This window comes from Leptotrichia sp. oral taxon 221, from assembly GCF_018128245.1.
Taxonomy (GTDB): Bacteria; Fusobacteriota; Fusobacteriia; order Fusobacteriales; family Leptotrichiaceae; genus JABCPH02.
Genome location: NZ_CP072378.1, coordinates 922742 through 980412, shown reverse-complemented (window position 1 = coordinate 980412; position 57671 = coordinate 922742). Strand labels below are relative to the sequence as shown.

54 protein-coding genes and 1 CRISPR repeat array (1 of these 55 cut by a window edge) are annotated in these 57671 nt (G+C 26.3%); of the genes, 7 read left to right on the top strand and 47 right to left on the bottom strand.

Features of this window, described 5'->3' with window-relative positions; genetic code table 11:
- Nucleotides 1–11: 11 nt before the first annotated feature.
- The 21 genes from J4863_RS04285 to cas4 all read right to left on the bottom strand — a co-directional run bounded on the left by J4863_RS04285 (nt 12) and on the right by cas4 (nt 21743).
- On the bottom strand, nt 12–950 hold the full coding sequence (locus J4863_RS04285) for a phage head-tail adapter protein (RefSeq protein WP_211619223.1): 939 nt from the start codon (nt 948–950) through the stop codon (nt 12–14).
- 9 nt (nt 951–959) lie between these two features.
- Nucleotides 960–1526, bottom strand: coding sequence for a hypothetical protein (locus tag J4863_RS04280; RefSeq protein WP_211619222.1), 567 nt, complete (start codon nt 1524–1526; stop codon nt 960–962).
- Nucleotides 1527–1913: 387 nt separating this feature from the next.
- Nucleotides 1914–2549 carry a hypothetical protein gene (locus tag J4863_RS04275; RefSeq protein WP_211619221.1) on the bottom strand — a complete coding sequence of 212 codons (636 nt, stop codon included), beginning with the start codon at nt 2547–2549 and terminating at the stop codon, nt 1914–1916.
- A gap of 294 nt (nt 2550–2843) precedes the next feature.
- On the bottom strand, nt 2844–3140 hold the full coding sequence (locus J4863_RS09535) for a transposase (RefSeq protein ID WP_371815587.1): 297 nt from the start codon (nt 3138–3140) through the stop codon (nt 2844–2846).
- Nucleotides 3141–3312: 172 nt separating this feature from the next.
- Complete coding sequence (locus J4863_RS04265; RefSeq protein ID WP_211619220.1) at nt 3313–4524, bottom strand: ABC transporter permease; 1212 nt, start codon at nt 4522–4524, stop codon at nt 3313–3315.
- 5 nt (nt 4525–4529) lie between these two features.
- Nucleotides 4530–5222, bottom strand: a complete 693-nt coding sequence (locus tag J4863_RS04260) for an ABC transporter ATP-binding protein (protein WP_211619219.1) — start codon at nt 5220–5222, stop codon at nt 4530–4532.
- A 34-nt stretch (nt 5223–5256) separates the two neighbouring features.
- Nucleotides 5257–6597 (bottom strand): efflux RND transporter periplasmic adaptor subunit, encoded by a 1341-nt coding sequence (locus J4863_RS04255; protein ID WP_211619313.1) that lies wholly within the window; start codon nt 6595–6597, stop codon nt 5257–5259.
- 51 nt (nt 6598–6648) lie between these two features.
- Nucleotides 6649–7911: a TolC family protein gene (locus J4863_RS04250; protein ID WP_211619218.1), complete on the bottom strand. Its 1263-nt coding sequence runs from the start codon at nt 7909–7911 to the stop codon at nt 6649–6651.
- Between the two features lie 267 nt (nt 7912–8178).
- Entirely contained in the window at nt 8179–10563 is a 2385-nt protein-coding gene (gene cas3, locus J4863_RS04245) for a CRISPR-associated helicase Cas3' (RefSeq protein ID WP_211619217.1), read from the bottom strand.
- Nucleotides 10564–10588: 25 nt separating this feature from the next.
- Nucleotides 10589–11278, bottom strand: a complete 690-nt coding sequence (cas5, locus tag J4863_RS04240) for a CRISPR-associated protein Cas5 (RefSeq protein ID WP_249111573.1) — start codon at nt 11276–11278, stop codon at nt 10589–10591.
- Between the two features lie 35 nt (nt 11279–11313).
- Nucleotides 11314–12267 carry a type I-B CRISPR-associated protein Cas7/Cst2/DevR gene (cas7i, locus tag J4863_RS04235; protein WP_211619215.1) on the bottom strand — a complete coding sequence of 318 codons (954 nt, stop codon included), beginning with the start codon at nt 12265–12267 and terminating at the stop codon, nt 11314–11316.
- A gap of 2 nt (nt 12268–12269) precedes the next feature.
- A complete protein-coding gene (cas8a1, locus tag J4863_RS04230) occupies nt 12270–14114 on the bottom strand; it encodes a type I-B CRISPR-associated protein Cas8b1/Cst1 (RefSeq protein WP_211619214.1) in 1845 nt (614 codons plus the stop codon).
- 17 nt (nt 14115–14131) lie between these two features.
- Entirely contained in the window at nt 14132–14914 is a 783-nt protein-coding gene (gene cas6 / locus J4863_RS04225; RefSeq protein ID WP_211619213.1) for a CRISPR-associated endoribonuclease Cas6, read from the bottom strand.
- Between the two features lie 31 nt (nt 14915–14945).
- Nucleotides 14946–15077, bottom strand: coding sequence for a hypothetical protein (locus J4863_RS09485; RefSeq protein ID WP_256439025.1), 132 nt, complete (start codon nt 15075–15077; stop codon nt 14946–14948).
- A 117-nt stretch (nt 15078–15194) separates the two neighbouring features.
- Nucleotides 15195–15446: a hypothetical protein gene (locus J4863_RS04220; protein ID WP_211619212.1), complete on the bottom strand. Its 252-nt coding sequence runs from the start codon at nt 15444–15446 to the stop codon at nt 15195–15197.
- A 90-nt stretch (nt 15447–15536) separates the two neighbouring features.
- Nucleotides 15537–15746, bottom strand: a complete 210-nt coding sequence (locus J4863_RS04215) for a hypothetical protein (protein ID WP_211619211.1) — start codon at nt 15744–15746, stop codon at nt 15537–15539.
- A gap of 5 nt (nt 15747–15751) precedes the next feature.
- Nucleotides 15752–16033: a hypothetical protein gene (locus tag J4863_RS04210; protein WP_211619210.1), complete on the bottom strand. Its 282-nt coding sequence runs from the start codon at nt 16031–16033 to the stop codon at nt 15752–15754.
- Nucleotides 16023–16688 (bottom strand): hypothetical protein, encoded by a 666-nt coding sequence (locus J4863_RS04205; RefSeq protein WP_211619209.1) that lies wholly within the window; start codon nt 16686–16688, stop codon nt 16023–16025. Before J4863_RS04205 ends, J4863_RS04210 begins: the two co-directional genes overlap by 11 nt.
- Nucleotides 16689–16723: 35 nt before the next feature.
- Nucleotides 16724–19678: direct repeats of the CRISPR family, unit length 29 nt; unit sequence ATTTACAATACAAAATGTTTCTATTAAAT.
- Nucleotides 19679–19874: 196 nt separating this feature from the next.
- Complete coding sequence (gene cas2 / locus J4863_RS04200; RefSeq protein WP_018449890.1) at nt 19875–20153, bottom strand: CRISPR-associated endonuclease Cas2; 279 nt, start codon at nt 20151–20153, stop codon at nt 19875–19877.
- Between the two features lie 2 nt (nt 20154–20155).
- Nucleotides 20156–21148, bottom strand: a complete 993-nt coding sequence (gene cas1b, locus J4863_RS04195) for a type I-B CRISPR-associated endonuclease Cas1b (RefSeq protein ID WP_211619208.1) — start codon at nt 21146–21148, stop codon at nt 20156–20158.
- A 106-nt stretch (nt 21149–21254) separates the two neighbouring features.
- Nucleotides 21255–21743 carry a CRISPR-associated protein Cas4 gene (gene cas4, locus J4863_RS04190; protein WP_211619207.1) on the bottom strand — a complete coding sequence of 163 codons (489 nt, stop codon included), beginning with the start codon at nt 21741–21743 and terminating at the stop codon, nt 21255–21257.
- 296 nt (nt 21744–22039) lie between these two features.
- Here cas4 and ytvI point away from each other — a divergent pair, with 296 nt between their 5' ends.
- The 4 genes from ytvI (at nt 22040) to J4863_RS04170 (ending at nt 25348) form a co-directional block, all read left to right on the top strand.
- Complete coding sequence (ytvI, locus tag J4863_RS04185; RefSeq protein WP_211619206.1) at nt 22040–23242, top strand: sporulation integral membrane protein YtvI; 1203 nt, start codon at nt 22040–22042, stop codon at nt 23240–23242.
- A gap of 57 nt (nt 23243–23299) precedes the next feature.
- A complete protein-coding gene (locus J4863_RS04180) occupies nt 23300–23695 on the top strand; it encodes an OsmC family protein (RefSeq protein WP_211619205.1) in 396 nt (131 codons plus the stop codon).
- 152 nt (nt 23696–23847) lie between these two features.
- On the top strand, nt 23848–24246 hold the full coding sequence (gene tnpA / locus J4863_RS04175; RefSeq protein WP_211619204.1) for an IS200/IS605 family transposase: 399 nt from the start codon (nt 23848–23850) through the stop codon (nt 24244–24246).
- A gap of 4 nt (nt 24247–24250) precedes the next feature.
- Nucleotides 24251–25348 carry an RNA-guided endonuclease TnpB family protein gene (locus tag J4863_RS04170; protein ID WP_211619203.1) on the top strand — a complete coding sequence of 366 codons (1098 nt, stop codon included), beginning with the start codon at nt 24251–24253 and terminating at the stop codon, nt 25346–25348.
- Between the two features lie 202 nt (nt 25349–25550).
- On the opposite strand, the gene J4863_RS04165 is transcribed toward J4863_RS04170, so the two are convergent.
- The gene (locus J4863_RS04165; protein ID WP_211619202.1) at nt 25551–25754 is read right to left on the bottom strand and encodes a cold-shock protein; all 204 of its coding nucleotides are present in this window, start codon (nt 25752–25754) and stop codon (nt 25551–25553) included.
- Nucleotides 25755–26185: 431 nt separating this feature from the next.
- On the opposite strand from J4863_RS04165, the gene J4863_RS04160 reads away from it, so the two are divergent.
- Complete coding sequence (locus J4863_RS04160) at nt 26186–27403, top strand: aspartate kinase (RefSeq protein ID WP_211619201.1); 1218 nt, start codon at nt 26186–26188, stop codon at nt 27401–27403.
- Between the two features lie 49 nt (nt 27404–27452).
- Nucleotides 27453–28652, top strand: coding sequence for a homoserine dehydrogenase (locus tag J4863_RS04155; protein WP_211619200.1), 1200 nt, complete (start codon nt 27453–27455; stop codon nt 28650–28652).
- 61 nt (nt 28653–28713) lie between these two features.
- On the opposite strand, the gene J4863_RS04150 is transcribed toward J4863_RS04155, so the two are convergent.
- The 10 genes from J4863_RS04150 to J4863_RS04105 all read right to left on the bottom strand — a co-directional run bounded on the left by J4863_RS04150 (nt 28714) and on the right by J4863_RS04105 (nt 36680).
- Nucleotides 28714–31317 carry an alpha-amylase family glycosyl hydrolase gene (locus J4863_RS04150; protein ID WP_211619199.1) on the bottom strand — a complete coding sequence of 868 codons (2604 nt, stop codon included), beginning with the start codon at nt 31315–31317 and terminating at the stop codon, nt 28714–28716.
- Complete coding sequence (locus J4863_RS04145) at nt 31314–32018, bottom strand: ComF family protein (protein ID WP_211619198.1); 705 nt, start codon at nt 32016–32018, stop codon at nt 31314–31316. Before J4863_RS04145 ends, J4863_RS04150 begins: the two co-directional genes overlap by 4 nt.
- A complete protein-coding gene (locus J4863_RS04140) occupies nt 31981–32184 on the bottom strand; it encodes a zinc ribbon domain-containing protein (RefSeq protein WP_211619197.1) in 204 nt (67 codons plus the stop codon). Before J4863_RS04140 ends, J4863_RS04145 begins: the two co-directional genes overlap by 38 nt.
- 8 nt (nt 32185–32192) lie before the next feature.
- A complete protein-coding gene (locus tag J4863_RS04135) occupies nt 32193–32543 on the bottom strand; it encodes a YraN family protein (RefSeq protein ID WP_211619196.1) in 351 nt (116 codons plus the stop codon).
- Nucleotides 32544–32579: 36 nt separating this feature from the next.
- Nucleotides 32580–33227: a ribonuclease HII gene (locus tag J4863_RS04130; protein WP_211619195.1), complete on the bottom strand. Its 648-nt coding sequence runs from the start codon at nt 33225–33227 to the stop codon at nt 32580–32582.
- Between the two features lie 18 nt (nt 33228–33245).
- Nucleotides 33246–34247 (bottom strand): RluA family pseudouridine synthase, encoded by a 1002-nt coding sequence (locus J4863_RS04125; RefSeq protein ID WP_211619194.1) that lies wholly within the window; start codon nt 34245–34247, stop codon nt 33246–33248.
- Nucleotides 34248–34277: 30 nt separating this feature from the next.
- Complete coding sequence (locus J4863_RS04120) at nt 34278–34694, bottom strand: HD domain-containing protein (RefSeq protein WP_211619193.1); 417 nt, start codon at nt 34692–34694, stop codon at nt 34278–34280.
- 84 nt (nt 34695–34778) lie between these two features.
- Nucleotides 34779–35666, bottom strand: coding sequence for a pseudouridylate synthase (locus tag J4863_RS04115; protein ID WP_211619192.1), 888 nt, complete (start codon nt 35664–35666; stop codon nt 34779–34781).
- 48 nt (nt 35667–35714) lie between these two features.
- Entirely contained in the window at nt 35715–36383 is a 669-nt protein-coding gene (locus J4863_RS04110) for an HAD family hydrolase (RefSeq protein ID WP_211619191.1), read from the bottom strand.
- Between the two features lie 75 nt (nt 36384–36458).
- Entirely contained in the window at nt 36459–36680 is a 222-nt protein-coding gene (locus J4863_RS04105; protein ID WP_211619190.1) for a DUF896 domain-containing protein, read from the bottom strand.
- Between the two features lie 241 nt (nt 36681–36921).
- Here J4863_RS04105 and J4863_RS04100 point away from each other — a divergent pair, with 241 nt between their 5' ends.
- Nucleotides 36922–37296 (top strand): carbonic anhydrase, encoded by a 375-nt coding sequence (locus J4863_RS04100; RefSeq protein ID WP_249111572.1) that lies wholly within the window; start codon nt 36922–36924, stop codon nt 37294–37296.
- Here the strand turns inward: J4863_RS04100 and J4863_RS04095 are convergent.
- The 15 genes from J4863_RS04095 to J4863_RS04025 form a co-directional block, all read right to left on the bottom strand.
- On the bottom strand, nt 37279–38574 hold the full coding sequence (locus tag J4863_RS04095; RefSeq protein WP_211619189.1) for an efflux RND transporter periplasmic adaptor subunit: 1296 nt from the start codon (nt 38572–38574) through the stop codon (nt 37279–37281). The two genes, J4863_RS04100 and J4863_RS04095, sit on opposite strands and share 18 nt — an antisense overlap.
- Nucleotides 38575–38655: 81 nt before the next feature.
- Nucleotides 38656–41277 carry a molecular chaperone gene (locus J4863_RS04090; protein ID WP_211619188.1) on the bottom strand — a complete coding sequence of 874 codons (2622 nt, stop codon included), beginning with the start codon at nt 41275–41277 and terminating at the stop codon, nt 38656–38658.
- 114 nt (nt 41278–41391) lie between these two features.
- The gene (locus tag J4863_RS04085; RefSeq protein ID WP_211619187.1) at nt 41392–42237 is read right to left on the bottom strand and encodes a serine/threonine-protein kinase; all 846 of its coding nucleotides are present in this window, start codon (nt 42235–42237) and stop codon (nt 41392–41394) included.
- Between the two features lie 51 nt (nt 42238–42288).
- Nucleotides 42289–43674, bottom strand: coding sequence for a hypothetical protein (locus tag J4863_RS04080; protein ID WP_211619186.1), 1386 nt, complete (start codon nt 43672–43674; stop codon nt 42289–42291).
- Nucleotides 43675–43686: 12 nt separating this feature from the next.
- Nucleotides 43687–46050 (bottom strand): PP2C family serine/threonine-protein phosphatase, encoded by a 2364-nt coding sequence (locus J4863_RS04075; RefSeq protein WP_211619185.1) that lies wholly within the window; start codon nt 46048–46050, stop codon nt 43687–43689.
- Between the two features lie 57 nt (nt 46051–46107).
- Nucleotides 46108–46653 carry an FHA domain-containing protein gene (locus J4863_RS04070; protein ID WP_211619184.1) on the bottom strand — a complete coding sequence of 182 codons (546 nt, stop codon included), beginning with the start codon at nt 46651–46653 and terminating at the stop codon, nt 46108–46110.
- Nucleotides 46654–46690: 37 nt separating this feature from the next.
- On the bottom strand, nt 46691–47641 hold the full coding sequence (locus tag J4863_RS04065) for a hypothetical protein (protein ID WP_211619183.1): 951 nt from the start codon (nt 47639–47641) through the stop codon (nt 46691–46693).
- Nucleotides 47642–47687: 46 nt separating this feature from the next.
- On the bottom strand, nt 47688–52043 hold the full coding sequence (locus tag J4863_RS04060) for a DUF4280 domain-containing protein (protein ID WP_211619182.1): 4356 nt from the start codon (nt 52041–52043) through the stop codon (nt 47688–47690).
- A 58-nt stretch (nt 52044–52101) separates the two neighbouring features.
- Nucleotides 52102–53190 carry a leucine-rich repeat domain-containing protein gene (locus tag J4863_RS04055; protein ID WP_211619181.1) on the bottom strand — a complete coding sequence of 363 codons (1089 nt, stop codon included), beginning with the start codon at nt 53188–53190 and terminating at the stop codon, nt 52102–52104.
- Nucleotides 53191–53274: 84 nt separating this feature from the next.
- A complete protein-coding gene (locus J4863_RS04050) occupies nt 53275–54090 on the bottom strand; it encodes a lysozyme inhibitor LprI family protein (RefSeq protein WP_211619180.1) in 816 nt (271 codons plus the stop codon).
- A gap of 106 nt (nt 54091–54196) precedes the next feature.
- A complete protein-coding gene (locus J4863_RS04045; protein WP_211619179.1) occupies nt 54197–55006 on the bottom strand; it encodes an FHA domain-containing protein in 810 nt (269 codons plus the stop codon).
- The gene (locus J4863_RS04040) at nt 55007–55450 is read right to left on the bottom strand and encodes a J domain-containing protein (protein ID WP_211619178.1); all 444 of its coding nucleotides are present in this window, start codon (nt 55448–55450) and stop codon (nt 55007–55009) included. It lies immediately after the preceding gene.
- A 12-nt stretch (nt 55451–55462) separates the two neighbouring features.
- Nucleotides 55463–56242 (bottom strand): hypothetical protein, encoded by a 780-nt coding sequence (locus J4863_RS04035; RefSeq protein ID WP_211619177.1) that lies wholly within the window; start codon nt 56240–56242, stop codon nt 55463–55465.
- A gap of 247 nt (nt 56243–56489) precedes the next feature.
- Complete coding sequence (locus J4863_RS04030) at nt 56490–56930, bottom strand: hypothetical protein (protein ID WP_211619176.1); 441 nt, start codon at nt 56928–56930, stop codon at nt 56490–56492.
- 30 nt (nt 56931–56960) lie between these two features.
- A protein-coding gene (locus tag J4863_RS04025) for a transcriptional regulator (RefSeq protein WP_211619175.1) crosses the window boundary here: on the bottom strand, nt 56961–57671 show its 3' portion. The gene runs 1449 nt beyond the window's last position; only the last 711 of its 2160 coding nucleotides appear in the window; its start codon lies beyond the right edge, outside the window; the stop codon is at nt 56961–56963.

Here is a 57671-nt window from a genome sequence, read left to right as displayed (position 1 = left end):
TTTTTTATTATCTATTCAAAAAGAGAATAATTTTTTATTCTTAAAATTTCTATTTCAGAAATTTCGATTCTTATCTTTTCAATAAAATGGTAATTTTCATTTAATGTATTTAATTCTAAAATTCTATTGTTCAATATTTTTTCAATAATTCCTACTTTAGTTTCAGAAAATTTTTTATTATCTATAAAAATTATAAATTTAAAATTCAAACAAATTTCAAGAAGAAATAATAATGTAATATCTTTTATATTTTGAATATATTTATTTATACTATTGTATCTTATATTTTCTTCTTTGTATAATTCGGATATTTCTTCAATATCCTCTTTTTTTAATATTAATATTCGACTATCTTCCGAAAATTCTACAATTTCTTTAAAAATAATAATTTCTTTCCTATCAAACAATATATTACCAATATATATATTATTTGAATATAACTTAATTATATTTAATGGAACATTTTTATTAATCTTATCATTAGTATCTATTTGTATTTCTTCTATATAATGTTCATCAAAAATTTCAGTAGATATTATTTTAAGTTCATCATTTAATATTTCAAAATAGTAATATTTTTCAATCTTTTTTGTTAAATATCCTTTTTCTATATCATCATTTTTCAATTTTAATGTCACTATACACTTTTTTTCTATTATTTTTTGACATACATCATTAAACGAATTTATTTTATTATCTTTTAAAAAAGAAAAAGATTCTATATAATTTTTTTTGTTTTCTAATTTTTCAATATAATCGCTTTTTAAAATAACTCTTTTTATTTCACTTATTAAAAAAACTTTTATACCTTCTTTTTTATTATTTGAATCATAAGAATCCAAAAATAAATACTTACCTGAAATTTTTAATATTTTTCCAATTGAAATTGCATCATCCTCCAAATGATAAATTCCAATTTTACTTTTTATATTTTTTAAAAATTCAATCATTATTTTTTCTTACCTCCTCTTTGTATCCTTTTCTCCACCTTGATCTCTTTGTTTTCTAGCCTTCCCTTTTTCATGCTTATTTTTTGTATTTTTATCTTCTGAAATTTTTGTATGTTCCGCCTTATATACATTACTAATTTTTTTAACTATCCAAGCTCCACCATTCCAAATCCATTTTAATCCATTACCAGCCTTATTTAATAAATATTGTGCATTTTTTTGTGCAGTTTTTAAATCAGGATATGATCCTATAGTCTTTCCATTTTGTTGTACTATATATGCTCCAGCTATATATACAATTGTTACTCCTGCTACTATAATAAGTGCATCATCTGCAACTGCAATATTACCCACATTCTCCCCAAAATCAACATTGGAATAATCCTTCCCATCTGATTGAATACTAATAGTTTCGTTATCATCCTTGTATTTCTCAGCAAAATATTCATTTGAAGCCCTTCCTGTACTTTCAAGCTCTTTTTCATCTGTTCCTGTCTTTCTCTGTCTGCCTTCAACTTTTCCTATTACATGGCTTCCTTCTTCAACTATTGTTCCGATAAGTCCAGCCTTTGTCATATTTTTTGAATCTTGTGCATTGATTATTATTGTTTTAACTCCATAATCATCAACATATGCTGTTCCTGTTTTTGGCTTTCCTTTCTCATCTAATAATTGTGGAGAATTTTTAGGATCTGAAAATATGATGTTTATGTCATATCCTAAATCCTTATAGGCATCCTTGAAGGTATCTGCTATCTCATTTCCACACCTTGCTTTAAACCTCTATTTATAAACAGATTCCACTTCTTCTGTTCAGATTATTAAATATATAACTATATCTTAACAGACAAATTTCTTTTTATCCATAACAAAAACCTCCAAATATTACATAGTTGTTTTACTATTTACACAAAATTCTGTACACTCTCGTATAGAATTATAGGCACTCTTTTAATAGAACACTTACCAAAAATTTTTATAAAAATTAAAAATTTTATTGTAAAAAAAATTATCTAAAATTTTTGAATTTAATTTATAATAATCATTAATATTTTTTAAATTCTGAATAGAATCATTTATTACTTTATATTCGTATTTGGAAATTTCTCTGTTTTCCTTTAAATTATCTAAATCTAACAAATACGAACCATATTTGCTTTGTATTATTACATAATCAGAATTTTTTATCTTAAAAACAGGTAATTCTTCATTCCATTCAAAAGTCTCATTTAAATTTCTTAATACCATCAAAATTTTTCTTATATTATTTGTATTATTTAAAATTTCTTTGTTTTCAATTTTAAGAGTTTCACTCACTAAAAATTTTTTATATAATTTATCATTTACAGTATATAAATTGTGATTAATCTCTCTTTCTGAAATTTCAAATTCTTCTAAAAGAGTTTCTAATTTTCTATTTGGTATTTTAACATTTATATTTGAATTTTTAAGATAATTAGGAAAAAATCCAAATGTTGTAATACTTCCTTTTGTTTTTGTTATTTTAATCTTATTATCTTTAGGATTTTCTAATTTTATTTCCCAACTAAACAAATTTTCTAATAATAATAAATACAATATTAATATAAAAAGTTTCATTCTATTCCTCCTAAAATCCCGTTATAAGGTCCTCGTTAAGGTAAACCATGTTTTTTTCTAAGATCGTTTTTAGTTTGGAGTGTCCCCAAAAATTTAGACTATTTTTAAGCATTTTCTTTGTTTCCTTTCTTTATGGCTTTCTTAGTATTCATTTGGACTTATAAATCCTATTTTACTGTGTATTTTGCTATTATTATACCATATTTCTATATATTCGTACATTCCAGTTCTTAAATTATATACATATTCTTTTTTCAATGTTGCATAGCATGGAATGATTCTATACAGGCATTATCATAAGGATTCTCTTTTTCTACTATAAGATATGCTTATGCCTTTTTCTGCACAAAATTTACGATATTCTTTACTCATATACTGGCTTCCTCTATCTGTATGTATTATTAGATTAATTGTATCTCCTCTTTTATATATCGCCATTTTTAAGGTGTCTATCACTAATTTTATATCCATAAATTTTCCAACCTTATGTGATATTATTCTTCTGCTGTGCAAATCCATTATACTTGATAAATAGCACCATCCGTCCTTTTTTGTCCAAATATATGTTATATCACTTACCCATTTTCTAATGATTTTTTTGTTCTTCCTTCTTCCAGCAATTCTAAAATTAACATTTTAAATTCATCGGTTTTAGGTACATTCCAAAAATAAAAATTCGATAAACATTTTTACTAGAAAATTAAATTAATTTTAGCTTTCAGTAACTTATGCATATCGAATTTTTTATTATTATTTTATTTAATTAATCAGTTCTCAACGCTTCCATCGGTTCCAATGCAGCAGCCTTTTTAGCTGGATAAACTCCAAATACTAAACCTATCATTGTTGAAACGAATATACATACAAATACTATTAAAGGACTTAATATTGGTGTTGTTTTTATAAAAATTCCTATTAATAAAGCTAGTAAATATCCGATAATTACTCCAACTATTCCTCCAAAAAATGTTAAAATTACAGCTTCTATCAAAAATTGTATAAGAATATGAATCGTTTTTGCTCCAATTGCTTTTCTTAAACCAACTTCTCTAATTCTCTCTGTAACACTTACAAGCATTATATTCATAACCCCAATTCCGCCTACAAAAAGTGAAATGGCAGCTACTCCACTTATAAAAAGTGAAAGCATATTAAGAATATTATTAAATTCATCTAATCCTTGACTCGTTGAATTCACGCTATAAGTATCAGTTTCACTTCCACGAGTTTTCATTTTTTCTTTTACGATTTCCATTACTCTGCTCATCTCATTAGCATCTGTAGCTTTTACTTGTAATGCAGTAAATTTATCTTGCTCATTTCCTTCCAGATAATTTAAATAATTGTTTGGCAAAAGGCCCATCGAGGGCATCTGATCTCCACCGCCCATGCTGGAATATGGATTTTTAAATACTCCTACAATTGTAACTGTTTCACTATTCTTTCTAAAATTTAATGTCAATTTTTTCCCTATTGGATTTTCATCAGGAAACATTTGATCTGCTGTTGTATTGTCAATTATAACATATCTTCCATCTTTTCTGTATTCATTTGGTAAGAACTTTCTTCCTTTTACTATCGTATAATTTGACATCTTAAAATAATCTTCTGTCACTCCAGTTCCTGTAAACATTTTATCAGAACCATCGTTTGCAGATAATCTTGCAAAAGTGCTAGATGTAGGCGTTACAGCTTCGACTCCTTCCATATTCTTCAATTCTGCAATATCTTTTTGTGTCAATAAATCCTGCGATTTATAAGTTTGACCTGGTGAAGTATCAATTGATATTTCAAAGTTTGATACTCCCAATTTATTCAAATCTCCAGTAATATTTTCTTTAACTCCTGCTCCAAGCGATGACATCATTACAACAGAAGATATCCCAATTATTATTCCTAGCATTGTCAAAAAAGAACGCACTTTATAGCTAAATAAATTTGATACTGATAATTTTAATAATTCCATAAAATCCATTTCTACTACACTCCTCTCCTATGCTGAACAATCTCATCTTCTTCTATAACACCATCTTTTAATCTAATAATTCTCTTACAATGTTCTGCCACATCTTCCTCATGCGTAACCATTACAATTGTTGTTCCACTATCATTAAGTTTCTTAAAAATTTCCAAAACTTCTTCTCCAGATTTTGAATCCAAATTTCCAGTTGGCTCATCTGCCAAAAGAATTTTTGGATTATTAATTATCGCCCTTGCAATCGCAACTCTTTGCCTTTGACCTCCAGACATTTCGTTTGGCTTATGATGAATTCTTTCCCCAAGCCCCACACTTTCTAGTGCTTCTGTTGCTCTTTTTATACGTTCAGCCTTTTTCACTCCTGCATAAAGTGCTGGAAGAGCCACATTTTCAACTGCTGTCATTTTTGGCAATAAATTAAAAGTTTGAAACACAAAACCTATTTTTTTATTTCTTACTTCAGCAAGTGCATCCCCTTTTATCGTTGAAACATCTTGACCATCTAAAATATAAATTCCAGATGTAAGACTATCAAGGCATCCTAAAATATTCATAAGCGTTGATTTACCACTTCCAGAAGGCCCCATAAAAGCCACATATTCTCCTTCCTTAACCTCCAGATTCAATCCTTTTAAAACCTTTAATTCTATATTCCCGTTTTTATATATTTTCACAATATCGCTTACTTTTATCATATAAATCTTCCTAAATTCAAAATAATTTTAAAAACTATCTTGGTGGTCCTCCAGGTCCTCCTCCTTGTCTTGGTTTATTATCTTTTTTCATTTTTTGTGGATTTTTATCTTTATGTTTTTTTGGATCAGCAATTTTTATCTTTTGACCATCTTTAAGTGCCTCATCCGCAACAGTAATTACTTTTTCTCCTAACGATACTCCAGAAGTTATTTCATAATAAGAATCATCATTTAATCCTACTTTTACTTCTCTTTTCGAAACTTTATTACCTTTCCCTACAACAAAAACATAATATTTACCATTTTCATTAATAACAGAACTATATGGCAATTTTGTCACATTTTTACTCTCTTTATAAAAAATCGTTGCTTTTATCGTAACACCTGGCTTCAATCCTTTAGTTTCATTCATTTTGATTTTCACAACTGTATCACTTTCATCAAGTGATGAATTTTTTTTAGCTACTCCAGAAATTTGTGACACGTATCCCTCTAATTTTTCTCCATCAGGTAAAACATCCGATGTAATCTCTACTCTTTGACCTACTTCTACATTTTTTACTTCTGTATCTGACAAACTCACTTCCACTCTCATATTTTGCGAATCTGATACCTTAAATAAAGTTGTCTCTGTATTTACTTTATAGTTTTCATCAGCCGTCATTTCTGTAATAACACCATCTACTGGACTTGTTATCTCATTTTTTATTAATGCCAAATCTTCTTTCAATGTTGCTAATTCTAATTTCGCAGTTTTTAGAGATGTTCTCGCATCCTCAATATTAGCTCTTTGCTCACTGTCAACATTATCTAAATCCAATCTAGAATTTCTCAGAGCCTTTCTCGCATCATCCACATTAACTCTAGTTTCTCCACCAACCTTATACAGTTCTTCAGCATTATGCAAATCCCTTGATTTTTGCTGAATTGCTAAACTTTGGGATTCTTTTTTTCTTCTGAGCGCACTTTGAGCATCAGCTAGATTTCGTTCATATTTTTGTATCTCTAAATTTTTCATTTGTATTCTTCTCAAAGTTTCATTCTTATCAACTGGATAAAATGTTACAACAACATCTCCCTTTTTGACATTATCCCCTTCTTTAAAAAATACTTTACTAACTCTTTGACTTGCCGTCGTATAAACAGACATTACATTGTCTGACACAACTTGCCCTGTTTTTGATACCGATAATGAAATATCTCCAGATTGCACAGTTGTAACTTCATATTCAGATTCATTATCTTTCTTTCCACAAGACACCATCATAATCATCATAGTCAACATTATCAAAATTTTATAAAAATTATTTTTATCTCTAGAATTTTTTCTCCTCGTTTCAATCATCTTGGCTATTCCAGAAATTTGTGTATTCATTTCCACAACATCACCACTTTCTTATTTCTTAAATTTTTTATATTCCAATTTTTACTTATAATATTTTATTTTTTTCGTAAATGCCGCCAATTCATTTTTAGCCATTTCATAATCAATTACAGCCTTTTTATAATTATTTCGTTTTTCTACATAATTTGAATAAGTATCAACTCCCAATTCATATCTTTTCGAATAAATTTCATACTCTTTCTTCTTAATATTCATCGTATTTTCTGCAGTTAATTCATTCGTCTGATAAGTTGTATAAGTTATCATCTGCTGTCCAACATTTGATACCAATTCATTTTTCTTCTGTTCATACTGTAATTCTAATTTTTCTTTTTCATTTTTCAAATCTTCAATCGTATCATTATACCTTTTAAAAGTTTTAGAAACAGAAAGTCCCGCAACAACCGAATGATCCTTTAATGAATAACCCAAATCTCCTGTTAATTTTGGATATTTATAATCAATATTCTCTTTTTTAATTTGCTCTTCATTAAGTTTCGTATTTAATTCTATTGCTTCTGCTTCTGATAATCTAAGCTCATAAAAGTCTTCTTTTTTCAATTCCTCCCTCTTCAAATCATCCAATTTTTCTTTTTCAGGCAATTTAACATTGTAAATCATAAACTGCTCTCCCAAAATCTTCAATTCTCTACCAAGATTATCATACTTCAACTTCGAATTTTCATACTCTGTTTTTGCCAACTCATAGTCATATTGAGATGCCGTTCCAACCTCATATTTCTTAGTTTGAATCGCATAATCTTTTTTTGTATCATCCACCGTAAGTGCTTCCTGCTCAATCTCCTTCTGCTTATTTTTATAATTTTTATACAAATCAATCAAATCACGGATCTCTCCATTTTTAGTAGTTTCATTTGTAATTTTTTGAATATCACGAGAAATTTGATTTGTTTTTTTATTATAACTATTATCACTATATCCAAAATAATCATTCAAAGTTTTAGAAATTCCAATTTTATTTTCTGTAAGTTCCTTAGTCCTAAAATTATAACTATTTTTATAATAAAAATTCCCATACTTCACATTATTATCCATCGTCAATCCATTAGCCTGACCATGCAACGAATAATTCTCATCTGAATTTACACTGACTTCATTCCAATCACCATTTTTTAAAGCTTTTTCTTTAATATCATACTTTTTCATATTTTTCTCATTTATTTTTGTAGTATATGAATTTTTTTCATATTCTGCAATTAAGTCATCTACACTGACCGCAAAACTCCTCAGTCCTAAAATAAATGAAACAAATAAAACTTGAAACTTTCTATTTATTTTTACCATTTACTTTCCTTTCTTTTTGGTTACTTATCTTTTCTCAGATTTAAATTAAAATATTATAACATTTTTGTCTTATTTTACCATTTATTTTTGACAAAATTGTGTTTTTTCTATCGCTTATAATTTAAAAAAATAAAGATAGAAATATCTAACCTTTCTATCTCTATTCGTATAAATTTACCAATATATTAAAATTCATCTTTATAAAAAAATATAAATCTAATTTCTTAATAAATAAAAAATTTTAACTTTCTTTTGAATTCCATAAAATTAAAAGAAATTATCTTCTTCTTCACCTTGAACAACTTCAAATCCCTTTTCATAAGAATATCCACAATTCACAACTACCAATTCCTCATAATCATTTACTTTAATCTTTTCAATCTCATTCTTTTTACTTTTCTCCAATTTTCTATATTCAAAATCAGGAATCGTCACTTTAAATTTATTCAATTCTCCCCTAGCTTCTATTTTCCTTATTCGCAATTTTTTCCTGTCGTCTTCTGATAATCCTTTCATTTTTTCTCTTAAAATTTCAATATTTCTATTTATTTCTTCAAAATTCTCTTCGTAAATTATTCTTGGAATCACATCATATGAAGCAATATTTCTAAATATTCTTTGTACTTCAGATTTCGTTTTTTCATACTCAACAACATACTCTTTTAAATATTTTATATTATCCGTCACTTTATTAAAATATTTTGTATCTTTTAAACTTTCATAAGAATAAACACTATTAATCAAATCTAACTTCTGAACTTCAGAAATAATTCCATCAACTTTTAACAATGTATTTTTAGATTTTTCATGAATTTCTTTATCTATAATAGCTTTCGCTCCTTTAATTCCAGAACATTCTTTTGTAAAAACAAAGCAATTATATCCTTCATCAACTTTTTCCCTATTACGAAAACATCTCCCCATTCTCTGAAAAAGTCCATTCAAATCTGACAATTCTGTAATCAAAATATCAAAATCTAAATCAAGAGAAGCTTCTAAAACTTGAGTTCCAATCCAAACTCCATTTTCTTGAAATCCCTCTTTTTCTCTTTTATTTTTAACATCTTTTCTAAATCTCTTTGGATTCGCAAATTCAGTGATTTCCTTTTCTTTATTTGTTCGATCTCTTTTTATAAATCTACTATGTATCAAATTCAATTCTTCTTTTGGAATATTCAAATTTTCATAAATCTCTTTTGCTTTTTTAACTGTATTACAAATAACCAAAATTTTATTATTTCTATATTTTCCTTTTATAAATTCTGCATTTATACTTTCTTCCATCACTTTTAAACTATGTCTCTTCTTATCATTCGTAAACGGTTCTGTCGTAACAAATTTTACACCTTCTTTTTCAAGCAAATAAGTAACAATCCCAGGAAGAGTCGCAGTCATTATCGCAAATTTTCCTCCAAAATCAGTAATATATTTTAATCCATAAATCAAATAAGCCAACAAATCTGCTGAATACATTTGAATTTCATCAATAACTACTTTAGAATAAGACAATGTCGCTACCTTTAACTCAAATCCTGGAGCTCTAAACACAAAATCAAATAATTGGTCTATTGTACAAATTGTAAGTGGAAGTGAAAATTGCTTCGTTCTATTTATATATTCCGATAATTCTTCATTTTTTAGTAATTTATTTTCTTTAGAATTTTTTTCTGTATAATATTCTCTAAAATCAGAATGAAGCAAACCAATTCTCTTTTCTACATTTTCTCTTACAATATTTTTCACAACCCTGTCATAAATTGCATTAATTGCCACTCTCAAAGGCAATGTAAAAAATCCCTTATTATTTCCTATCCAAAGTAATCCAGCCTCTGTTTTTCCATATCCTGTCTGTGCCACAACTACTACATTCTCATCTTTATGCTGTTTCATAAATTTCTGCAAAGCATTCCAGTCATTTTTAGGATTGTCCTTTCTCAATACATCTTCCAAAAATTTTTCCATCTCAATTTCTAAAAAATCATTTTTTTCTTCAATAGTCGTATACGAACTTGCTGTATAATCTATTTTATTTAACAATCCTTTTAACATGACATATTTTTTAAAAATTTTTTGATTTTCTGAATCTGAATATATTTGACTTCCAATTTCATAAAATAAAGAGCTTAATTCTTCTAATTTAACTTTACCATCTTTCCAATTGAAAATTACATTTTTTTTATTTTTATAATTTTTTGTGTTATCCAAATATTTGAAATACATATTTTCTAATTCTCTCAATTCATTTGAAAAATTTATACTAATTTCTTCATTCATAGAATTTATTTCATCTAACACATCACTTTCACTTATTTCCAATAAGTTTCTATCATGATGTAATGCTACAGAATGAGCTAGAATTTTTATTTCATCTTCATTAAAACCATGAAAATCTATTAAAATATCATCATTAATAAATGCTGTACTCAATATTGCATGAGGAATCTCTTTTTTATCTATTTTTCCAAGCAATTTCTTTTGGAATCTTAAATTCATCTTTCCCAAATCATGATAGATACATGCAAGTAACAATAAATTTTTATCAACATTTATATCTGGATAAATTTTAAAAAGATTTTTAAAATTATTAATCAAATTTTCCGTATGAGCCTTTATTGTTTCACCATTAGATTTAGCTAAAAATTTACTTTTCATACTAATCTCCTAAAAAATATTTGTTTTATAATTCACAAAATACAATTTCTCCATCATCATCCACTGGAACTTCTTTTCTTTTAAATCCTTTTATATTTGAAGAATATAGAACTTCTTCTTTTTCCCATATTCTTATTGTTTTAGGGTCAGTTTTTGTCCCAACACTATCAACACTATAATTTTTTGTTAATTCATATCTAGTTCCATATATATTTACTCCACTTTTCTTATCTCCAAAATTTACTAATTTTTTTTTGATAAAATTAATGGGAATATATGCAAATATTTCTTCATCGCTATTTAAATCTTTTTCAAGTTTTATTTCTTTTACATCAACAATTTTGACATTTTCAATCAAAACAATATCTTCCCTTCTTCCAAGACTTGGATACTCCTCTGGATATTTAAATGCTTTCAAAATAGTGTCAATAAACTCTTCTGACTGATCTTCTGGAATAATATGAATTGTCAAATTTACATCTACAAGAAGCTCTACCATTGCAGGTCCTTTAATCACATCATCAGAATTATTAAATTCGTGTCTAGTATACAGATCGTTAACTTTTGAAAAATAATTTCCACAAACACTTATTTTCATTGGTTTATATTCCTTAAAATTACAAAGTGAATGAACCATGCCAATTACTGTAGAATACGGTGGTAAAGGATAACTTTCTTTTAATTGAAAACTTGTTGGAACTCTATAATTTACCATATTTTGATACAACCTCAACTTAATTGCCTTCATAGTTATTCATCAACTTTCTCTATATAATAATTATCAATCTTTTCTTTTAATTGTTTAAAAAATTCAGGGATATTTAGTACATCTATATTTTTCTCTTTTAATTTTACTTCGACTTCTGTATCATTTTCAAATTGTTCTTTCACAATTCCAGATATTGTGTCTTTTTCAATACAATCATAAATTCCATTACACAATTTATCAACTAAAATTTTATTATTTTTAACATCAACTATATTTTCAAAAAATGGATTTTTTATATCATACACTCCACCTATTACAAATAATGGTTTTAGATCTTCCCTTCTACCTTTAATATCTCTATAAAGTAATGAAATTATATCTAAAAGTTTCTTTACTCTTCTTTTTCTCTCTTTTTTATCTATACTAATTTTTTGATTTTCTTTTATTTTTACTTTTTTTCCTTTATCATTTACCATTTCTCTTTCGATTTCTATTTCATCAACTCCAATTCTATCTAAATCAATTGTAACTGTGTATTTATAATATGACTTATGCACCTCAGATTGTGCAATATCATTATATTCTGTTTTCTTTATATTTCCTTTGTTATATCTGTCTGCTAAACCTTTATTTGTTAAAAACTCTAGATCTCCTTTAAATGTTTCTAAAGAAATTGCATGTGATAATCTTACAACAGCTGATCTCGTAATGTTTTTTCCTGTTTTCATATATCCAAAAAAATCTAATTCAGGATAATCACTAATTAACGCTTCATCTTTAAATTGAAAAACACCTTTTTCTTTTGATACTGGTGCTTTTTTCTCTCCAAGCTGATCTATTATATTGTATCTTATTGCTTGTCTCGAAATATAAGTATACTGTTCTCCTTTATTTCTTGATATTTTTTTTAATGTTGCAACATTTCCAATACTTTCTCCATAATTTGCACTTTCAGCTAGAAATATTATTGTCATTGTTAGTCCCTTTTTTTCCATTATTATTCATTCCCTTCATTTTGATTTTCTTTATTATCATCATTTAATAATCCCACTAAAAATGCATATCCTAAAGTTTTAAACTCATCTTCATTTTCTAATGCTCTTATAAAAAGTTTGTGAATTCCTTTTCCAATATAAGCATGTGCTGTTATCAAAATATCCATAAACAGATTTACATTATTTGTTCTTAATGCATTTTGCAATCTGTATTGCAATCCTCTTATTTTATTTTCATTATTACTTTTTTCTACATATCTTTTTCTAAAATAATATGCATTATTTTTTATATCAGTTATATTTTTTAAAGTTAAAGTTTCTTCTACTTCTGTTTTTTCCATTCTTCCTAGTCTCCTAATATTTTTAATATTTATTTCTAATAAATCGCATAAATCTTTACTATAAAAATTACATTTATATTTTTTATATGACATTTTTATATAACATATTTTATCTATTGTTGAATATAAATTTCTACTTTCTAAAATTATTTCTATTATTGTCCTATACAAATATTCTACAGTATCCCATTTAGGTTCATTTTTATCATTTAATAAAACATAGTACTTTTCAAAAAATCTATTTAATCTATCAAAATTTTGAAATATAAAAAATAATGTTTTTCTAGATAATATATTAAATCTATAAACTGGATAACTTTTACCTTGTATTTCTTTCCTTTCAAATGTTCGAATTACTTGAACATCTGCTATTTCATATTTTTTATCCTGACTTTGTAATTCAAATTCCTTAAAAATTGTTTTATATAGCCTATTTTCACTAAACTTATCTTTCTCAAAAACATTATAAGAAATTGCATTATTTATTTTTTTTAAATTTTCAATATCATTATTAGCATTTACAAAAATACCTTTACCTTTTTGAATATATGTAAATCCTGCTGATACACATGTATAAATTAAATAAACAAGAGGTGTTACATAAATATCGTTATAAAAATTCCAAACATTAGATAACTTCTCTGAAGGATTAAAAAAATCTCCTAAGAACTGTATAGTCTTTAAATACCTTTTATTCTTATCATCCTTTTTTTTAGTGGGTATCGGTAACGGTTCATTAGAAATAAAACATTTCAATTTAAATATTTCATTATTTTCCTTATTTTCCTTAATATAATTTACTACATCTTTTATAAAATAATCTCTATAAACTTTATAATTATCACCAACATCAATTCCTTTTTTCCGTTTTATCGCTAAATTAGCGATATCTAAGAATGCTATCCCTTCCCAACCATATCTTATTATATTTTTTACATCTTCAACTTCAAAGTATTTTTTTTGTTTTCCATCTTCGCCATATATATTTTGTTTGCAATATTTTAATATTCTTTTTATTAAATTGAAATTATTTCTTATTTCTTCAATAGTAAAGTTTTTATTTAATTTTTTTATTTTCCCTTCTAATTCAAGAATATTCTTTTCAAAATCTTTTCCAATCAAAGAATATATTGTTCTATATTTTTTAGGATTAGAAAAAGCATTTTTTACCATTACTATTTTTTTATTGATATTCTTTCTAAATTCTTCATTCAAATCATTAACATCTAGATCAAAATCATCAATATACTCCTCAAACTCCAAAATTTTTCCATAAGTTAAAGTTTTCCCGTATCTTTTTATAAAAAAATCAAAATATTTATATTCAAAATCTTCTAAAAGTTCCAACAATTCTTCTTTTGAAAATTTCAAACATCTATTTTGATCATCAATAAATTTTCTTACTTTTTCTTCTCCATCCGATGTTTCAAGTATATTAATAAACCCCAATAACCCTGCATTAAATAACCAATCTTTTAATTTTAATTTCATTTTCCCGTCGCTCATTTCTCTTCCTTCTCGCACTAAATTATTTCAAGCATCCCAAATCCACTTCCAGTCACACTTCCAAGTCCTGCACTATAAATATAATCTAAAAGATAACTTTTTCCTTCAAATTTTATTGTTCCTACTGAAGCGTCAATAAGTATTCCCTTAAATTCTTTTTCTGAACTTTCCTTCTGAGCAGCACTTCTTTTGTCATAATGCTTAACAACTACTTTTTTAGTTTTACTCGCATCTATCACTAAATCTTCAATATCTTTTTCTACATATTCCCCCATTATTTCTTTCAATCTCAAATAAAGATTTCTTTTTATAATCACAGGAAACTCCTTATCAGTTCCTACATAATATTTATCTTTCTCAGTTTCTCTATCGTGATCCCTACAAACCACTGGTGACAATGTTTTCGCATTCAACACATTATTTTTTACAAATTTTCTTTGAACAACTGAAATATTAGTAATTCTAACTTTAGTTTCATCTGATATTTTAAATTCTTTAAATCTAATACTAGAAAAAGCATTATAAATATTTAAACTATCTACATTATCAAAAATAGAAAAATTAATTATAAATCTTTTATCATTCTCATTTAAAAATAAAATTTGTTCTTTCTCAAACTTAATCGCATGAAAATAAACAGCCCAAGTATAATTTTTTTGCTTCGTTGAGTCAAAAAGTTCTTCAAAAATCTCCCTATCATATTCTTTCAACCCAACTTTCAACATATGCAAAATTTTAACCCTAAAATTAACTGGAAATGTGTTTCCTTCAATTAATTCAACATTAATTCTAAATCTCATATTTTATTCACCCTCTTTTATTAATTTACAACTATCTAAAAAAATATATCACTGCAATCAAAATGTTAATCCAAGTTAAAATCTCATAAAACTTTTCTTTTCTAGTTGCTTCCTTCCAACCAATTCTAAATTTAAATTTTATTTTTGTATTTCCAAATCTCATTTTTAGAATTCCTTTTTTGTATTAATATTAGTATAACCCACACTTTAAATTTGTCAATATCAGTTATTTATTTTTTTAATAGCTTCAACTGTCTATTTACAATATAAAATGTTTCTATTAAATAAAAACTAATGTTGCAAGTTCCGTATTTGAAGTATCAAGTTGTTTTTGAAGTTCAGCAAGGCTCTTATTATACTTCTCTTCTGCAGTAAGATTAGCATTATTGATTCTTGTTTCATAATCTTCAATCGTTTCACCGTGCTTTCTCTCCAATTCTTTTTTCTCACTTTCAAACTTTTTTCTCTCTCTTGCAATCCTTTCTTTAATCATTTCATCTACTTGTTCCTGTGTAAATGTATTTTCTGACATAATTATCCTCCCATTTAAAGTCTGTCGACTATTTTCTATCCAGATGTTTAATGTCCATCAGTACGACAAATAAAAAGAGCAGTCGTTAAACTACTCTTTTGATTTTTTCTCACTCGAATATAACTCTTTCAATCTTCGTAAAAATGTCAAGGGATTCTCATTTTTAAACTCAGACCGTTTTAATTGTTCAAAAATTCTCTGTCCATTTTCAAATATTCCCCACGCCACTATATTTTTTTCTTTTAATTCCTGCAATTCCTTAAAACTTTTATACACTTCATTATCTCTTGTTATTTTCATTTCTCCTATAGTATCCACAGTCCTATCTCTTGATGAAGTTTTGAAATTTCTTCTTTTATATTTTCTTTTTCATATTCTTTGAAAAACTCAGTTAAACTTATTTGTTCACCTAACTCTATAGATTTTTTTAATTCTAAAAATGTAAACTTATACGAATTCAGCTCTATATATTTCTTTACATATTCATCTTTATTTATTTGATTCTCTATTTTTCTTTTCATCAAGTCTCTAAGTTCTTCTCTGTTTTTCATATAATTTTTGTAAAATGTTGTATTTTTAATATCCATGATTAAACCTCCTGTATCTTAAATTTTTCTCTGAAGCAAAATACAACTGTAGAATTCTGTTTCGTTCTTCGTCATTAAGTTTTAAAAGCTCATTAGGGTTTTTAATGTAAATTTCTACCCTTTCCAAATGTTTTTTGACATCATAAATTTCCGAACACAGTTCATGAATATACTTTTCATCAATTGCAGCTAAATATTTCAATTTCAAATTAGTGAACGAACTAAAATCATCATTGCTAAATCCCCACTCGTGATTACTATTTTTAGGATGGTTGTGAGTATACAAAGCGTCTTCAAAATTAATTTTAGTCATCTTATGACTTGGTATTGAATTTTCATCTCCTTTCAAAATATAAATATCTCCATTTTTAGCTATTACTAACGCATTTTCTTTGCTCTTCTTAACGATTTTTTGTTCATATCTTCGCAACAATTCCAGCGGTTCATCTTTATACTCCGTTGCATTAATATTCCCTATATTTCTGTATCTACCACCTTCAACAAAAACAGTACCATTATTATTGATTATACCCTCATTTTCATTATTTTCAAAATCTTCTTTTTCAGGTTCATCAGAAAAAACATCTGAATACTCATAAGGAACAGTTGTACTTCTACAGCGAGGGTGCATTGGCGGATAATTTTCTCCTTCCATTGCATTTTCCGTTTTAAATACTTCACCGTTAAGACATTTACAATACAAAATGTTTCTATTAAATGCGTCTAAAGCTGGTTATATAAATACTTTTAAAACAATTTACAATACAAAATGTTTCTATTAAATAGCCTTGAGATACAGCAAACAACAAGCCTTGATGACATTTACAATACAAAATGTTTCTATTAAATCGTTCAACAAATTTTTTGAAAATGACTTTAAAAAAAATTTACAATACAAAATGTTTCTATTAAATAACACTTGCAATAGCTTCTTTTATCCCAGAAACGAAATTTACAATACAAAATGTTTCTATTAAATATACAAGCAATATACAAAATTCTATATCTTTTCCACATTTACAATACAAAATGTTTCTATTAAATATCAAAAGATAATTTAGTAAGTTATGATGTATTTATATTTACAATACAAAATGTTTCTATTAAATTATATTTTTTTCCAAATCTTTACCTCTTTGAGCTGCATTTACAATACAAAATGTTTCTATTAAATCAAACAAATTCAAGGAATTATTAGGAAATAAAGCGGCATTTACAATACAAAATGTTTCTATTAAATCAAATGCTTCCACTCCAATATCGTGCTTTTCGGTAATTTACAATACAAAATGTTTCTATTAAATCTTGGTCTATGCCGTACTGGGAAAATACGGAAATAGATTTACAATACAAAATGTTTCTATTAAATTAGTAAAAAACTTAAATTCAATAATAAATATTTGTAATTTACAATACAAAATGTTTCTATTAAATATTAGAAGAAAAATTAAACAAATCAAATGAAGAAATATTTACAATACAAAATGTTTCTATTAAATCAATTTCTCATCTGGCTCTGTAAGATAACTATCATTAATTTACAATACAAAATGTTTCTATTAAATAATATGTAAGTATAAAAAAGTAAATAAAATTTTTGGATTTACAATACAAAATGTTTCTATTAAATATACCTTGACTATGAATTATATAAGAAATTTAGAAAATTTACAATACAAAATGTTTCTATTAAATAGCATTAAAGAACAATGATAGAGTAGAGATGTTAGAATTTACAATACAAAATGTTTCTATTAAATTGAGTATGAGAAATAATTTTAGAATTTAAAAACAAAGATTTACAATACAAAATGTTTCTATTAAATCAATATGGAAAACAAGGAAAGTTTGCAGAAAAAATATTTACAATACAAAATGTTTCTATTAAATTCCATCTCTATCTCTGTCTAAATGTCTTGCGTAACCATTTACAATACAAAATGTTTCTATTAAATGAGGTTGGCGAATTTATTCACGAATTAAAGCCAAAAATTTACAATACAAAATGTTTCTATTAAATAAAAGCCTAGAGATTACATAAACATAGTAGAACTGCATTTACAATACAAAATGTTTCTATTAAATCAATAAAATTTTAGAAAAGATTGACAACACTCTTGAAATTTACAATACAAAATGTTTCTATTAAATTCTGCTACAATAATTCCTTGTTTTACATCTGCTGCAAATTTACAATACAAAATGTTTCTATTAAATTTAAACTTAGATGAACTTAGATATATAGATAAGAACATTTACAATACAAAATGTTTCTATTAAATTTATTTGCTCTCTTATCTAATGTTTCTGTTAAATAATTTACAATACAAAATGTTTCTATTAAATTTAATTATTGAAGGGTATAAAAGATTGTATGAGAAATTTACAATACAAAATGTTTCTATTAAATAGACTTTAGAAGTTTTAAAAAAGATAAAAGTTCTAGATTTACAATACAAAATGTTTCTATTAAATACTTAATAACGGAAGAGTATTCTTTGCGGAACTTAATTTACAATACAAAATGTTTCTATTAAATGAGAGAACATTTAACAGAAAAAGAGAAAGAATTATAATTTACAATACAAAATGTTTCTATTAAATAACATCAAGTATTTATATTGGAGATGGTTCTCACGGATTTACAATACAAAATGTTTCTATTAAATTTAAAAAAATATTTTAAAGTTAGGAGAATAAATAAAATTTACAATACAAAATGTTTCTATTAAATGGTTGACTGAAAAAGATTTAGAAGAAATAAATAATAATTTACAATACAAAATGTTTCTATTAAATGTCAAGATGAAAGAGTATGAGTTAAGTACTTATTATATTTACAATACAAAATGTTTCTATTAAATCAAGGAGATGGCAGACTATGAAAAGTAATTTAATAGATTTACAATACAAAATGTTTCTATTAAATAAAACAAGGTTATTTCCAACAATATTGTATTTAATAATTTACAATACAAAATGTTTCTATTAAATTTTCTATAACAATATGATGAAAATAGTGTTTTATCAATTTACAATACAAAATGTTTCTATTAAATATTAAATATTTCTGCTAAAGCTGACAAAACTTTAATATTTACAATACAAAATGTTTCTATTAAATTTAAGAAGAAGAAATGAAAGATACTTGTTAAATCGTATTTACAATACAAAATGTTTCTATTAAATCAAATGCTTCCACTCCAATATCGTGCTTTTCGGTAATTTACAATACAAAATGTTTCTATTAAATAATTAGTAAACTTTGAGTCGTTTCTAAATGTACCCCATTTACAATACAAAATGTTTCTATTAAATAGGAGCGAATGAAATTAAGAGAAAAATTGTTTGACGATTTACAATACAAAATGTTTCTATTAAATCACATCAACACCGATGAAAATCACTTGTAGTGTAACATTTACAATACAAAATGTTTCTATTAAATAATGAAATATATTCAAAATATGTAGATAATGTAAATATTTACAATACAAAATGTTTCTATTAAATCTCTGACAAGAATACAGAAAAAGTTGTGATGATGTAATTTACAATACAAAATGTTTCTATTAAATTTTAGACTTATACCATATATTCTTTTTATATTTTTTTCATTTACAATACAAAATGTTTCTATTAAATCTAATCTTCCTCAAACTACCTATATAGTATACCACTTTTCCTCATTTTTGTCGATAACAATATTTTTATATATTTTTATCAAGAATTTCTTTTTATCTTTTTATATAACAATCAAAAAATCCAATAAAAGTCGATATTACCGAAAATCTGTCGATGTATTAGCTTTTTATTGTTATTACAGATCGACAGATTTTGTTTAAAAGAAGTTTGAAGTTTTATCATCTTCGATTCCCCAAAATTCTTTTTCTAGCCATTTTTCTTGACGAGATTTAAAAATTATTAAAGAATCCTTATCTTTGCGAATAAATTTTCCTAGTTCTATATTTAATTTTTTTAATAATACTGGTGTTATCTCGCCTTCAAATACTGATTTTTGAACATTCGTTAAATATTTTTTACAAATTTTAAATATATTTCTGGAAATTCTGGCTCCATTTTCATCAGAAAGAATGTCATAAACTAAAATTATATACATAATTACCACCATATTTTGAATCCTTCATATTTTTTATCTTCTAATAAATGTTTTACCAACTTATATGCTTCTAATCTCATTAAATGACGATAAGAAACTTTTCGATTCAAATCTCTGTGTTTTATCGTTGTTTCTAATCTTTCGTTAAAAGTTTTTAAAATTAATTTTTGAGTATTTTCTTTCATGTAGAAATAGTTTGAATCTTTTACAAAATCTTTTTCTGTTATCATTTTTTTATTCAATAATGAAAAAATAATTCTATCTGCTAGAAGTGGCTTAAATACTTCGGAAATATCAAGTGATAAAGAAAACCTTCTTTCACCAACGCTATGTAAATAACTTATGGTTGGATTCAGTTGGCTCACATAAATTTCTGACAAACAAGCTGTATAAACCAATGTATTCAAAAAAGAAATCATTGTATTAATCATATTATCAGGCGGTCTTTTTACTCTTTTCTCAAAATTTATTTCTTGATTTACAATAGTATTCCACGCAGTATAGTAAATACGGCGAATACTTCCTTCTATTCCCATTAATTCTTCAACATTTTCTGTTCGAAAAATCCCTTTTCTAAGTGCTTTAATATCTATTATTTCTGATTCCAATTCTTTTCCACGCTCTTGATAATATCTCAAATTTCGCAAAATGTTTGTACTTGCTGCATCAATTATTAATTGTGCCAATTCAATTCTTTTTTTATTATCCGTATAATTTTCAACTTGTTTTACAAAAAGTTTTCCAGAAACATTTGATTCTTTTGGATAAAATGTTCCTGTATAAAAGCCATAGTAATTAAAAATATGAACTGGAATCTTATTTTGTGCCAAATAATTTAGAGCTTTTGTATTCAATGAAATTTCTCCAAATAGATAAATATCACGAGTAACTTCAATTTTTATATCTTTAAATCTTCCATCCGCTGCAGTAATTCTAATAACATTATCTTTTCGTTTTAATTCTCCATTTGAAAAAATGAAATAACTTTCTGACATTATGAATCCTCCTTTCTAGTAGTTTTTGTAATTTGACTTTTTGGTAACTTATAATTTTAAGCAATTTTAAAAATATTTTCAAATAAATTTTATTTTTAGAGAATTATCAAATATAGCAAAACTCATAATAGGAACATTGTTTACACATTTTTTCATTAATTACAGGAGGAATTTTTTCATCTAAACAAATTTTTTCAATATCTTTTAAAATATTCTTTAATATTTTTTCATCTTCCGATGTCAAAAACACCTCTTTACGCTCTTTAACCACAGGATAATCAATGATCCCTTTTTCAATATCAATTCCTCTTTGCTTTAAAAAATAAATATAATACTTTACTTGCCAAATAGCTGCTTCTTCAATAGATTTACTTTTTTTAACCTCATGAATAACTTTCCAATGCCTAATAAAATCAATATTTACAGTTTCTTCTATCATTATTTGTTTCGTTTCCAAGTTATAACTATTTTCATCAATCAATTTCCCCATTTGAACATTTTCATTGTCTTCTTCAAGATTAATATTTCGTGAATTATACCACAACTTTCGTTTGCAAACAAAATAATAGTTTATCATCAATCCTGTTATTTTCATTTTGTATCACCTTCGGTTACTAATCTTTATTTTATTTATTAAAAGTATACCGTTATTTTTTCTATTGTCAATATTGTAAACAATCTTCATATTTTAAAATCAATGATTTCAATAAAATTCAAACAAGAAATTTGTCATTTTTATAAGTGGACAATTGATTATTTTTTTTAAAGTTGTAAAGTAATAATTATAACATAATATTTATTCAATATCTCGTTTGATAAATATTGTATTTACAATTTCTCACATTTATTATATAATTTAACTATAAAAATTTAAAAATAAAGGAGTGATTTATGGCAAGTTACAAGAGTTTTGATTTTAAAAAATTATATTTTATAGTGTATATTGCTTTAGTTTTGCTAGTTGTATTTATAGGTTTTAAATTGGGTCTTTTTTTATTTCCTTTTTTACTAGGTTTAATTTTTTCAATATTGACACAGCCGTTTGCTAATTTTCTGAAAAAGCGATTTAATTTTTCTCATAAATTGGCAACTATTATTTCAATAGTGCTATTTTTAGGAATATTTTTAGGTTCTATTGTTCTTGCTTCGCTAAAATTATTTGAAGAAATTTATAAATTATCAAATAGTTTAGATTATTATTCTGAAGAAGCTAAAAATTTATGGAATCATTCAGTTGATACAGTTTATTCTTATTTAGGACAATTGCCAGAAGGATTTACAAATGAAGCCAAAAATATTATAAATGGTTTTATTTCAAAAGGTGCTAGACAAGCTGGATTATTTATTAATAAACTTATTGGTTTTATTACTTCTATACCAACATTGATACTTTATACCTGTATTATGATACTTTCTACATTTTTCATAAGTCTTGATAAAACGCAAATTGTTAGTTTCTTAGAAAAACAATTTCCAAGCATTTGGTTAGAAAAAATTTATAATATCAAAAGAGAAATGTTTACAGTTTTAGGTTCTTACATAAAAGCACAATTAATCTTGATGACTCTTTGTTTTTTTGAATTATTGACTTTATTAAATTTATTATCATTTTTAAAATTTAACGTTCATTATCCATTATTAATGTCAATCATTATTTGTATAATTGATGCGTTGCCAATCTTAGGAGCAGGTGCGATTTTACTTCCTTGGGTTGTACTCGCAATACTTCTTGGTGATTTTAAACTAGCAGTTGGAATTCTTATTGTTTATTTCATCGTGTTATCTGTTAGACAGATGTTAGAACCAAAATTAATTAGTGAAAATATTGGAGTTCATCCTTTGATAACTTTAATTTCTATGTATTCTGGATTCAAAATTTTAGGAGTTTCTGGATTTTTAGTTGGTCCAGTTGTTATGATTATTTTAAAAAATGTATTTTCAAAAGAATTAGAAATTGGATTTTTCAAAGAAATATTTGATGATTTTGTTACTCCTGATAAAAATTCTAATAAAGGAAAAGACGAAAAGAAAGACATCGATGAAAATATTCCTGAAAATTTAAAAAAGGAATTTATTGAGGATAAAAAATGTTAAAATAAGATATATGATTTAAAATAGATTCTAATAGAAATTTATAAAGAGGTGAAAGTTATGATTAAAGCTGAATTTTTAGAAAATGGAAGAAATAAGATTATTGACAAATCAAACCAAGAGTTTTTTACAGATATTGCTAAAAAATTTGGTGGTTATGATGAAACTGGTTCTCCAAGTGACCTTTTAGTAGCCGCATTAATAACATGCGCAATGTCTACTATCGAATCAAAAGCTCGTATTTTAGATATTAATGTGAGTGGATTTCATGCAAAGGGAGATAAAATTGTAGAAGATGATAAAATCAGAAAATTTGTAATTGAATATCACTTACCTGAAAGCCTTTCAGCTAAACACAGAGAAAAATTGGAAGGTGTTGCAAAAAGATGTTTTGTAGGTAAGCAATTACATCCTGATATTGAAAAAGATTTTACATTTATTTATGATGTAAAATAATTAAGATTTATTTAATTTAACAAAAGATAGCAAGAAGTCTCCGGCTTCTATAAGTGGGAGATGAATTGCTTTTTTTTGTAAAAAAAATTGAAAAAAGGATATATTTATGATATAATTTATTCAGTGAAATAATATAAAAGTAGGTAATAATAATGTCATATAATAGTAATTACCATTCAGTATTTGATATAAATTATCATATGATTTTTTGTACAAAATATCGAAGAGAAGTCATTGATGATGAAATTTCTAATAGATTAAAAGAGATTTTTGAAAAAATATGTCCGAAGTATAACATTGTTCTTAAAGAATGGGAACATGATGTTGATCATATTCATATGTTGATTAATGCTATGCCTAATACTGAACTTTCTAAGTTTGTAAATACTTACAAAAGTGCTTCCAGCAGGTTGATAAAAAAAGAATTTCCTGAAATAAGGGGAAGATTGTGGAAAGAATATTTTTGGAGTAGAAGTTACTTAGTTGTAAGTGTTGGAGGTGCACCGTTAGAGATAATTAAAAAATATATTCAAAGTCAAAAGGAGGTGTAATTTTATGAAATATAATTTAGCATTCAAATACAGAATTTATCCAAATAAAGATCAAGAATTATTGATAAATAAGACTTTTGGATGTGTTCGTTTTGTATACAACAAAATTTTGTATACTGCGAATAAAATTTATGAAGAAACTGGAAAAAATAAAATAATTACACCTGCCAGTTTGAAAAGTGAAAACCAATTTTTAAAAGAAGTAGACAGTCTAGCACTTTCAAATGTTCAATTGAATGTGAAACGATCGTTTATGAATTTTTTTCATAAGAGGACGAAGTTTCCAAGGTTCAAATCTAAAAAGAAAAGTGTTAAAAGTTATACGACAAATTGTGTGAATAATTCGATACGAATTGAGAAAGGTAAATATTTGATTTTGCCAAAATTGAAAAAAGTAAAATTGAAATATCATAGAGAAATACCAAAGGATTATAAAATAAAGTCGGTAACACTAACAAATAGTAATGGAAATTACTATGTTTCTGTTTTGACGGAATTTGAAAAAGAAATTCAAAAAATGTCAAGTAATGATAAAGTGATTGGACTTGATTTTTCGATGTCTGAATTATTTATTAGTTCTGAAAACCAAAGGGCTGATTATCCAAGATATTTTAGGATATTGGAGAAAAAATTGAAAGAATCACAAAAATCATTGTCAAGAAAAGTTAAATTTTCTAAAAATTGGTATAAGCAAAAAGCGAAAATATCAAGATTACATGAGTATATTAAAAATTGTCGAAGAGATTTTTTGCATAAATTATCGAAAAAATTGTCTGAAGAATACAATGCTGTGGTTGTTGAGGATTTGAATATGAAAGGGATGAGCCAGGCATTAAATTTTGGTAAAAGTGTAGGAGATAATGGGTGGGGAATGTTTTTGAGAATGCTTGAGTATAAACTGATGTTTTTAGGGAAACAATTTTTAAAAATAGATAAGTGGTTTCCGTCATCGAAAACTTGTAGTAGATGTGGAAATCTTAAAGAGGAACTGAAATTATCAGAAAGAAGTTATAAATGTGAGTGCTGTGGAATTGAAATTGATAGAGATTACAATGCGGCACTGAATATAAAAGATATTGGAAAAGAAATGTTGAAATATTAGGAAATAAAAAAACAGGGTAGGAACTACCCGAAGAGCTTGGTAAATATATTTGGCTAACAAAAGCAGATACTTCCCAAGAAGCTCCCGCTTCTAAACGCGGGAGTAGTTCACCTAGTTAGTAATTTAAAAATTAGTTAAATTTTTTTATTAAAAATAAAAAAAGACTATACCACTTTAAATAGTATAGTCTAATTTTTTTTAATTAATTTTGAGAACTAACTACATTTGTTGCTTGAGGTCCTTTTTCTCCTTCTTCTACATCAAAAGTTACTTCTTCACCTTCGCTAACAGTTTTGAATCCTTCTTTGTTTATTTTTGAGAAATGTAAGAAATAATCATTTCCATCTTCTCCTGAAATAAATCCGAATCCTTTTTTGTCGTTAAACCATTTTACTTTACCTAACAAAGTATTACCTCCTAAAAATTTATACCTCAAACATCTTGTTACAAATTACTTTATAAATTACTTTATATATTTTTGTTACATTATTTTTGTTTTTGGCTATCTGTTATTATTATACCATATTTTTTTAAAAATAAAAACTTTTTTTTATTTATTTTTAAAAAATATTATAATTTTTGTCCTAAAAGTTAGATATTTTAATATTTTATGCCTTTTTATTAACGTTTTTTTCGATATATATAATAAATACTTATAACCATTTATTATATATATATTAATCTTTATAAATATATATACTTAAAACTCAACTTTATTAGTAATATATATTGAATTATACTAGAAAATAGTATATTATATAGGGTATAATATTTATATATTTGAAAATAGGCTTTATAAACCTAAATTTAAAATGTAAGGAGAGAAAATAGTATACAATGGCATTAATTATACAAAAATACGGTGGTACTTCTGTTGCAAATGCAGAAAGAGTTAAAGAAGTTGCCAAAAGAGTTTTAAAATATAAAAATGAAGGAAACGATGTTATCGTTGTTGTTTCAGCTCCTGCTGGAACTACTGATTCTTTGATCAAAAGAGCTTATGAGCTTTCTGATACGCCTAATAAAAGAGAGTTAGATATGCTTCTTACCTCTGGAGAACAAATTTCAATTGCTTCACTTGCAATTGCTATTGAAGAATTAGGTGGAAAAGCAATATCGTTAAATGCTTTCCAAGTAAACTTTAATACGACTGACGCTCATACAAAAGCTCAAATTTTGAACATTGACACTGATGTTATAAAAGAAAATTTATCTAAAGGGAATGTAGTTGTTTTTGCTGGATTCCAAGGAATTACAAAAAATAATGAAATTACTACGCTTGGACGTGGTGGTTCAGATACTACTGCTGTTGCTTTGGGAGCTGCTTTATCAGCTGATGAAGTTGAAATATATACTGATGTAGACGGTGTTTATACAGCAGATCCAAGAATTGTTAGTAACGCAAGAAAATTAGAAAGCATTTCATATAAGGAAATGTTAGAATTAGCAGCTTCAGGAGCAAAAGTATTGCATCCTAGATCGGTTGAGATCGCTGCAAAATATGGAATTAAAATACATTTACGTTCATCATTTGATGATTCATTAGGAACAATTGTAGAAAGTGAAGGAGAAAAATCAATGGAAAAAGCTAAAATTATTGGAGTTACATCATCTAAAAACGAAGGAAAAATTACTCTTTCTGGATTACCTGATAAGCCAGGAATTGCAGCAAAAGTATTTTCCACTCTTGCAAAATCTAAAATTAATACAGATATTATTTTACAAAGTTCTAGTATTAATAAAGAACTTAACAATATTTCATACACAGTAAAATCAGATGATTTATTAGAAGCTGTAAGAATTTCTGAAGAATTGAAAAAAGAATTAGGTGCTGAAGGAGTTACTTTTGAAGAAAGAATCGCAAAAGTTTCTGTAATTGGAATTGGATTAAAAACTCATTATGAAACAACAGCTGAAATTTTTGATACACTTGCAGAAAATAATATAAATATCGATATGATTTCTTGTTCAGAAATAAATGTTTCATGTATTATTAAAGAAAGTGATGTTGAAAAAGCAGTTAGAGCATTACATAGTAAATTTTTAGAAAACTAATCTTGAAAAAGATTATTAAAAATATTCATAATTTGTTAGGAGATATAAAATGAAAATAGGAATTATTGGTTTAGGAACTGTTGGAGAAGGAGTTCTTAAAGTACTTACAGCAGAAAAAGAAAGTATCTTTGAAAAATCGAGAGCTGATATTGAAGTGAAATATGCTTGTGACTTGAATACAGACAGAAATTTTTCTTTTGATTTTGATAAATCAATTTTGATAAATGATTATAAAAAAATATTAGCAGATCCAGAAGTAAAAATAGTTGTTGAATTAATTGGTGGAGAAACTATCGCAAAAACTATTATTACTGAATCTTTTAAAGCTAAAAAAAGTGTTGTTACTGCTAATAAAGCATTAATAGCTAAACATGGTGTAGAATTATTTCATATCGCTAAAGAAAATGGCGTTTCATTCTTATTTGAAGCAGCTGTTGGTGGAGGAATACCTATTGTTACGCCACTAATGGAAAGTTTAGTTGCGAATACTATTACTGACATTAGAGGAATAATGAATGGTACTTCTAACTATATTTTGACTAAAATGAAAGAAGAACATTTGTCATTTGATGAAGCATTAAAATTAGCATCAGAAAAAGGATATGCTGAAGCTGACCCAACTTATGATGTTGATGGAATTGATGCTGGTCATAAAATAAATATTTTGGCTTCTCTTGCTTATGGAGGGTCTATTAAATTTAAAGATATGCAATTGTCTGGAATCAGAGATATTACAACTGTTGATATCGCTGCTGCAAATCAATTGAATTCTACTATTAAATTGATTGCTAGCTCAAAACTATTGACAGAAACTTCTGCTCAAATTTCTGTAGAACCTGTTTTAATTTCAAATGGAGAAATTTTAGCAAAAGTTGACGATGTTTATAACGCAATTGAAACTACTGGTTCTTATACAGATAAAACTTTATTCTATGGACAAGGTGCTGGAATGGATCCAACTGCTTCAGCTGTAGTTGCTGACATTGTTAAAATTACTACTAGAAATCATATTGAATCTGATTATTTCTTTAATTCAACAAAAGTATTTGAAATTGTAGATTCTAATACTACAAAAGATTCTTATTACATCAGAGTTTCTAAAGATTTTGATGTTAATAACTCACCTTTTGAAGTTACAAACGAAATAGAAAACTTCTACATTATTTTAGTTGATAATATTTCAAGAAATGAAATTAGTGAAATTATTAAAGATGCTAAAGAAAAAATTGTATTAAAAGTTAGTAAATAATTTATATATTTTTCACATAAAAATAGCTCACCTTAGACGATGAGCTATTTTTAATTTTAGATTAATTTTTCTTTTTAAATGAATCAAACATATTTTTATCATTACTATACAATACTTTCACTTCATTTGGTTTCAAAGTAAGTTTTATTTTTCTATCTGAAATAGAATAATTTTCTTTTGGATTTAATTCATTTTTATAAAATCCAAATAACTTAGGAACTTGTAAAAATACAGGATAACTACTTGAACTATTATTTACTACAACAATCATAGATTCATTTCCACTGGAAATCTCATAAGATAAGAAATCAAGGTTTGGCCATTCAGGATTTATAGTTAAATTTCTATAAGTTTGGGCCTTTCTTTTTTCCTCACTTAAATATTGATTAATATCTGCATCAGTTCTAGATTTCATTTTAGGATCTCCATAAACTTCTAATACTCTAAAAGTTCCATTTCTAAATAATTCTCTATGTTTTTTTCTGATTGCTAATAATGATTTATAATAATTCTCAATTTCGGAATTACTTTTTACAGGATACGAGATCTTTTTTTGAACCTCATCAATTTGAATCTCATTTGATAACTTTCTCAAATTATCTATAGAATATTTTGTAATTTGGTCAGTTTCATTTTCATAAGGTGCATAATCATCCCAAAGCATAGGTTTTCTATTTCTTGGAGAATCTGCTCCCCACATTCCTTTTTCATCTCCATAATAAATTACAGGCGTTGCAGGCAATGTCAAATGAACACCTATTATTTTTTTTAATTTACTAACTGCTAAAGGATCATAGATATCTGGTCTTATATTCAAATATCCTTGATTCGACTGATTATTTCTATCATATACTCTGTTAGGATTTATTATCCCACTAAAAATTCTATCAGTATCTAAAGAATCAAAAAATACTTGTGTCGCATTAAATCGTTCATTTGCATATTTATTGTAAATTTCATTTAATTTACTTGCAAATTCTACATCTCCAATTTTATAATTTATATTGTTATTAACCATATATTTAATAACATTATTTACAATATTATAATCTGCTCCGCTATCATACACGCCTTCTTCTATATCTTTTGTAAAGCTATTCGAAAATTCTCCTGTAATCAATAAATCTGGCTTATATTTTTTCAAATTTTCTGTTATATCAGCAATATATTCTTTATTTTTATCATCATAATACACATATCTAATACCATCAATTCCATCATCATAAACATTTTTCTTGAATGTTTCATCTGGTCCTAACACCCATTTTTTCAATGAATTTTCGATATAATTTCTAACTTGTGGATTTGATAAATCTAAAACCGTGTCTTTCAAATACCAATTTGAGTATTTCCCACCATTTCTTGCAAAAAACTTATTCGATGTAGTATCTGGAGCCACTTCTATTACTACTCTCAATCCCTTTGCATGCGCCTTTTTCAAAAGACTTGCCAATTGTAAATCTGAATCTGTCCAAACCCATGTTTTGGTATCTAATAAACTTTCATCCAACAAGTTTTTATCAGTTTCAGGATTGTAAGTCAATAAATTCAATTCCATATCTCCATTTTCATTGTGAACTTTTCCTTTTATATCCAAAGCTTTTATCGTTCCAGTTTGTTCGATTGAACCAAAATAAGGATCTACATGGTTAAAATAAATCGTATCATATTTGTGATTCGACAAAGAATAAAACGGTGATGATAAAATTATATACTCTACTCCCAAATCTTTTAAGTAATCTAATTTCTCTTCAACTCCTTCTAAATCTCCTCCGTAATATCTCGTATAATTTTGTACACCATTTAAAACATTTTCTTCCCAATCATTTTTATCTTCATAGTTACTGTCCCATTCGCTCAATGTAAATTCTGGCTTATCATCGCCTCCCCAATATGCAAGTACTAATTCTTTTTTAGATCTACCCGATCTTAATTCTCCTGTTGGTTCAGAAAAAATACCTGTTCCAAACTCGTTAAAAATTGGATCATTATCTACATTTCCATTTCTAAATGAATCTATATAAATTTGATATCCAACTGAACCTCTCGCCCAATTCGGAATCGATGTCAATTTTTTCGATTTTGTATATTGGAATTTTTGAACTGCTGATTCATCTTTTGTTGTGTTTCTTCCATAATAATATTTAGTTTTTGCATCTGTTAATTTAAAATAATAACTTGTTGGAACATTTGGAATTTCTGCTACAAAAATCTCTTTTCCAGAATAATTTCCAATTCCTCGCATCATTTGTTTCTGTCCATCAAACATAACTTCTGCTGAATAAATATCATTATTTTTAGTTTTTAAGATAATTCTCATTTTAGAACCATTTTCTATTCTGTAATCTGGTGTTTCCTTATGTTCCAAAGCATTTATATCAATAATTCCATCATTTCTTTGACTGTATTTAGTAACACTCTGCTCCTCAGAATTTCCATCTACTTCTAAATCATCATTTTTATTATCATTTTTTTCTTGTGTTTTTTCTTTTAAAGTTGATTCATCAGTATTTTCAGCAATCTCACTTTTTATATTTTTCTCATTAACTTTTGTCACATTTTGATTAAGTTGATTAAGATTGTCATTCTTCGTTTTTGCAAATGACATACTTGAACCAGCTATCACAAAACATAGTACTACCAATTTTAATTTTACTGAACTCATATTTCTCCTTTATTTACTTTAATTTCTCTAGCTGCTGCCAGACAAAAAACTGTAACTTTTATATTTTTCCTGTCTTCTTCTTTTGAATACATTCCCAAAATACTATTTTTTATTTCCTTCAAAGTTGCACCTGTTGTTATTATATCATCAAACAGCAATATATTTTTATTTTTAAAATCTATATTATTTTGCACTTTAAACGCACCTTTAATATTTTGTTCTCTCAATTTTTCATCCAATAAATCAGACATTTTTTTAGTATTTTTTACACGCTCCAACTGAACATAACTAACTTTCAATTGATTAAGAATCTCATCCACTTGATTGTATCCTCTATCATTTTTCCGCTTTTTATTCACAGGAACACTTACGACCAAATCTATTTTTTCATTTTTTAAAATAAACTTAAATTCTTCCTCTATTAATTCTGCTATTAATTTTGAAATAGCCTTATTTCTTTTATATTTATATGCAAAAATTAATTTTTTAAAATCTTCTGTATAATCCCAAATATAATAAATATTATTCAAACTTCTTAAATTTTTTGTATCAAAAAGTCTATTTTTACTTTCTTTTGATACAATTCCGTACTCAACTAATTCTCTCCCTGAAAATATATCTTTATTTTTGAACAAAAGACTTTTAAAATTAAATATTATTTCATCAAACTGTTGTTTTAGCTGCTTTTTTACTTTTTTCAATTACTTTTGCCGAGTACATTTCACTATAACCACAATTCTGACAAATCTTTAAATAAAATTTATCTAAAGAAATTTTTGTATCTCCCATTTTTTTTGTCGGTAACACTGTTGTTTTTATTTCGCAAAGAGTAGAACCGCATTTCAAACACTTTTCATTATTTTTCATATTTCACCTCAGAATGCATTTTTCACCCAATTTATATTTTTTGAAAAACCATCTATTCCAACAATATCGTATCTGATATTTTTATTCCACTGATTTTTAAAAATATATACATTCGATGTACAAATTATTTTCTTTTGTTTACTTTTGGTAACCATCTCTAACGCATTTCCATGATTATCATTTTTTCTATACTTAACTTCCACAAAAATCAATGTTTCCGTCATTTCTTCCAAAAATATTAAATCTATCTCTCCAAATTTTGAATAATAATTACTTGTAACATAAATTAATCCATTTTCTTCGAGATATTCCTTCGCAATTTTTTCATACTCAAACCCTATTTCCCTTTTATTTTTCACAAAATCCACCCCATTTAAACCAGTCTAAATATAATTCTATTCCCCTAAAATTTTTTTTAAAAAAGTTTTTCGATGATATTCAGAAGGCCCCTTACTAAGCAATATTTCCCTATGCAACTTTGTTCCATATCCTTTATGTTTCTCAAACTTATAATCAGGATATTTCTTAGCAGCTTCAACTAGCATTCTATCTCTAGTTACTTTCGCAATTATCGATGCCGCTGCAATAGAAAGTGACTTTCCATCTCCTTTTACTATAGCTTCCTGCTCCCCTTCATATTCTCGAATTTTATGATTTCCATCAACTAAAACAATATCAAATTCTGCTTTCTCATGAATTTTTTCAATTGCACGACGCATAGCTAAAAAAGTCGCATTCAAAATATTAATCTCATCAATCTCTTTTTCTGATGCAATTCCAACCCCAACTATACATCTCTTATTGATCAAATCAAAAAGTTTCTCTCTTTTCTTTTCTGATAATTTTTTCGAATCATTAATTTCTTTCAATTCATCAAAATATTCTTGCACAATAACTGCACTCGCTACAACAGGTCCCGCTAACGGTCCTCTCCCTGCCTCATCAATTCCCACGATTATTTTATGATATCCCTCATCAAATTTTTTCAAATCTATTTCAGATTCTTCATTTCTCTTTTTTAATGTCGATTTTTCTTTTACCATTTTTCCCTCAATCCAAACCTATATAATCTCAATATTTTCATCAAACTTTAAATTACATTTTTTTAAAGCATTTTTAAAATCTTTTGGTAATTTTCCGATAAATTCCACAGGCACATTTGTAATCGGATGTAAAAATTCAAGTTTATATGCATGTAACATTTGCCTTTTTTCACTGTCTGAACGTCCATAAATGCTATCACCCAAAATAGGATATCCCAAATATTTCATATGAACTCTTATTTGATGCGTTCTTCCAGTCTCAATATGAACTTTTACCAATGTAAACTTTTCATTTTTATCCAAAACTTCAAAATTTGATATTGCTATTTTCCCATTTTCTAACGAATCTAGAACTGTCATTTTTTTCCTATCATTCTTATCTCGACCTATTTTTGTAACAATTCTTCCGCTATTTTTATTTAATTTTCCCTTTAAAATTGCTAAATACGTCTTTTTAATTATTTTGTCTTGAAACATTTTCGCTAAACTTAAATGAGCTTTATCATTTTTAGCAATTATCAAAAGTCCACTTGTATCTTTATCAAGCCTATGAACAATACCTGGTCGAATCTCTCCATTTATTCCAGACAAATCTTTTATGTGATACAAAATAGCATTAACCAAAGTTCCTGAATGATGTCCATGCGCCGGATGAACGACCATTCCTGCTGATTTGTTTATAACTGCCAAATCACTATCTTCATAAACAATATTTATCGGAATATTTTCAGAATTTATTTCAATATCCTCCAATTCTGGAATTATAACTGATATCTCATCATCTCTTTCCACTTTATAAGCTGGTTTTGCCTTTTTCCCATTAACTAAAACATTTTCATCTTTAATTAATTGCTTAATTCTAGTCCTAGTTAAATCCATCTTCTTAGACAAATAACTATCAATTCTCTCTCCAGAATCATCCTCTTCAACTTTAACTATCTGTTCTTCATTTTTCTTTATAGCTTCTTCATCTTCCAAAAAAATAATTTTATTTTCTAAATTTTCTTTTATTTTCTCCATTTCTAATTTTTATTTCCTTACACTTATATTTTAACTAGCATCATCACATTCCTGAAAAATATCCATGTCTTCAGAAAAATTTTTAACATGATGATTCTTCGCTAAATTTGCCAATTCTTTATTAATTTTTTCTAATTTTAAAAAACTATTTTGAGAATGTTCTCTCAATGATGTTTTAAAACCAAATTTATGTAACACTCTAATCAAAAAATTAGCATTTTCCTTACCACAATCATGTAAAAGTGCCAATTTTAAATAAACTTCTTTATTTTTCAATTTCGTTCTTTTAACTTTTTTATAAACCTCCAAACAATGAAATTTATCATATTTTGACATTTCTAAAAAAATCTTTTTTTCTTTTTCATTAAGAATTTTCAATGCTTCATTTTGAAACGCTCTATTTACTTTTGGTCTAAAATATTCTAAAAATTTTTTTACTGCATACATTTTATATCTCCTATTAATCTATATTTTTTATAAATTATTTAACATTTCTATTATACTTTATTGAACTTAGATTTTACATAACATTTATATTTCTTTTATTATAATATTTCCAAAAATCCTTTTATATTTCTTGATATTTTTCCCTCTTTTCCCAATAAATTCGCCCTTATTACGTCTATTAACATAAAATATCAAAAAATAATTATTTTTTTCTATCCATTTTATTTTTTTTATATTTTCAATTTCATCTAAAAGTAACTCTTCTGAATATTCTTCAAGATCATTTATTTTATCAATTTTCATTAAAACTAAATTTTTCAATTTATCTGAAAAACCAACTTTTTCTAGTGTTAGATACTCTCCATTTAATGGCTTTTTACTATTATTAAGAATATAATTGCTCATTATCCGTACTTGCTGTGGCAAAAATCCATCTCCCTCAAAATATAAAGCTTTATCTTTATATTTCACATAAATTTCTCTAACATGATTTTTTAACTTTTTCCCTTTTATAGAAGTAAAATCTTTAAAATTCTTTTCCCCCGATAATTTTTCACAATTATTCTTTATTGTTTCATCATTATTTTTTATTAAATTTTCTGGATATTTATAAATATAATATCTTTTTTCTATCATTTCTGGAAATTCCAAAAAAGGGATTGTTTTTTCTATCTTTAAAATTTTCAATCCCTCTATTTCTTTATATTTAACTTTAGAAATTTTAATAAAATCTTTCGAATTAATATAAAGAACATTCTCTTTCGCATTAACTTTCGCATCTGTTCTTCCAGCTTGCTGAATTCCTTTATAAATCGTTATTCCATTTTTTTCTAACAATTTTCTAAATTCTGATTTTATACTTTTTTTATTTGGATTTTCATCAAATGATTCAAATTTCAATCCTTCATATTCGATAAAAAACATATATCCATAATATTTAGTATTCTCAAAATTTCTTATAATTTTATCCACTGAACAATTCTCCTACTTTTTTTGCTTAAGTTAATTTCCCTAAGACTTTTATTTCTCCAAGATTTTTTCAATTATTTCATCAACGCTAGAAACCCGTATATCTTCAGGGATCCCAGTTTCATTAATAACCGTTCCAAATCCCCAATTGCAATAAACTATGTCTACATTTGCGTTTTTAGAAGTATTTAAATCCACCATCATATCTCCAACGTATAAAACCTTATTTAATGGCGTATTAGTTTCAGAAGCTATTTTATTAACTCCATAAGGATCTGGCTTTTTAGGATGCTTTTCATCATTAGCCCCTATTATCTCTACAAAATTCCATTTTGACATATTTTTTTCTACAGTATTCAATGCTTCTAAATGATCCTTATTTGTCACAATCCCTTTTTTTATACTACTTTCTTCCAAAAAGTCTAACAATCTGTCAATACCATCATATAATTTCACATCATGATTATAATATAATTTGTAATACTTTCTAATTGTTTCTAACAAGTCTTCTTTTTTGACAACTGTTTCAGGATATTTTTCTTTTTTCAAAATTTTCTCTACTAAACCAGAAACTCCTCCACCAATTAAAGTTGTACTTTCAGCCAATGTATATGTTTTCAATCCTAACTCTTCTAACGCACATTTCAAGACTTTTGCAATCGCTCTAGAAGTATCTACTAACGTTCCATCTAAATCGAATAAAACCAAATCATATTTCATTTTATCATTCCTTAATTAATCTAAATATTTACGTTAATTGAGGATAACGCATAAAAACCTTTTGATTAATAAAAATTATGCTTCTGGTTCAATTATTTCTCCGTCATCATTAATTGGATTTCCATCATCATCTACTCTTACAATTTTTATACTTTCTAAATGCCCTCTAACACTTTTTTTAAAATTCTCTAAATAAATTTTTCTAACTTCTTCTCTTTCTTTTTTCTCTTCTTCTGTTAATTCTCTTTCTCTCGCCAATTGAGAAAATCTATTTATTTTTTTTATTATTTCATCCATTTTATTCATCTCCTATTCATTTTTCCTTAAAATATAGTAAGTCTACATTTCTAAAACTTTTAAAACTAAAACTATTCATATTTTAGTATCAAATAATACTCGTCTATCGTTACAAATAATTGTATCATAAAATGGTCATCATTACAACTTTAAGACTTTTAAAGCAAATAAAAAATAATAGCTTTTTTTTCTTTTTTTTGTTATAATTAATAGAAAAATAATTTAAAAGGAGGAAAAAAATATGTTTTGTACTTTAATTTGTTGTATGGATGGAAGATTTATTCATATCATAAATGAATATATTAGAAATAATTATCGTTATAAATACGTTGACACTATTACAGATGCAGGTCCTGTTAATAAAATTATATACGAGGATTATTTAAATTCTATTAAAGATAAAGTTGTTTTAATTTCAATGAATAAACATAAATCTGACCATATTTTTATTGCTGGTCATAGTGATTGCGCTGGATGTCCTATTGATGATGAAACTCAAAAAAATTATATTCGACAATCTGTTGAAAAAATGCATAAAGATTTACCCCATGAAGCAGTTACTGGGCTTTTCGTATATGAAAACGGTGAAATTGAAGTTTTAGTGGATTACGTTTAATCTTTTTAATTTTATTATTTCCCTCTCATTCTCTTCTATTTCTTTCACTTTTTTCTCATTTTCATTCTCTAATTTCATCAATCTTTTTTGTTTTTCAATCATTTCTTCCTCAATATTCCTTCGTTTCACAATTATTCTATTTTGTAATTTATCATTTGGATTTACAATTATTTCCTGCCCTTCATTTATTCCAGAGCCATATATTTCAATTACTTCTCCATTTGTCACACCTATTTGTATCTCTTTTTTAATTACTAAATTTTCCTTATTTATAACATAAATAAACGTTTTCTCTCCAGATTTTTCTTTCTTTTTAACTACTGCACTAATAGGAACCGTTAACACGTTCTCTTTTTTTTCAAGAAAAATTCTTACATTTAACATTTCATTCAAAATGATATTCTGAATATCCTTCTCAAAATTTTTTGGTAAAAACTCTAATATTTTAATAATCGGATCTTTTGTATCAACTATTTTATACAAAATTACTTTAAATTCACTATTTACAGCACTATTTACATTTCCTGCTTCTGAATATTTTTTATTTTCTTTTCCATTTTCATTAACTTTAACTAATTTTTCTAAATTCTTATCTTCTTTTAACAACTTTTGATTCAAAAAACTTACCGTCGCTTCACTTCCAACTTTTATTTCTCGATCTAATTTAATTTTTTCACTCACAATTTTTAAGTCTGTATCTTTTGCAATAAGTAATACAGGAATTGAAGCATCTGTAGTTCCATTTTTTATGGCATTAATTTTAATAATATATCCATTAACAGGACTTGTAATCACCCTCTGCACAAGCTGTTTATTTTTTACAATTTTTTCCAATTCTGTCTCTATAGCTGCTATTTCTCCTTCTAATTTTTGAATTTTATTTTTATCATCTAATTGTTCCTCTGACATATTTTTTAAATACCTCAGTTGTGATTTTTTTACGGCTAAAATACTCTTTTTGTCCTCTAATTCCTTTTCAATATTTTGTGCCTTGTAATCACTGAATTTAATTATAACGTCTCCTTTTTTTACTTTATCGCCTTCTTTAAAATAAATTTTATCAACATTAAGTTGTACATCTAAACCGATACTTATAAAATCTTTAGGTTCTACTTTTGCTTTTGAATCTACATAAAGATCAATATTCTCTCGTTTTATCGTTGAAACTATATATTTTTCAGAAATTGATGGAGTACAAGTCTTTATCATAAAAAGTATTATCATTACCAAAAATGTTGGTAATAGCCAAATTATATTTTCATTCGTTTCTTTTTTCAATTTATTTCCTATCTTTATTCTAAATTTTAACTTCTTTATAATTTTCCAAATTTATAATCTTTAAATTTTAATGTTCTCCATTTAATGTTTTCCATCAAAATATGATATTTCATTCAAGTCATCTTCAAATGCAAAATATTGCTTTTTCCCTAAAAATAACTGATCTTCGTATCTTTGAATAGGAAATACAAAAAATCCCCAATTATTTAAATCGGTGTAAATAAAAAATCTTGTTGTTAAATTCTGTATCGTATCAGTATCATTTTGCGTAATTACTCCGTTAAAAATAGGAATTATATCCTCTGCATCCATTTCCTCATAATCATCATCATTTTTATAAATTAATTCTTTTTTCAAATCCCCTTCCGCATTGTAAACATATATTTTCAATTCTTCAGCTGATATTGTTTTATCAATCTCTCCTTTTAAAATATCAGCTTTTCTAGAAGTCTTTATCATTTCAATTTTTTCACCATCATATTTTTCAACCCATACAGAATAAGGAACCAACGGCACTTCATTCTCAATTGTTACATTCATATGCCCGAATCTTTTATAATCTAAATACTTTATAGCTCCATCCAAACAATTCAATTTTAATTCATAATCATCACGGTGACTCAATTCCTTATACTCAATCATTTTACCTGGTACAAATTCTTTCAAAACTTCTTGAAATGTGCTAATTTTTGTAGATTGTCCACTCAATTTTATCAATGAATATTCAAATAAAATCCCTTCGTTATAGTAAGTATTCAAAAATTTTCTTAACATATTGTAAATATCAGCTTTTACTATTTTTTCAATTTCTTTAATTGTAAAAATATGGTTTGGATATTCGTTTATCGTTCTAAAAATTCCATTTTCTAATATGTGAATAATCCATGATTTTATTTGAGTTATGTGCATATCATTACTTTTTTGAAAAGAATCTTTCATACGTGGAACGTCAAATTTTGTTCTCAATCTTCCATCAATCGTAAAAAATTCCTTCTTTAAATTTTCAGCAGCTTCCCAAAGCATGTAAAAATTATTTCTAATCTTTTTGTACTCTTCGCTCATCTTATTTTCAAAATTAGAATATCTTGTCGGTATAATTGTTTCATATTTTTCATATTCACTTTGTAATTTCTCAAATATTTTTTCAATCCCAAACTCATCAATCACTTTATAAATCATATCATTATCGTATTCAATTAAATCATTTATTGAAATAATTTTCTTTTTAGTATATAGATTTCCTAACACAACTTTTAAAAACTGCATTATTCTGTAAGTCATATTATTTCCACCAAAATTTTCATCACCATTCTCAAAACTTGTTTTTATATCCAAATAATACGAAATTCTTTCATTCTCGATTACATATTTACAAGCTGCTAAATCTGTAGTTCCTCCTCCACAATCTATAATTAAAGCACTGTATTCTTCGCCTTCCTTATACTTTCTTTTTTTTATTTGATTTTCTATCGTATTATACAAAACTGCTATTGCCTCGTCCATAGCATTTTCTCTAATAATTTCATATTCAAAAGTCGTTTCTCCATTTTTTTCCACAGTAAAAATCTCTTGAAACATTTCTAAAAATTGATCTTTTAGTTTTACTGGACTCGAAGCATGTATTTTCTTAAATTTACATTTAAAAGTATATTCTGCTCGCTCAACGATATATTTCAAATATGCTCTTATAATCTTTTTTCTTTCAATATAAAGAATATTACCAAACTCATCATTTATTTTTTCTTTCTCTCTATGATCATGAACCCAACGTTTCAACCCATAAAATAACGATCCATTAACAACATAATTATTTTTCTCAAGTTTTCTAATAACATCATATCCAAACAAATATTTAATATCATTAGGATTACTACAATCCGAAACATACGCCAATGTAGGAAAAATCTCTCTGTAATGTCTTTCTCCATCATTAAATTTCACATAATTAATTTCATTTATTTTTACATTCCCAATTAAAATATCATTTGAAGGCAAATCTCTCACATAATTTCTATCTAAATAGGCCCCAACTGATGTATTAACAGTACCAAAATCAATACACAAAGTCGTATTTGTAGTCTCTAAATTTCTCACTTCAAAATTTTCAAGTTCAATTTTATAATAATCTAACCTATATGGATAAGTTGGCTGTGATGCCTCTTTTGCATTATAAAATCTATAGATAAACTGGATATCCCTCTCTTTAAAAAATAACAATGAAAATTTATTATTTTTCAAACTTTCTATTCTAAAAAATTCTTTTTTACTAATTAAATAAAATTTATTTTTAGAATCTAAATCTTTTTCCAATTGAAAAATTCCACATAAATAATTATTTGCATTTATCAAAAAAGCATTTGCTTTACTAATATTATCTGGCAATTCAATTTTATAACTATCTTCTTTCGTTAAATCCAATTCCTTATACAATACAATTTTATGAGGAACCTTTATTGTATTTTCATGATGTATCCTATTATTCAATTTATCATCAAATAATTTTTGAATGTTCTCAAGTCCCTTTTCTTTATAATTCTTAATACAAAAATCTGCTCTAGCTCCTCGATATTTCAATATTACTTCTATCAATTCTTTCCGACTTAATGTATCAACCTGTGCTTCCACAAGTCTTTCATCAATAGCAATTTGAAGCATCTCATAGTATGATTTTCTTTTTAATTCTTCTTCGTAAAATAACCTCATTTTTCTCCCTTTTATTTTTATCAATTCATTTTTTCTATTTACTTAATTTTTTATTCTCAAAATACTATTAATTTCATTTCTATGCTTACATGAAAATACTAATATTTCCCTATTCTAATTTTCAAATTTCTCAATATATCTCAAAATTTCATAATAAATTTCTAGACAACTCCTATATCTTTCCTTTCTATGTATTGCCAACCCTTTTTCCATAATTTTCTTCAAATCCTCATTAATTTTGCGTTCAAAAGTTAATTCTTCACTATAAAACCTATCCAATACACTTTTCAATTTTTTCTTTTCCAGCATAAAATACAACAACGCACACAAACTATACATATCACTTCTCTCATCTATTTCTGTTTTCAGTGAATACATTTCCAACGCAGAATATCCTTCTGTAACTTTAATATAATCTCCGTTCCTATTACCTTTCAACAATCCAGTCCCAAAATCTATAATTTTAATTTCATTTTTTCCATTAATCAAAATATTAGACGGTTTTATATCCCTATGAATCACACATTCATCATGTATTTCAATCACAATTTTAACTATTTCCAAAAATATCTGTAAAATCTCTTTCTCAGGTAATTCATTTTCCAAAACATATTTTTTCAAATTAATCCCCTCAAAATATTCCAAAACTAAATATATTGTATTATTCTCTTCAAAAAAATTTACTAAATTAACAACATCTTTATTTTTATCCAACTTTTCTAAAATTTCTTTTTCTCGCTGAAAACTATTTTTAACTAAATTAAACTTCTCTATATTTTTATTCGTAAATATTTTTAAATCATCATCTCTAATTGTAATCGACTTTGGAAAACACTCTTTAATAACATATTTTTTATTAAATGTAGAAACTAAATAAACATTAGAAAATTCTGTCTCATCAATATATCCCTCTATCTCATAATTATTCTGAAATTTATAATCTAATGGTAAAAAATCCATTTTTCTCCTCATACTTATTCTTATTTATTCTTAATATTTTTGATAATTCTTTTAACTTTTATTCCCTGTCACATCTCTTCCCAATATCTTCCAATTTCTTTTTATTTCTTCATCTAAACTATAATTTGAGTTGAGATTTTTAAATTTTCTAGATTTCGATACTTTTCCTATTTTTAAAGTATCTTCTTTCTTTACTGATTTTCTTGTTTTAAATCCTTTTTCCAAAATTTTTGCTTTTATTTCTTTTTTCTTTCTTCTATTTTTTTCATATATTTTCACATTCGACTTCTCTAAATTACTTTTAAGATTTTCATTCTTATTACTATTTTCTGAAATACTCATTTTATCTTTATTTTCTGTATGATTTTTTGAAATTTCTACTGACTTAACCTTTTCAGGATTTTCACTTAAAGCCACATCTGATTCTAACCTTTTCCTTTCCTCCAACAACTTCTTATTTTCTAACTCTAAAAACATTTTCTTCGATTCTAAATCTATAGTTTCTCTTTTTTTCAGTAATTTATCAATTTTATTTTCTACATTCTTATCCTTACTTTTCAAATTACGATACTTATCTATCACAAAATCAATTTCTTTCATTGATTCAACAAATTTTTTATTCTTAAAGTAATTTTCAGAGATTATTAGATGTTTTTCTGCTTCAGATTCCATTTTTCTATAAGCCATATTTTTTCCAAAAACTACAAATGAAAATAAAAAAATCAACATCAGAAGAATATTTTTTAAAGAATCATCGCCGTAATCTTTTTTCATAAGATATACCTCTTCATCTTCTTGCAAAATATCCTCAATGAAAATCGAAAAAAAAGGAATTGTCATATTTAACTTTTTCTCACTTTTCATTACTTTTTCACTAATATAATTTTCTAACTCACCTTTACTATTCCATCGAATCAATGCATCCATAATTTCATTTTCATTAATCAATTTCCAAAATTTAGGAGTTCCAACTAAAATATAATCATTTTTATTAATCACTATTTCCTTTATCTCATCTCCGAAAATTTCTTCAATTATCATATTTTCTCTAAAAATTTTTAATTTATTCTTTCCAATATTTCCTACCAAAAGCCGATTTTTTTCTATAAGTACAACTATTATCGAAGTTTTTGAAATTTTATTAGATATCAATTTTTTTCTTACAACTTGCTTTCTTTCCTTAATTTTTTCCAATCCAGTTAACATTAAATCAAAAATATTTTCACTATTAATCTCATCATTTTGAAAATATCTTTTCAAAATACTTTCCACACCAATCTTAGCAAAATTTCTACATTTTTCATCATCTACAATCAAAGTCCAAATACTCTTTTTCTTATCAGGAATATAAGCCGAATAAGTATTTCTTTCAACTATTCCTTCATACTCTTTAAAGAAAAATGTATCTATTTTATTTCTATTTTTTTCTATTTCCAACCATTTCCCCTTCTATTTCCAAAATTGCCACCATTTTTTATTAGCCTTTTTCGTTGCTTTCTTTAATTTTTTTTCTATATTTTTTTGTATCTCGCTTGATTCATTCACTTCTTTCATCTTTTCTAATGAAGACTGATATTTTTTCTCAGCTTCCTTCCAATTTTTCTTCTTCGCCTCATCATCTCCTTCTTTTTCATACAAATATCCCTCGCTCTTAACTTTTTTCTTATCCAAATATTCTATTTTTGAGTTCTGCACTTCGAAATCTCCCGAATTTTTCAATTCTTCCAATATTTTCTTAGCTTCTTCATATTTATTCATACCTTCCGAATATCTTCCCAATGAGTATTGCTGATCTCCCTGCATCTCTAAATTCGTAGCTTCATCAATTCTTTTATTAATTTGCTCCCTCCTAATTCGCTCCCGCTCTATTTCATTTTGACGTGCAGCAATTTCTGCCTCCTTAGCAATTAATGCCTGTTGTGACATTATTTCTTGCTGTTTTAACCTCTCACTATAATCTACTTCTAAATCTTTCAATTTTTTCTCACTTTCACTTTCATATTTAATGAATGACTGTGCTTGTGATATAAATTTTTCTACATTTGATACGTTATTATGATCTTTCAATCCTTCATACATAATCTTAGCTTTTGTTAATGTAGATATTGCCTCTGCAGGATTATTTGCTGCTAATTGACTCAATCCTTCTTTCACTAAATTATTTGCTGTTTGTAATTTTGCCATTTCTCTAGAATTTATTTCTTGAATTTTATTATCAATTTCTTGCGTTTTTACAGTATCTCCTAAAGTCTGATACATTTCCCTAGCCTTATAATATGCTTCTCTTGACTTATTTATATCAGTTGGCGATAACATATCTGCTTGATTTTCTACTAACATTGCACCATTATATTCCGTTTTCTCTTTATCAGCTATTTCTGATATCTTCCTCTCAATATTTGCAACATAATCTGCCCTTCCATTACTCAAATAAATCTCAGAAGCCGCCTTATAATTTTCTTTTGCCAAATTATAATTCCCAGCCGTAACTGCCTGATTTCCAGAAATTTCTAACATCTGTGCTTCCTTTAACTTAGATGCTGAATTTATTCTCGTATTCAAAGTTTCCAAAATTTCATTAATATTCAATTCATCCCTTTTATATGAAATCTCTTCCAACGCATATTTAGCTGCCTGATATTTCTCCGTAGCCTCATCATAATTTCCACTAGTAAACAATTCATTCCCTTGATTCACATCTTGAAACGCCTTTTTCAATTTTTCAGTCTGTTCCATTTTCTTTTTATTTTCTGAAATCAATCCATCAATCTTAGATTTATCTTGACCAATTCCAGATAAAAATCCAATAATTCCTCTTCTCTTAGACTTCAACTTTTCATACTCCCCTAGTTCCAACTTCAAATCTTCAATTGAATTATTAAAATTTTTCTTCATTAATTCATCATCTGCCTGTTGACTATAAATCGTTGCTCTTTTCAATATTTCATTTCTTTTAGCAATATTAAAAAATACCAAAAATAATAAAATTATCAATATCGCAGCACCAATCAATACAACTTTCAAATAAAATTTTCTTCTATCTTTCTCTACTGGTTCTGGTGAAGCAACTTCTTCAATTTTTACAATAGCAAGTGTATTATTTTCTACATCATCACGTAATGTAGAAATAACAGCATTTTTCATAGATTCAAGCCATTTATCCAAATTTTCTTGCCTAGAAAATTCTACTTCCATTTCAGTTTCTTCAACATTTTCCCAAAAACCAATAGTCGTCAAACATAGTACATCATTCTGTTCCAAACTAACTGGTTCTTTTATCAAATTTGGCTTTATTTTCCCATAATCTCCCACAGCCTGCAATAAATCATTTCTCTGCCTATGAAATTTAATATCATTCACATTCAGTGCTTCTTCCTCCACAAGCAACTGAGCAATACTATCATCGCTACTTTGAGAAACTATATAGCCATTTCTCATATGATAAAGTCTTGTATTTCCTACATTTCCATATAAAAATGAATTATAATTACTTATAACAACCAAAAGTGAAGCATGCATCAATGAATATCTTTCTGTTTCTTCTTGTTTTTCTCGAATCTTTAAATTCGCATAATCAATCATTTCTTTTATAACTTCTGTATTAAAACGTGGATGCAACATAAAATACTCAATAACAGATTCAACCGCCAATTTTGATACAATCTCTGCACCTTCTTCTGCATCAAATCCATCAGCAACAACCCAAATCGCATAATTATCCAATTGCAAAAAACCAAAATAATCATTATTCTTTTTCTGAGTACCTGGCTCACTAAAGAATTTTGTTATAAATTTTGATTCATCTTTCCTCATTTTTTCTAAAATCTATTTTATTTAAAAAACAGATCATTAACCCCCTCCTTTAAAAAACTATTCCCCATCTTTTAACATTTTTGATTTCTCTTTATTCCACTCAAAAAAATCTCCACAAAGATTTACAAACACGAATTTACTCTCTCCCATTTCAATCAAATCATAAATTCTTAATTCTCTAGTATCATACAACGCCTCATTATTCACATAAATCAGCCCTGTTGCTTCTCCTGGCGTAATCATAAACATTCTTTGTTTTGGATTATAGCTAATCGAACAGTGATTTTTCCTAGAAATTGACATATCACCTATTATTTGAATATTCATTTCATCTCCACGACCAATAAAATTTCGTTCACTTACCAAACGAAAATCCTTCCCTTTATTAGCCCCTTCAATACAAACAATCCACCCAACAACTGGATCTACCTGTGAATCCTTTGCCCAATAAGCCGTTGTTTTTTCATCATCATTCATTTCCTCAATTAAATTTATTTTATCTTCTTTTACTTCTAATTCTAATCCTTCTGATTTACAATATGGACACGATTTATACCTTGCAATATCATACATGTGCCCATTTCTACATCTATCTAATTTCATTATCCCCCTCCAAAAAAGAAAATATCTTTTTTTTATTTTACATAACTTTTATTTTTTTTACATTCTCAAATTTTCTTCCAGAATACTCATAAATCATACCGTTATCATATATATAAACAATATTTTTATAAAGAATTATCCCTACTTTCTTATAATCTGTTATTTTAATTTCTTTTACCGGTTTATTGTTATCATTCATGTCTACCATTACTATCCTGTTATCAGTTAATATATATGCTGGTGCCAGTGTATTTTCAATTTGATTCTTAAAAACTTTTTCTCCTGATCTAGCTTCATTTTCTGACCATTCCTCAGATGTAATAGGTTCATATTTTTCCAATTCCGATATTACTTCATCTACTTTCCTTAATCCATACCTTCCATCTATATCGTAAGAAAGGTATTCTGGATTAATCGTTATAACTTCCAAAATTTTTTCTATTTGATCTTTAGAATAATTTTTTTCTAAAAATTCAAAAAAAGATTTTCTATAAATGCTTTCTCTATCCTCATCTAACTTTGATTTAGGCAATTTATAATTATATTCAGATATTTCATTTATTAAATATTTATATATGTCTTCTTTATTTAGTAACCAATCAATATCATGATTTGTTACTTTTTCTTCCAATTCCAACAATATTGAAATTATTTTCTTTATTCTTTTCTCCTTAGGTTCATTATCAAAAATTTGTGAACTGCTTTCTAATTTTATCATTTTCTTTTCTTTATTTTCGATATATTTTTTTAAAATATCTTGACTTGAATCATTCATATCAAAATAATCACTTTTTATAAGAATCCTGTCTAAATAAGAATAATTTTTAAAAAATTCTTCTAAATCTGATGTTTCAATTTTATTTTGCCTTTGAATTTCCATTTTTTTAATATCCCCCTTATTTTTTAAAGCTTTCACTTCTTTATTGCCTTTGTTTTCAGCACTGCAAGAAATTATTACTAATATTGATAAAATTATTAATTTTTTCATTCTACACCCTTTCCTTCTAAAAAAAATTTAATTTTCTACAGCATTTTTAAATTTTATTAGAAACTTTTAACTTAAATTTTCTAAGATTATCCCAATTCCTAACCTTTCTCCCTTCTATTTTCTTAATAAATTTTATTATATCACCAAATAATTTATCTGAACCTACAGTAAAATATGCTGTTTTATCTTTTGTGTATCCTTTAGCAGGTGCTAGGCATCCTTCTAGCCCAGAACTTTTACCAACGGGATGAATTAAAATCCACCTTTCTTCATAAATTAAAACTTTTCTCTTTAATTTTTTATTAAACAATCCTTTTGAATTTGCAGTGTTATTAAAAACACCAATTGCTAAATAGCCTTTTCTTGTCACATTTCCTTTTTTATCTTTTTTATCTGGTCTTTCATGCCATCTTAATTCATGCGTTCCTTGTACAATCCTTTTTTTCCTTCCAGAAACAATCGTATCAGGCCCTTCTCTTTCCACTACATAACCATTAAATCCCGCAACCTCTCTACCACTAGGATCTAAAATACGGAATTTAGATAGTGTTCCTAGCGACAACTCCTCTATTCTCACTACATCTAAAATATAGTTTCCCTCTACTCCACTATGAGGACAACTATTCCCTGAACAAGAACCGCTTTTACTAACACCTGAAGTTGCTTTTATATTCTCGTTATTAGCAGGCATACTTTTCTGGTCTTTTTTTTCAATAGTTTCGCTTTTGACATTATTCGCAGTTGATTTTTGTGTAACTACCTTATTTTGTTGGTTCGTACTTTGAATAGGCTTTTTAACCACTTCTTTTGTTTGAGTTTTCGGTCGTTTTGATAAATCTTTCTGTGAATTTTTCACTTCAAATTGTTTCGTTTTATCTTTTGAATTAAAAATATTTTCATATTTCATATCATTATTCACATTTTCATTTTCAACATACTTTTCTTCCAAAAAACTATCATCTATTTTCATTCTGTTATATCCAAAATCTTCCATTTTCATATTTTCTATTTTTTCATCAAGAGAAAAATTTTGATTATCTATATCGTTATTTTTAACATCCGAATAATGATTTTCATTCCATTCCATTAGACTAAAAGGACACGTCGATAAAACTTTTCCATTTTGACGAATTTCCTCAAGAATATCGTTTTCACTTGGAGGTAATTCTAATTTCTTGTATAAATTTTCTCCAATTTGAAACCACGTTTTTACATCGGAAGTATTTACTTCTAATGATTTTTGATTCTCAGACTTATTTTCTCGAATTGATACATTATAATTAGAATTATTCAATACCCATAATATTTCTGTTTCTTTATTATTTGATTCATCGTTTAATTCATTCACAATATTATCAATATTTTCAGAACTAATATCAAAATTTCCTGATTTCATTAAATATCCATACGCTATAACAGGTAACATCTTTGCCGAATAAAAATTTTTCTTTTGATAGTCGCATAAAGAAATTCCATAATTTTTTTTAATACCTTTTGTGTCTAATGCTGGATTTGACAGTTGTTTTACTCGTTTATATGCTTCTTTAAAACTTTCATAAATTTTTTCTCTCAAATCCTTTTCTTTTTCAAAAGACGTTTCTTTCTTTGCCATTTCCATTTTTATTTTATTCTCATTTAACAATTTCTCATATTCTTTTTTCTTATTTTCTGATGAATCTTCTTTCCTAGACACATTACACATTTTAGTTAACACATCTGGTGAAATTATATTTTCTACATCCTTTAAATACTTCTTATTCTTGGAAAATTTTTGACAGTTTTTCTTCAATAATGTTTGCATAAAATTATTATTTATGTCTTTACAAATATCAATCAACAATTTGTACTTACAATCAGCATCTCGAGTACTTTCTCCCAATTTAGTTTCCTTATCAGAAGCTGTTCCAATTGTATTTTGTCCCGCATCATCAATACTTATCACACCACCAAATTTACATTTTATTGTTGCTGTATTCAATAAAGCTGGAGAATTTCGAACTTTCACATCAGTCAACTTCTCCCATTTTTCAAGTAATTCTGGCTTACATTTTCCAATCGCTTTACACATTTTAAATGGTAATATTTTCTTATCCAAAATATTTGCCTGTTTCCCACCTCGTAAACGTACGCTTTCCTGCTCAATAATTAATCTACTAATATCATCTGCCATTGTACATTTCAAAATACAATTATCATTTACAAATAAATCTCCAGTCGGGTTCACGACATTATCCAAAGTATAAAATTCTTTATAAAATGAATAAATGTCCATAGAATCTATATTTGCCGCATAATCTCTAATTTCCTTACTCACTTTAAATAATTGTTGAATTATTCTTTTATCTTTATCATAATCAGCTTTATCTCTATATTCACTATAAACTTCACTAATTAATTGAGAAATTTTTCGAATATTCCTAACTTTTATAACCGATTTAGAACTTATCCAATCATTTAAAACCGTTGTAATTCTAATCTCTTTTCCGATTTTTTCCAATCTATCAAATAGACCCGTCTCACTTTTTGAAGGTAAATCAATCCCACGCTGCCTTTTTACATACCACAACAAATAATTCCTAATAACATTACTATCCTTGTATTTATGATTATCAAAATATTTATCTTCCTTTTCACTTTTAAAACCAGTCTGAACCTTCAAAAATTCAATAATGATATTATCAATCATTCTCCGTGATAATGGATTTTTTAAAACACCATTTTCATCTAACAAAAAACTTTCTTTAAATTCTTTCTCGTCTTGATAAAGTTCTCTTATCAAATTTTCACAGTGCATATTAGCAAAATTTTCATGAGACTTTTTTTCAACCCTTATCAAAATGTCATCAATATCCTTGATACCTTTCAAATATTTATTATACTCTTCTGGTAGCTTATTTTTTTGAATTTTAGTCGAATTTGAATCATTTTTCAACAAATGACTTGAAACATTCATATTCTTTTCTATAAAACTTTTCTCCGCCTCATAAGATTTTATCGGCTTTTTATCTGGATAAACAACATATTTTGCACTAAATTGACCTAAAACATATTCTAACGTTTCTATCTTTCCTTTATTCTTAATCGGTGTCGAAAATATATAGTAAATAATATTTTGTATTCTAATCGTTTCAGAATTTTTCTCTCTTTCCCGTAAAATATCAAAATTCTCTTGCTTTATAATATTTCCTGTTCCATTTTCATCTTTTGTCGCTTCATCATAAATTTTCAAAAGCAAATCTATATCTTCCTTATTATCCTCTAAAACTTTTTTACCAGTTTTAACCTCCAAATATTTGATATAATCCTGATTATACATCTTTGAATCCAAAAATTTTGCTTTCAATCTTTCTACATTAATTTCACTCTGATTCACAAAAGCCATTTCTGGGGCCTTCTGAGAACTTATCAGCTCACGATCTTTCCTATACTCCTCTGTATCCCAAACTTCCTCAAATTTCTGCCCATTAAAAATATATACACCGTCTTTTTCTTCATCCAATTCATTAAATATTTTTGGTGCTATTGTTTTAGGTTCCTCTACTTTCTTCACTATATTTGACGCATTTTGTTTATAAGGACTTTCCTTTTTTTGAGAATTAGAACTTGTTGCCACTGATGGTTTAGCTACATTATTATTTGATTTATTTTGTGGTAGCTCAGTAGTTTTTGCTTCTTTATTTATTTTTTTATTGTCACTCTGTGTATCGTTTTTTAAAACTACTTTATTAGCAGGACAACTGTCTTTAAATCCTATTATTACTGACAAGTCATGTCCTGATAAATTTTCATGATAAAATAAGCAAGGAACATTATTTCCATCTACCGGAATACCATATTTACCTTTAAAATTCATTGATAAAGCATTTGACATAGCACCTTGACCACATAAATGACCTGCTCCAAGCAATCCTGATGAAGTGAGAACAAAACTTTTTCCTTTTAAATCCTCTGACTTAAATCCTTGAGACTTTTTGCTTAATAATATTCTCCTAACACTTTCTTTAGAAGCTAATAATAATTTAGGAGTTTTATAATTTGCATCTGCAGGAACATTTATTTTTTGACAAATTTTGTTAGAATATTTTTTTAATAACATCCAACGAACTTTTAAAGATTTCATGATCGCTTCATCTTGAGCTTTCGGATTATTCAGAAAACTTCTTTTATTGGTTAATCCCCACTTTTTTGCTGCTTCCCCTCTAAATCTAGCCGTTTCCCAAGTTGCGTCTTTTTGTACCCATCCCATATCTGCAAGTACATCTGTTCCAAGCTGATATCTTCCTATATAACGTTTTTTATCTTCTAGTTGATAATTACCACTGCTCTCAAAATAAGCTAACTTATCAAAAAATTTAACAGCGCTATCTCCAATATCTTTCCCCTCAAAAATTCTATTTTTCATATTCCCCCCCTATAAAATCTATAGAATTCAAATTTTTATCTGATTTTATTACCTCTTCTTAAAATTTTTCTCTCTCTTCCTCCACAAGTGTTCCTCTTTTAAAATCTACAATTATAAAATTAGGTCGCCCATGAGCAGAAATTGTTGCTAAATATAAATTATTTCCTTCTGGACTTTCTAATAAACTATATAAATCTGAACCTTCTTCAGCAAATATCTTTCCATCTTTCAAAAAATATGTTGTAGTATATCCTCCATAAGCACTAGTTGCTCTTATAGAATATGTAGAATAGTTACCATTTTTATACATTCCTATACCGAAAATTCCATTATCCTCATCTTCATCATGTTCTTTTTTATATTCTAATATTTTTTCTCTCATTACTTGCGGAACATTTTTTTCTGAAACCATAATCATTTCTATATCTTTTATAGTTTTATATGTTTCAAAATCTTGTATTTTCCCTTCAAAATCAGAAAAGCGAGGGTATCTAGCTTCATTATCACGCTTTTTGATATTTTCTTGTACTCTTTCATACATATAAATCTCATCTAAAAACATAAATTTCTGATAATTATCATAAACATAATCCACAATCTTTTTGGGAGTCTTTCTAATCTCAAATCGTTTCAATCTTTTCAAACTAGGTATCTCCTCAATTCCGTATTCCAAAGGATTATAACTTATATCTAAATGTTTTAATTCTGACAATTTTCCAATTCCTCTTATATCTTTGATTTTATTATTATGTAACCACAATTCTCTCAAATTTTTTAAATTCAAGATCGGTTTAATATCTGTTATTTGATTGAAATTTATTCTTAAAATTTCTAATTTTTCTAAACTTCCTAATGTTTCAATATTTTTTATTTTATTCCATCTCAAATCTAGCTCTCTTAAATTTTTATATTTTGCCAAACATTTTATATCGCTAATTCCTTTATTTTTTAAAGTTATTTTTGTAACATTCAAATCATACTCTGGAATTTTGTCACATTTTTCAATTTTTTCTGATTTTTTTATAACTTCATTTTGAGTAGAAAGATTTTTTACTTTCTTTTCAATAATTTCTTTACTTTCTTTCGTGCCACCATTACAGCTAAATAACGTCCCTAAAAACAATATTAATGATAAAAATCTTTTCATCAATAATTCCTCCTAAATTTTATTTTTCATTCTCATTTCTTAAAACCTCAATTTCAATTTATTTTTATTTTCTATCACTTACTTTTACTCAAATTCTTCAATATAATCTTCAAGATAACTATCAAAATCTAAAATTCTATTTTCAGTCATTTCTGTAAGAGCTCTTAATTTTTCTTTTTCATTCCCAATACCATTCCAAAATAAAATTTCTTTTTCTTTTAATTCTACCCAATTTCTTTGTGATTCTATAAATTTTTCTATATCAAATTTTTTTATTTTAGCTTGATTTAAAATATTTTTATATTTTTCATTTAATTTTTTATCGATATCTAAATATTTTTGTTTAGTAATATCAGTATTATTTTCGTTACTTTCTAAAAAATCAAATATTTTAGCTAATTCCAATGTTCTTCTTGACGTAATTTCAGTAAGTGCGATTTGCGTTACAGTTGCTTTAATCGCACTATTATAGTGTAACATTTCACTTGCTACTTCCACAAAATTATAATTACTTTCTTTGTATTTTATCCACGCTTTTTGTGTTGTTACTAAAATTTGTTCACTATTTCTGTATTTAGAATTTTTTAATTTTTCTATTACTTTCCTATAAATTATATTGAGTTCTTCGTCCCATTTTTTAAAAAGCTCAATATATTCTTGCAAACGAGTCTTATCATTCCCATATTTTTTTTGAATATTTTTTTCAAATTTCTCCATTCGAGATTTTAATTCTCTATAATAACTTAATTTTTTTTGAGAATCTTTATTTTTTATTTCTTGCAATTTTTTCTGATTAACAACCAAACTATTGTTATTTCCCTTATTTGAAGTAATTGTATCTTTTTCTTTTGCACAAGAAATTATAGAAAAAACTAAAAATATTAGTACAATTTTTTTCATTTTAAGAAGCAATCCTTTCAATCTTTTATTTCAATTTTCATTTGTTTCTCTAAAGATATTCATCATTTTTAATTTTGGTAACAATTTTAATTGTAATTAATAAAAATCAAATTAACAACAATTTTGTTGTTGCCAAATAAATAATATCTCCTGATTCCACCTTAATCGGTGTATTTCTTCTAATTTTCACTTTTCTCCTATCTGATTTTTTTTCGATCCCACTCCCATTTTGTGAACCTAAATCCTCGTAATACCAAACTCCATTAACTCTATTAAGCAGTCCATGAGCTCTACTTACCAAGTTCGAATAAATTCCTTCGCTCACATCAATATCAACCTTATTTCTAGGCGTTTTCTTTCCAATTAAAAGTGACGTAGCTCTTCCTACTTTCCAAATTTTAATATCATAATCTTCCGAGTTTTTCAAAATTATACTTTCCAATTGATTTTTCTCTACTTCTTCTATTTCTTTTACTCTATCCAAAAAATTACTATGTTCTCTTTCTCTTTCGTTTTTTATTTCATTTATTTTTCCTTCCATCCTAACCTTTTCTTTAAATCTTTCCACAATTAATAAATAAAGAGTTACTCCAATAAAAATAAATATTGAAATATACAAACTTTTTGTAGAATAACCAGAAAAATGAACATAAATCAATGTTATAGTTAACACAGCTAAAATGATAATATTTTTCCATTCAAAAAACTTACTTATCCTATTTTTCGAAGATAATTGTCTTTTCTCATATTTTTTGATACCTTCGTCCACAGATAATTTTGATCTTTTGTCAAATTTCCCCTCTTTTTTCAAACTTACATTTCTACTCAATCTTTCCAATCGATACAAACTTCCTCGTCCAAACGGTCTTCTAAAAATATTTCTAAAATTTCTAAAAATATTAATTCTTCTCCACATTTATTTTTTCCCCTTCACATTAAAAAAATTCTCAAAAGTTTTTTCAATAGAATTTTCGTTCTCTTTTTTTCTAAATTTACTCATTCCTTCAATATTAAATGCCTTTTCAAACATATTTTTAAAATTATCTGATGTAAACAAAAATTCATCGAACTTTTGTGTATTTTCTCTATTTTCATTTATATTCTCATTTTTTGAATTTTTTACACTCGAATTTCCATTAAAATTTTTATTCAATTTATGTCTTTTCTTATCATATTCTGTCCTTTTCGTAGGATTTTTTAGCACATCATAAGCCTCTGATATTTTCTTAAACATATTTTCAGCTTTCTTATCATTCGGATTCCTGTCTGGATGATATTTCAACGCCAATTTTTTATACGATGATTTCAGTTCATCTCGAGTAAAATTCTCTGAAACTCCCAATATTTGATAATAGTCCATCTTTTCTCCAATCTATTCTATTGATATTTTTTTCGGTACAATTCGTTTTTTCTCTTGTTTTGTTCGCTCTTTCCCCAAATTTTCTAATATTTTCAATAGACTTTCATAGAGTTCATCATTTGAATAATCCATTTTTTTAGAAATAAATTTTGTATTTATATATGCAATTATTATTTCTCGCTCCAATTTCTCTTGCAAACAATTTGTATAAAAATTCACATCAAAAATATCCAAATTTTCTTTTTTAGAAGCTTCCAAGGCCCACATTTCTAATATTTTTGGATGTAATGTTCCTCTTTTATTTTTCGAAGAATATTTTTGATTAATTATTTCTAACAAATTAAAATCTCTTCTCAAATCAGAAAAACTATTGTAGTCATTTCTTAAATCTGCTCCTGTTCTAGTTATGAATCTAGCTATTTCTATCTCATCTTCATCTATTTCATAACCTCTTTCTAACTTAAACTCTCCTCTCCTAATATAAAATTTTCTATCCTCAATCTCAGAAAATAATTTTAATTTCAAAATATATTTATCTTCTTCATCTGGCATAAAAAATCTATAATCTTCTTTTAGCCAATATATTTTCCCTTTATACTTCAATATTCCCTTTTTTACAACTACAACTTTTTCCACTTCATCCGTTTCCAAGTCAAACCCTTTTATAATCCCATCCTTTACCTCTAAATACATCAATTCCATTATCTCTACTGGATTATCCCTCAACAAATCTAATTCCTTTTTTTCTAAAATACTTCCTTTCTTAAAAATTGGATACCTATTCTCAAACATATTTCCCCCTCTTAAATAATAAACTAATTACAACAAATAAATAAATTATTTGTTCTAAAACATTAATTATTTCTATTATTTTAGAATTTACTCAGACAACAAACTTATCATTTGTACCTGAGTAAATCTTTTTCAAATTTATATTATTATTCAAACAGTACTTTTTTTATATTTTATTTATTCTTTCAAATTTATTTTCTCAAACTCTCAAAAAAATTCTTATTAACTTTTTTTAATTAAATTACAATTATGCTTCTTCCTGTGCTGCATAACCTCCTTCAATCGCAACTTCAATAACTTTCTCTTTTTTCTGTTTAATTTTCAATGAAAATGTTCCTGTTCCAGCTTGACTTCCGTATTCCTCAATATAATCTACAACAAACACATTTGTCATATCAATTTTTCTGACCATTTGCCCAGCTGAAATCACTTCCAAACTAGCTTGTCTATAAGCATCACTCGATTCAGAAGGAACCAACGACCATTGAGCCACTTTTCTAGTATCATCTTCAGTATCTCCATTCGCAGCCGCCAAAATTTTCCCCTTAATTTCTAAAATAACCCCTAAATCAGTTGCTCTCGCATTTGAATCATCAGGTGTTTCTGACATATACTTTACATCTAAAATGCTTTCTTTATCCAATAATATTTCCTCATTTTGTCCTTTTACTGTTAATCTAAATCCCATTACTAACTCCCCCTCATTTTATTTTTAAAACTACTTATTAATTTCCACTTGCAAGTTTCTCATATTTCCTGCAAACACTATATTTAACTGACAAATACCCATCTCTTCATCAATTTTATGCGAAATATCATCTCCTTTTTGCATAATTCCATTTATAAATTTCTGATCCTTCAACCAAAGAGATTTTTGACTAGATGGATTTGTACTGAAAAATAAATTCAATTTATCCTCTTTAAAATCAGTTGTCACAAATCTTAAGACTCTTTCAATATAAGTCGTCGTCAAAGTTTTATACAATGGTTCATATCCACCTTCAGAATTTTTTAATAATGTTCTAGCCTTATAAACTACAATATTTTTAATTTTTTCTTTTTGGACCTGTGCATTATCTGAAGAAAATACAAATCCATAATTAAATTGGTTAATTTTATCTTTTATCGCATTTGTAAATCCTGAAATTTCTTTAGACATAGTTGTTTTAACCTTATAAGGATTATCATCTGCCTCAATATCAAACCTGACTCCTGGATACACCATCGAAACCGCATTAAATCTATCTCTTAAATAATTAGGACATTGAGAAGCCGAAATTATTCCAGCTGCCACATACGCTCCATCCACATACACACCTTCTATCCAAAATTTTAGCAAATCTTCCTGTTCATCTGATAAAACAACACCATCATTCTCATATTTCATCTTATAGTCCAATATCACACCAGATTTGTCTTTTGGAATTAT

What these genes read in the sequence shown, in the direction of transcription:
- J4863_RS04285 (WP_211619223.1), bottom strand. Translation starts at nt 950, where the DNA reads ATGATTGAATTTTTAAAAAATATAAAAAGTAAAATTGGAATTTATCAT.
- J4863_RS04280 (WP_211619222.1), bottom strand. Translation starts at nt 1,526, where the DNA reads ATGACAAAGGCTGGACTTATCGGAACAATAGTTGAAGAAGGAAGCCAT.
- J4863_RS04275 (WP_211619221.1), bottom strand. Translation starts at nt 2,549, where the DNA reads ATGAAACTTTTTATATTAATATTGTATTTATTATTATTAGAAAATTTG.
- J4863_RS04265 (WP_211619220.1), bottom strand. Translation starts at nt 4,524, where the DNA reads ATGGATTTTATGGAATTATTAAAATTATCAGTATCAAATTTATTTAGC.
- J4863_RS04260 (WP_211619219.1), bottom strand. Translation starts at nt 5,222, where the DNA reads ATGATAAAAGTAAGCGATATTGTGAAAATATATAAAAACGGGAATATA.
- J4863_RS04255 (WP_211619313.1), bottom strand. Translation starts at nt 6,597, where the DNA reads ATGAATACACAAATTTCTGGAATAGCCAAGATGATTGAAACGAGGAGA.
- J4863_RS04250 (WP_211619218.1), bottom strand. Translation starts at nt 7,911, where the DNA reads ATGGTAAAAATAAATAGAAAGTTTCAAGTTTTATTTGTTTCATTTATT.
- cas3 (WP_211619217.1), bottom strand. Translation starts at nt 10,563, where the DNA reads ATGAAAAGTAAATTTTTAGCTAAATCTAATGGTGAAACAATAAAGGCT.
- cas5 (WP_249111573.1), bottom strand. Translation starts at nt 11,278, where the DNA reads ATGGTAAATTATAGAGTTCCAACAAGTTTTCAATTAAAAGAAAGTTAT.
- cas7i (WP_211619215.1), bottom strand. Translation starts at nt 12,267, where the DNA reads ATGGAAAAAAAGGGACTAACAATGACAATAATATTTCTAGCTGAAAGT.
- cas8a1 (WP_211619214.1), bottom strand. Translation starts at nt 14,114, where the DNA reads ATGAGCGACGGGAAAATGAAATTAAAATTAAAAGATTGGTTATTTAAT.
- cas6 (WP_211619213.1), bottom strand. Translation starts at nt 14,914, where the DNA reads ATGAGATTTAGAATTAATGTTGAATTAATTGAAGGAAACACATTTCCA.
- J4863_RS09485 (WP_256439025.1), bottom strand. Translation starts at nt 15,077, where the DNA reads ATGAGATTTGGAAATACAAAAATAAAATTTAAATTTAGAATTGGTTGG.
- J4863_RS04220 (WP_211619212.1), bottom strand. Translation starts at nt 15,446, where the DNA reads ATGTCAGAAAATACATTTACACAGGAACAAGTAGATGAAATGATTAAA.
- J4863_RS04215 (WP_211619211.1), bottom strand. Translation starts at nt 15,746, where the DNA reads ATGAAAATAACAAGAGATAATGAAGTGTATAAAAGTTTTAAGGAATTG.
- J4863_RS04210 (WP_211619210.1), bottom strand. Translation starts at nt 16,033, where the DNA reads ATGGATATTAAAAATACAACATTTTACAAAAATTATATGAAAAACAGA.
- J4863_RS04205 (WP_211619209.1), bottom strand. Translation starts at nt 16,688, where the DNA reads ATGGAAGGAGAAAATTATCCGCCAATGCACCCTCGCTGTAGAAGTACA.
- cas2 (WP_018449890.1), bottom strand. Translation starts at nt 20,153, where the DNA reads ATGTATATAATTTTAGTTTATGACATTCTTTCTGATGAAAATGGAGCC.
- cas1b (WP_211619208.1), bottom strand. Translation starts at nt 21,148, where the DNA reads ATGTCAGAAAGTTATTTCATTTTTTCAAATGGAGAATTAAAACGAAAA.
- cas4 (WP_211619207.1), bottom strand. Translation starts at nt 21,743, where the DNA reads ATGAAAATAACAGGATTGATGATAAACTATTATTTTGTTTGCAAACGA.
- ytvI (WP_211619206.1), top strand. Translation starts at nt 22,040, where the DNA reads ATGGCAAGTTACAAGAGTTTTGATTTTAAAAAATTATATTTTATAGTG.
- J4863_RS04180 (WP_211619205.1), top strand. Translation starts at nt 23,300, where the DNA reads ATGATTAAAGCTGAATTTTTAGAAAATGGAAGAAATAAGATTATTGAC.
- tnpA (WP_211619204.1), top strand. Translation starts at nt 23,848, where the DNA reads ATGTCATATAATAGTAATTACCATTCAGTATTTGATATAAATTATCAT.
- J4863_RS04170 (WP_211619203.1), top strand. Translation starts at nt 24,251, where the DNA reads ATGAAATATAATTTAGCATTCAAATACAGAATTTATCCAAATAAAGAT.
- J4863_RS04160 (WP_211619201.1), top strand. Translation starts at nt 26,186, where the DNA reads ATGGCATTAATTATACAAAAATACGGTGGTACTTCTGTTGCAAATGCA.
- J4863_RS04155 (WP_211619200.1), top strand. Translation starts at nt 27,453, where the DNA reads ATGAAAATAGGAATTATTGGTTTAGGAACTGTTGGAGAAGGAGTTCTT.
- J4863_RS04150 (WP_211619199.1), bottom strand. Translation starts at nt 31,317, where the DNA reads ATGAGTTCAGTAAAATTAAAATTGGTAGTACTATGTTTTGTGATAGCT.
- J4863_RS04140 (WP_211619197.1), bottom strand. Translation starts at nt 32,184, where the DNA reads ATGAAAAATAATGAAAAGTGTTTGAAATGCGGTTCTACTCTTTGCGAA.
- J4863_RS04130 (WP_211619195.1), bottom strand. Translation starts at nt 33,227, where the DNA reads ATGGTAAAAGAAAAATCGACATTAAAAAAGAGAAATGAAGAATCTGAA.
- J4863_RS04125 (WP_211619194.1), bottom strand. Translation starts at nt 34,247, where the DNA reads ATGGAGAAAATAAAAGAAAATTTAGAAAATAAAATTATTTTTTTGGAA.
- J4863_RS04120 (WP_211619193.1), bottom strand. Translation starts at nt 34,694, where the DNA reads ATGTATGCAGTAAAAAAATTTTTAGAATATTTTAGACCAAAAGTAAAT.
- J4863_RS04110 (WP_211619191.1), bottom strand. Translation starts at nt 36,383, where the DNA reads ATGAAATATGATTTGGTTTTATTCGATTTAGATGGAACGTTAGTAGAT.
- J4863_RS04105 (WP_211619190.1), bottom strand. Translation starts at nt 36,680, where the DNA reads ATGGATGAAATAATAAAAAAAATAAATAGATTTTCTCAATTGGCGAGA.
- J4863_RS04100 (WP_249111572.1), top strand. Translation starts at nt 36,922, where the DNA reads ATGTTTTGTACTTTAATTTGTTGTATGGATGGAAGATTTATTCATATC.
- J4863_RS04090 (WP_211619188.1), bottom strand. Translation starts at nt 41,277, where the DNA reads ATGAGGTTATTTTACGAAGAAGAATTAAAAAGAAAATCATACTATGAG.
- J4863_RS04085 (WP_211619187.1), bottom strand. Translation starts at nt 42,237, where the DNA reads ATGGATTTTTTACCATTAGATTATAAATTTCAGAATAATTATGAGATA.
- J4863_RS04075 (WP_211619185.1), bottom strand. Translation starts at nt 46,050, where the DNA reads ATGAGGAAAGATGAATCAAAATTTATAACAAAATTCTTTAGTGAGCCA.
- J4863_RS04070 (WP_211619184.1), bottom strand. Translation starts at nt 46,653, where the DNA reads ATGAAATTAGATAGATGTAGAAATGGGCACATGTATGATATTGCAAGG.
- J4863_RS04065 (WP_211619183.1), bottom strand. Translation starts at nt 47,641, where the DNA reads ATGAAAAAATTAATAATTTTATCAATATTAGTAATAATTTCTTGCAGT.
- J4863_RS04060 (WP_211619182.1), bottom strand. Translation starts at nt 52,043, where the DNA reads ATGAAAAATAGAATTTTTGAGGGGAAAGATATTGGAGATAGCGCTGTT.
- J4863_RS04055 (WP_211619181.1), bottom strand. Translation starts at nt 53,190, where the DNA reads ATGAAAAGATTTTTATCATTAATATTGTTTTTAGGGACGTTATTTAGC.
- J4863_RS04050 (WP_211619180.1), bottom strand. Translation starts at nt 54,090, where the DNA reads ATGAAAAAAATTGTACTAATATTTTTAGTTTTTTCTATAATTTCTTGT.
- J4863_RS04045 (WP_211619179.1), bottom strand. Translation starts at nt 55,006, where the DNA reads ATGTGGAGAAGAATTAATATTTTTAGAAATTTTAGAAATATTTTTAGA.
- J4863_RS04040 (WP_211619178.1), bottom strand. Translation starts at nt 55,450, where the DNA reads ATGGACTATTATCAAATATTGGGAGTTTCAGAGAATTTTACTCGAGAT.
- J4863_RS04035 (WP_211619177.1), bottom strand. Translation starts at nt 56,242, where the DNA reads ATGTTTGAGAATAGGTATCCAATTTTTAAGAAAGGAAGTATTTTAGAA.
- J4863_RS04030 (WP_211619176.1), bottom strand. Translation starts at nt 56,930, where the DNA reads ATGGGATTTAGATTAACAGTAAAAGGACAAAATGAGGAAATATTATTG.